At 64.2% G+C, this 57,671-nt stretch carries 46 protein-coding genes (2 of these 46 only partly in view); 33 read left to right on the top strand and 13 right to left on the bottom strand.

Translation table 11 applies throughout. The features are described 5' to 3' along the window. The 3 genes from aat to infA all read left to right on the top strand — a co-directional run. Positions 1 to 341: the 3' portion of a leucyl/phenylalanyl-tRNA--protein transferase gene (gene aat, locus JKP78_RS23195; RefSeq protein ID WP_200627753.1), read on the top strand. It extends 340 nt beyond the left edge of the window; only the last 341 of its 681 coding nucleotides appear in the window; its start codon lies beyond the left edge, outside the window; it ends in the stop codon at positions 339 to 341. 56 nt (positions 342 to 397) lie between these two features. After that, entirely contained in the window at positions 398 to 1,105 is a 708-nt protein-coding gene (locus JKP78_RS23190; protein ID WP_170030562.1) for an arginyltransferase, read from the top strand. Positions 1,106 to 1,207: 102 nt separating this feature from the next. Next, positions 1,208 to 1,426: a translation initiation factor IF-1 gene (gene infA, locus JKP78_RS23185; RefSeq protein ID WP_002553999.1), complete on the top strand. Its 219-nt coding sequence runs from the start codon at positions 1,208 to 1,210 to the stop codon at positions 1,424 to 1,426. 166 nt (positions 1,427 to 1,592) lie between these two features. Here infA and clpA read toward each other — a convergent pair whose 3' ends face one another. Continuing rightward, positions 1,593 to 3,863 (bottom strand): ATP-dependent Clp protease ATP-binding subunit ClpA, encoded by a 2,271-nt coding sequence (gene clpA / locus JKP78_RS23180; protein WP_170030564.1) that lies wholly within the window; start codon positions 3,861 to 3,863, stop codon positions 1,593 to 1,595. A gap of 30 nt (positions 3,864 to 3,893) precedes the next feature. Further along, complete coding sequence (clpS, locus tag JKP78_RS23175; RefSeq protein ID WP_013973290.1) at positions 3,894 to 4,256, bottom strand: ATP-dependent Clp protease adapter ClpS; 363 nt, start codon at positions 4,254 to 4,256, stop codon at positions 3,894 to 3,896. A 230-nt stretch (positions 4,257 to 4,486) separates the two neighbouring features. Here clpS and cspD point away from each other — a divergent pair, with 230 nt between their 5' ends. Then, entirely contained in the window at positions 4,487 to 4,744 is a 258-nt protein-coding gene (cspD, locus tag JKP78_RS23170; RefSeq protein ID WP_170030566.1) for a cold shock domain-containing protein CspD, read from the top strand. Between the two features lie 70 nt (positions 4,745 to 4,814). Here the strand turns inward: cspD and icd are convergent, their stop codons facing one another. Beyond that, positions 4,815 to 6,071 carry an NADP-dependent isocitrate dehydrogenase gene (gene icd, locus JKP78_RS23165; RefSeq protein ID WP_186686991.1) on the bottom strand — a complete coding sequence of 419 codons (1,257 nt, stop codon included), beginning with the start codon at positions 6,069 to 6,071 and terminating at the stop codon, positions 4,815 to 4,817. Positions 6,072 to 6,488: 417 nt separating this feature from the next. On the opposite strand from icd, the gene JKP78_RS23160 reads away from it, so the two are divergent. The 8 genes from JKP78_RS23160 (at position 6,489) to JKP78_RS23125 (ending at position 16,579) form a co-directional block, all read left to right on the top strand. Continuing rightward, positions 6,489 to 8,714, top strand: coding sequence for an NADP-dependent isocitrate dehydrogenase (locus JKP78_RS23160; protein ID WP_200627751.1), 2,226 nt, complete (start codon positions 6,489 to 6,491; stop codon positions 8,712 to 8,714). 191 nt (positions 8,715 to 8,905) lie between these two features. Beyond that, complete coding sequence (locus tag JKP78_RS23155; RefSeq protein WP_186686987.1) at positions 8,906 to 9,346, top strand: NUDIX hydrolase; 441 nt, start codon at positions 8,906 to 8,908, stop codon at positions 9,344 to 9,346. A 59-nt stretch (positions 9,347 to 9,405) separates the two neighbouring features. Beyond that, positions 9,406 to 10,530, top strand: a complete 1,125-nt coding sequence (gene mnmA, locus JKP78_RS23150) for a tRNA 2-thiouridine(34) synthase MnmA (protein WP_170030574.1) — start codon at positions 9,406 to 9,408, stop codon at positions 10,528 to 10,530. After that, entirely contained in the window at positions 10,527 to 11,153 is a 627-nt protein-coding gene (gene hflD, locus JKP78_RS23145; protein ID WP_170030576.1) for a high frequency lysogenization protein HflD, read from the top strand. Before mnmA ends, hflD begins: the two co-directional genes overlap by 4 nt. Positions 11,154 to 11,340: 187 nt before the next feature. Continuing rightward, positions 11,341 to 12,711, top strand: a complete 1,371-nt coding sequence (gene purB, locus JKP78_RS23140) for an adenylosuccinate lyase (RefSeq protein ID WP_170030578.1) — start codon at positions 11,341 to 11,343, stop codon at positions 12,709 to 12,711. An 81-nt stretch (positions 12,712 to 12,792) separates the two neighbouring features. Beyond that, complete coding sequence (locus tag JKP78_RS23135) at positions 12,793 to 13,959, top strand: ribosomal protein uL16 3-hydroxylase (protein WP_200627750.1); 1,167 nt, start codon at positions 12,793 to 12,795, stop codon at positions 13,957 to 13,959. Beyond that, entirely contained in the window at positions 13,952 to 14,380 is a 429-nt protein-coding gene (locus tag JKP78_RS23130; protein WP_170030582.1) for a GNAT family N-acetyltransferase, read from the top strand. The genes JKP78_RS23135 and JKP78_RS23130 overlap by 8 nt, the downstream gene beginning before the upstream one ends. Before the next feature lie 228 nt (positions 14,381 to 14,608). Next, positions 14,609 to 16,579, top strand: a complete 1,971-nt coding sequence (locus JKP78_RS23125) for a DNA topoisomerase III (protein ID WP_200627936.1) — start codon at positions 14,609 to 14,611, stop codon at positions 16,577 to 16,579. A gap of 30 nt (positions 16,580 to 16,609) precedes the next feature. On the opposite strand, the gene JKP78_RS23120 is transcribed toward JKP78_RS23125, so the two are convergent. Continuing rightward, positions 16,610 to 18,127: a lytic polysaccharide monooxygenase gene (locus JKP78_RS23120; protein WP_200627749.1), complete on the bottom strand. Its 1,518-nt coding sequence runs from the start codon at positions 18,125 to 18,127 to the stop codon at positions 16,610 to 16,612. Between JKP78_RS23120 and JKP78_RS23115 the strand changes: the two genes are divergently transcribed. From JKP78_RS23115 to JKP78_RS23105, 3 genes are all read left to right on the top strand, one after another. Next, positions 18,126 to 19,415: an NAD(P)/FAD-dependent oxidoreductase gene (locus JKP78_RS23115; RefSeq protein ID WP_200627748.1), complete on the top strand. Its 1,290-nt coding sequence runs from the start codon at positions 18,126 to 18,128 to the stop codon at positions 19,413 to 19,415. The genes JKP78_RS23120 and JKP78_RS23115 overlap by 2 nt on opposite strands. Before the next feature lie 168 nt (positions 19,416 to 19,583). Further along, complete coding sequence (locus JKP78_RS23110; protein ID WP_186686983.1) at positions 19,584 to 20,414, top strand: alpha/beta fold hydrolase; 831 nt, start codon at positions 19,584 to 19,586, stop codon at positions 20,412 to 20,414. A 200-nt stretch (positions 20,415 to 20,614) separates the two neighbouring features. Next, a complete protein-coding gene (locus tag JKP78_RS23105; protein WP_170030592.1) occupies positions 20,615 to 21,394 on the top strand; it encodes a TSUP family transporter in 780 nt (259 codons plus the stop codon). A gap of 130 nt (positions 21,395 to 21,524) precedes the next feature. On the opposite strand, the gene nudC is transcribed toward JKP78_RS23105, so the two are convergent. Both nudC and JKP78_RS23095 read right to left on the bottom strand, forming a co-directional pair. Then, a complete protein-coding gene (gene nudC, locus JKP78_RS23100) occupies positions 21,525 to 22,355 on the bottom strand; it encodes an NAD(+) diphosphatase (protein WP_170030594.1) in 831 nt (276 codons plus the stop codon). 36 nt (positions 22,356 to 22,391) lie between these two features. After that, a complete protein-coding gene (locus JKP78_RS23095; RefSeq protein ID WP_170030596.1) occupies positions 22,392 to 23,204 on the bottom strand; it encodes a crotonase/enoyl-CoA hydratase family protein in 813 nt (270 codons plus the stop codon). 150 nt (positions 23,205 to 23,354) lie between these two features. On the opposite strand from JKP78_RS23095, the gene nhaB reads away from it, so the two are divergent. The 4 genes from nhaB (at position 23,355) to JKP78_RS23075 (ending at position 27,317) form a co-directional block, all read left to right on the top strand. After that, the gene (nhaB, locus tag JKP78_RS23090; protein WP_200627747.1) at positions 23,355 to 24,857 is read left to right on the top strand and encodes a sodium/proton antiporter NhaB; all 1,503 of its coding nucleotides are present in this window, start codon (positions 23,355 to 23,357) and stop codon (positions 24,855 to 24,857) included. Positions 24,858 to 25,042: 185 nt separating this feature from the next. Continuing rightward, the gene (locus JKP78_RS23085; RefSeq protein WP_186686970.1) at positions 25,043 to 25,657 is read left to right on the top strand and encodes a dihydrofolate reductase family protein; all 615 of its coding nucleotides are present in this window, start codon (positions 25,043 to 25,045) and stop codon (positions 25,655 to 25,657) included. 80 nt (positions 25,658 to 25,737) lie between these two features. After that, complete coding sequence (locus tag JKP78_RS23080; RefSeq protein WP_186686968.1) at positions 25,738 to 26,298, top strand: lipocalin family protein; 561 nt, start codon at positions 25,738 to 25,740, stop codon at positions 26,296 to 26,298. Between the two features lie 59 nt (positions 26,299 to 26,357). Beyond that, positions 26,358 to 27,317: a ribonuclease Z gene (locus JKP78_RS23075; protein WP_200627746.1), complete on the top strand. Its 960-nt coding sequence runs from the start codon at positions 26,358 to 26,360 to the stop codon at positions 27,315 to 27,317. Between the two features lie 310 nt (positions 27,318 to 27,627). Here JKP78_RS23075 and JKP78_RS23070 read toward each other — a convergent pair whose 3' ends face one another. Together JKP78_RS23070 and JKP78_RS23065 are read right to left on the bottom strand one after the other, a co-directional pair. Continuing rightward, positions 27,628 to 28,911 carry a Zn-dependent hydrolase gene (locus tag JKP78_RS23070; RefSeq protein WP_186686963.1) on the bottom strand — a complete coding sequence of 428 codons (1,284 nt, stop codon included), beginning with the start codon at positions 28,909 to 28,911 and terminating at the stop codon, positions 27,628 to 27,630. Positions 28,912 to 28,987: 76 nt separating this feature from the next. Further along, on the bottom strand, positions 28,988 to 30,478 hold the full coding sequence (locus JKP78_RS23065; RefSeq protein ID WP_186687158.1) for an NCS1 family nucleobase:cation symporter-1: 1,491 nt from the start codon (positions 30,476 to 30,478) through the stop codon (positions 28,988 to 28,990). Positions 30,479 to 30,816: 338 nt separating this feature from the next. Between JKP78_RS23065 and hydA the strand changes: the two genes are divergently transcribed. The 3 genes from hydA (at position 30,817) to preA (ending at position 35,064) form a co-directional block, all read left to right on the top strand. Next, entirely contained in the window at positions 30,817 to 32,256 is a 1,440-nt protein-coding gene (gene hydA / locus JKP78_RS23060) for a dihydropyrimidinase (protein WP_170030610.1), read from the top strand. Positions 32,257 to 32,421: 165 nt separating this feature from the next. Beyond that, the gene (locus JKP78_RS23055) at positions 32,422 to 33,789 is read left to right on the top strand and encodes an NAD(P)-dependent oxidoreductase (RefSeq protein ID WP_200627744.1); all 1,368 of its coding nucleotides are present in this window, start codon (positions 32,422 to 32,424) and stop codon (positions 33,787 to 33,789) included. Beyond that, the gene (gene preA / locus JKP78_RS23050) at positions 33,790 to 35,064 is read left to right on the top strand and encodes an NAD-dependent dihydropyrimidine dehydrogenase subunit PreA (RefSeq protein ID WP_200627743.1); all 1,275 of its coding nucleotides are present in this window, start codon (positions 33,790 to 33,792) and stop codon (positions 35,062 to 35,064) included. It begins immediately after the preceding gene. Between the two features lie 276 nt (positions 35,065 to 35,340). Here preA and JKP78_RS23045 read toward each other — a convergent pair whose 3' ends face one another. Further along, positions 35,341 to 35,961: a TetR/AcrR family transcriptional regulator gene (locus JKP78_RS23045; RefSeq protein ID WP_170030615.1), complete on the bottom strand. Its 621-nt coding sequence runs from the start codon at positions 35,959 to 35,961 to the stop codon at positions 35,341 to 35,343. Positions 35,962 to 36,412: 451 nt separating this feature from the next. Between JKP78_RS23045 and JKP78_RS23040 the strand changes: the two genes are divergently transcribed. Together JKP78_RS23040 and JKP78_RS23035 are read left to right on the top strand one after the other, a co-directional pair. After that, entirely contained in the window at positions 36,413 to 37,741 is a 1,329-nt protein-coding gene (locus JKP78_RS23040; RefSeq protein ID WP_200627742.1) for an AAA family ATPase, read from the top strand. Next, positions 37,738 to 38,580, top strand: coding sequence for a hypothetical protein (locus tag JKP78_RS23035; RefSeq protein WP_200627741.1), 843 nt, complete (start codon positions 37,738 to 37,740; stop codon positions 38,578 to 38,580). Before JKP78_RS23040 ends, JKP78_RS23035 begins: the two co-directional genes overlap by 4 nt. Positions 38,581 to 38,613: 33 nt before the next feature. Here JKP78_RS23035 and JKP78_RS23030 read toward each other — a convergent pair whose 3' ends face one another. The 3 genes from JKP78_RS23030 to gnd all read right to left on the bottom strand — a co-directional run bounded on the left by JKP78_RS23030 (position 38,614) and on the right by gnd (position 42,978). Next, positions 38,614 to 40,410 carry a glycoside hydrolase family 15 protein gene (locus tag JKP78_RS23030; RefSeq protein ID WP_200627740.1) on the bottom strand — a complete coding sequence of 599 codons (1,797 nt, stop codon included), beginning with the start codon at positions 40,408 to 40,410 and terminating at the stop codon, positions 38,614 to 38,616. Positions 40,411 to 40,492: 82 nt separating this feature from the next. After that, positions 40,493 to 41,998: a glucose-6-phosphate dehydrogenase gene (gene zwf / locus JKP78_RS23025; RefSeq protein ID WP_200627739.1), complete on the bottom strand. Its 1,506-nt coding sequence runs from the start codon at positions 41,996 to 41,998 to the stop codon at positions 40,493 to 40,495. Next, a complete protein-coding gene (gnd, locus tag JKP78_RS23020) occupies positions 41,995 to 42,978 on the bottom strand; it encodes a phosphogluconate dehydrogenase (NAD(+)-dependent, decarboxylating) (RefSeq protein WP_200627738.1) in 984 nt (327 codons plus the stop codon). The genes zwf and gnd overlap by 4 nt, the downstream gene beginning before the upstream one ends. 203 nt (positions 42,979 to 43,181) lie before the next feature. Between gnd and JKP78_RS23015 the strand changes: the two genes are divergently transcribed. The 9 genes from JKP78_RS23015 (at position 43,182) to JKP78_RS22975 (ending at position 57,040) form a co-directional block, all read left to right on the top strand. Continuing rightward, positions 43,182 to 43,349: a DUF6026 family protein gene (locus JKP78_RS23015; protein WP_186686946.1), complete on the top strand. Its 168-nt coding sequence runs from the start codon at positions 43,182 to 43,184 to the stop codon at positions 43,347 to 43,349. Positions 43,350 to 43,903: 554 nt separating this feature from the next. Next, a complete protein-coding gene (glgA, locus tag JKP78_RS23010; RefSeq protein WP_200627737.1) occupies positions 43,904 to 45,466 on the top strand; it encodes a glycogen synthase GlgA in 1,563 nt (520 codons plus the stop codon). 14 nt (positions 45,467 to 45,480) lie between these two features. Next, a complete protein-coding gene (gene treZ, locus JKP78_RS23005) occupies positions 45,481 to 47,223 on the top strand; it encodes a malto-oligosyltrehalose trehalohydrolase (RefSeq protein WP_200627736.1) in 1,743 nt (580 codons plus the stop codon). After that, positions 47,220 to 49,289 carry a 4-alpha-glucanotransferase gene (gene malQ, locus JKP78_RS23000; RefSeq protein WP_200627734.1) on the top strand — a complete coding sequence of 690 codons (2,070 nt, stop codon included), beginning with the start codon at positions 47,220 to 47,222 and terminating at the stop codon, positions 49,287 to 49,289. Before treZ ends, malQ begins: the two co-directional genes overlap by 4 nt. Next, positions 49,286 to 52,060, top strand: coding sequence for a malto-oligosyltrehalose synthase (locus JKP78_RS22995; RefSeq protein WP_200627732.1), 2,775 nt, complete (start codon positions 49,286 to 49,288; stop codon positions 52,058 to 52,060). The genes malQ and JKP78_RS22995 overlap by 4 nt, the downstream gene beginning before the upstream one ends. A 14-nt stretch (positions 52,061 to 52,074) precedes the next feature. Further along, on the top strand, positions 52,075 to 52,371 hold the full coding sequence (locus tag JKP78_RS22990) for a DUF2934 domain-containing protein (RefSeq protein WP_170030637.1): 297 nt from the start codon (positions 52,075 to 52,077) through the stop codon (positions 52,369 to 52,371). Between the two features lie 150 nt (positions 52,372 to 52,521). Further along, positions 52,522 to 54,675 carry a glycogen debranching protein GlgX gene (gene glgX / locus JKP78_RS22985; protein WP_186686941.1) on the top strand — a complete coding sequence of 718 codons (2,154 nt, stop codon included), beginning with the start codon at positions 52,522 to 52,524 and terminating at the stop codon, positions 54,673 to 54,675. Positions 54,676 to 54,852: 177 nt separating this feature from the next. Further along, on the top strand, positions 54,853 to 55,647 hold the full coding sequence (locus tag JKP78_RS22980; protein ID WP_186686939.1) for an endonuclease/exonuclease/phosphatase family protein: 795 nt from the start codon (positions 54,853 to 54,855) through the stop codon (positions 55,645 to 55,647). Positions 55,648 to 55,963: 316 nt separating this feature from the next. Further along, positions 55,964 to 57,040, top strand: coding sequence for an autotransporter domain-containing protein (locus JKP78_RS22975; protein ID WP_200627730.1), 1,077 nt, complete (start codon positions 55,964 to 55,966; stop codon positions 57,038 to 57,040). 108 nt (positions 57,041 to 57,148) lie between these two features. Here the strand turns inward: JKP78_RS22975 and glgB are convergent, their stop codons facing one another. After that, positions 57,149 to 57,671 carry the final stretch of a 1,4-alpha-glucan branching protein GlgB gene (gene glgB, locus JKP78_RS22970; protein ID WP_200627728.1) on the bottom strand. Its footprint extends 1,688 nt past the window's final position, so only the last 523 of its 2,211 coding nucleotides appear in the window; the start codon falls outside the window, past its right edge — the gene reads right to left on this strand; the stop codon is at positions 57,149 to 57,151.

The following is a 57,671-nucleotide window of genomic DNA, read 5'->3' as shown; positions in this document are numbered from 1 at the left end:
CCGAAACCATGCGCGCTGCCTACTGCGAACTGCACCGGCGCGGCATCGCCCATTCGGTGGAAGTGCGCCAGGACGGCGAACTGGTCGGCGGCCTGTACGGCCTGGCCATGGGCCAGCTGTTCTTCGGCGAATCGATGTTCAGCCGCGCCGACAATGCTTCCAAGGTCGGCTTCGTGACCTTGGTCAACCACCTGCGCCAGGCCGGCTTCGTCCTCATCGATTGCCAGATGCCGACCAACCACCTGCACAGCCTGGGCGCCCAGGCCATCAGCCGCGCCGAGTTCGCCGGCTACCTGGCACGCCACCTCGACCAGCCCAACAGCGCTACCTGGGTTCCCTAGGCGAGTTCCCATAGCTGGCATACACTTAAAACAAAGTCTCACCGAGGGGGTTGATCATGACAGAGTTGGCGCGGTTGAAGTTCTATGCCACTCAACCCCACTCCTGCAGCTACCTGCCCGACGAACAGGCCACCACGCTGTTCCTCGACCCCAGCCAGCCGATGGACGTGCATGTGTACGCCGATTTGTCGGAGATGGGCTTTCGTCGCAGTGGCGACCACCTGTACCGCCCGCATTGCCAGAACTGCAATGCCTGCGTACCGGCACGCATCCCCGCGGCGCGCTTCATCCCCAACCGCCAGCAACGCCGCATCCTCAAGCGCAACGCCGACCTGACCGTGACCGCGGCACGCCCGGCGTTCAAGGAAGAGTACTTCGACCTGTACCGGCGCTATATCGAAACGCGCCATGCCGACGGGGACATGTACCCGCCCAGCCGCGACCAGTTTTCCACGTTTCTGGTACGCGACCTGCCGTTCTGCTGGTTCTACGAATTCCGCCTGGAAGGCCGCCTGATGGCGGTGGCCGTGTGCGACCTGCTGCCCAACGGCCTGTCGGCGGTGTACACCTTCTACGAGCCGGAAGAAGAACGCCGCAGCCTGGGCCGCTTCGCCATCCTCTGGCAGATCACCGAAGCCCTGCGCCAGGACCTGGAGGCGGTGTACCTGGGCTACTGGATCAAGAACTGCAAGAAAATGAACTACAAGACGCAATATCGGCCCATCGAACTGCTGATCAACCAACGCTGGGTCACCCTCAACTGAAAGGCATTGGCTTGACACACAATTTTCGGGCATAATCCACGCCACTTTTTTGCCCGGTGCGGTTATGCGTCGGGCCAACACTGGATCCGAGGGCTCTACTGCATGTCGAAAGAAGACAGCTTCGAAATGGAAGGTACTGTCGTCGACACCCTGCCCAACACCATGTTCCGCGTGGAGTTGGAAAACGGGCACGTCGTAACCGCGCACATCTCCGGAAAGATGCGCAAGAACTACATCCGTATTCTCACTGGCGACAAGGTCCGCGTCGAACTGACGCCGTACGACCTGAGCAAGGGCCGCATCACCTACCGTGCGCGCTAAGCTCAAGCCATGAAAAAGCCCGGCCATGTGCCGGGCTTTTTTGTGCCTTCAGGACTTTAGGGGGCTGCTTTGCAGCCCTTCGCGGGCACGCCCGCTCCCACAGGGGGATAGCTATTACCTGCGGGAGCGGGCGTGTCCGCGAAGGGCCGCAAAGCGGCCCCATCTATCAAGCAACCTCAGCCGTGGTTTCGAAGTCGAACACCAGTTCGCCATCGCGCAGGTCGACGTGCACCACGCCACCATGCTCGGCCAGCTCGCCAAACAGGATCTCCTCGGCCAATGGCCGCTTGATCTTGTCCTGGATCAGCCGCGCCATCGGCCGCGCGCCCATCTGCACGTCGTAGCCCGAGGCCGCCAGCCAGCCGCGCGCGGCATCGCTGACTTCCAGCAGCACCCGCTTGTCTTCCAGCTGCGCCTGCAGTTCGATAAGGAACTTGTCGACGATGCTCTTGATCGTCTCGTGGCTCAGGCGGCCGAACTGGATGATGGTGTCCAGGCGGTTGCGGAACTCCGGCGTGAAGCTCTTGCGGATGACTTCCATGGCATCGGACGCGTGGTCCTGGTGAGTGAAGCCGATCGAGGCCCGCGCGGCCGTTTCGGCACCGGCGTTGGTGGTCATGATCAGGATCACGTTACGGAAGTCGGCCTTGCGCCCGTTATTGTCGGTCAGGGTACCGTGGTCCATCACCTGCAGCAGCAGGTTGAAGACTTCCGGGTGGGCCTTCTCGATTTCGTCGAGCAGCAATACGCAGTGCGGTTGCTTGGTGATTGCCTCGGTCAGCAAGCCACCCTGGTCAAAGCCAACATAACCGGGCGGCGCACCGATCAGGCGCGACACGGTGTGGCGCTCCATGTATTCGGACATGTCGAAGCGCACCAGCTCCACGCCCAGTGCCTTGGCCAGTTGCCGCGCTGCTTCGGTCTTGCCGACGCCGGTCGGGCCGGCGAACAGGAACGAACCGACCGGCTTGTCTGGCGACTTGAGGCCGGCGCGCGACAGCTTGATGGCGGTGGCCAGCGAATCAATGGCCGCATCCTGGCCGAACACGGTCAGTTTCAGGTCGCGCTCGAGGTTGCGCAGCAGCTCCTTGTCGGAACTGGTGACGTGTTTTGGCGGAATCCGCGCGATCTTGGCGACGATGTCCTCGACCTGCGGCACGTCGATACGCTTGACCCTGTTGGCTTCCGGCTGCAGGCGCTGGTAGGCACCGGCTTCGTCGATGACGTCAATGGCCTTGTCCGGCATGTGCCGGTCATTGATATAGCGCGAAGCCAGTTCGGCGGCGGCGCGCAGGGCTTCGTCGCTGTACTCGATGTTGTGGTGGCTTTCGAAGCGACCTTTCAGGCCACGCAGGATGCCCACGGTGTCTTCCACCGATGGCTCGCTGACATCGACCTTCTGGAAGCGCCGCGCCAGGGCGCGGTCCTTCTCGAAGATGCCACGGAATTCCTGGAACGTGGTCGAGCCGATGCAGCGAATTTCGCCCGACGACAGCAGCGGCTTGAGCAGGTTGGACGCATCCATCACCCCGCCCGATGCCGCACCGGCACCGATGATGGTGTGGATCTCGTCGATGAACAGGATCGCCTGCGGGCGCTTGCGCAGCTCGCCGAGCAGCGCCTTGAAGCGCTTCTCGAAGTCGCCACGGTACTTGGTACCGGCCAGCAGCGCGCCCAGGTCGAGGGAATACACCACGCTCTGCGCCAGCAGGTCGGGCACCTGGCCATCGACGATACGCTTGGCCAGGCCTTCGGCGATGGCAGTCTTGCCCACGCCGGCTTCACCCACCAGCAGCGGGTTGTTCTTGCGCCGCCGCGCCAGGATCTGCGCCACGCGCTCCACTTCCTGCTCGCGACCGACCAGCGGGTCGATACGGCCGGCACGGGCCAGCTCGTTCAGGTTGCTGGCATAGGCATCCAGCGGGTTGCTCGAAGAAGCGGTATCGCCGCCTTCATCGTCCTGCATTTCCTGGTCGTTTTCGGAATGCGAACCATGGCCCGGCACCTTGGAGATGCCGTGGGCGATGTAGTTGACCACGTCGATGCGGGCCACGCTCTGCTGCTTGAGCAGGAACACGGCCTGGCTTTCCTGTTCGCTGAAGATCGCTACCAGCACGTTGGCGCCGGTGACTTCACGCTTGCCGGAGCTTTGCACGTGGAACACGGCACGCTGCAGCACGCGCTGGAAGCCCAGGGTCGGCTGGGTTTCGCGGTCTTCGTCGTTGACCGGAATCAGTGGGGTGGTGGAATCGATGAACTCTTGCAGGTCGTGCTTGAGCTTGTCGAGATTGGCGCCACAGGCGCGCAGAACGGTCGCGGCAGCCTCATTGTCAAGGAGTGCCAGGAGCAGATGCTCGACGGTCATGAACTCATGACGCTTCGAACGGGCCTCCTTGAAGGCAAGATTGAGGGTGACTTCGAGCTCGCGGTTTAACATAGCTTCACCTCATACCCAAGTGGTCGGCTTTTAACCGTCCTTCTCGATTTCACAGAGTAGCGGATGCTGGCTTTCCCTGGCGTATTGGTTGACCTGCATAGCCTTTGTTTCGGCGATGTCACGGGTAAACAATCCGCACACTGCCCGCCCTTCGGTGTGGACGGTCAGCATGATCTTGGTCGCCAGCTCGCGGTTCAGATTGAAGAACGTCTCGAGCACTTCGACGACGAAATCCATCGGCGTGTAGTCATCGTTGAACAAAACCACCTTGTACATCGGTGGCGCCTGCAGGATCGGCTTGGCTTCCTGAACCGCAAGACCTGAGCCGTCGTCCTCATTCGATTGCGGGCGATCCTGATTGAATGTTAGTCGAATCTCACTAGGTGCATGCATGGAAAGAATTTCATCATGAGCGACAGGTTAAGGTTGTGGGTTGACTGCAAAAGCCGCCACCGGAGCACGCGCCGCGTGACCTTGACTAACGGCAAAACGGTGTTACAAACAATAAGAACCCACCGTGGTCGATAAAGATCCGCGCAGTCAACCAGATTTTTCGCAAGGTTCGTATGCGGATGAAGTGGATGATACTCCAGTGATGGAGTCCTTTGCAGAGGGACATAGGGATGGCAAGCGGTAAAGTCAAGTGGTTCAACAATGCCAAGGGCTACGGGTTCATCAATGAAGAGGGCAAGAGCGAAGACTTGTTCGCTCATTATTCGGCCATCCAGATGGACGGTTACAAGACCCTGAAGGCCGGCCAGGCGGTGAGTTTCGAAATCGTCCAGGGCCCCAAAGGCCTGCACGCGGTGAATATCAGCAACAAAGCCCCCAGCCCCTCCGCCGCCAGCGCCCATTCCGCCGGCAGCCCTGCCGACGCCTGAGTGCCGCGGCGCCTGTCGGCAGGCAAAAAACCGGCCGCCTCCTTACGGAAGCGGCCGGTTTTGCGTTGCCTCACATATGCTTGATCATTTCATCGCCAAAGCCTGAACTGCTGACCAGGGTGGCGCCCTCCATCAACCGCTCGAAGTCGTAGGTCACCGTCTTGGCGGCAATCGCGCCATTGGTGCCCTTGATGATCAGGTCGGCCGCTTCGGTCCAGCCCATGTGCCGCAGCATCATTTCAGCCGAGAGGATCACCGACCCTGGGTTGACCTTGTCCTGCCCGGCATACTTGGGCGCGGTGCCATGGGTAGCTTCGAACATGGCCACCGTGTCGGACAGGTTGGCCCCCGGCGCGATGCCGATGCCGCCCACCTCTGCCGCCAGGGCATCGGACAGGTAGTCACCGTTGAGGTTGAGGGTGGCAATCACGTCGTACTCGGCCGGGCGCAACAGGATCTGCTGCAGCATGGCGTCGGCGATGGCGTCCTTGACGATGACCTCGCGGCCGCTCTTGGGGTTGCGGAACTTCATCCACGGGCCGCCGTCGAGCAATTCGGCACCGAACTCGTCACGCGCCACCTCGTAGCCCCAGTCCTTGAAGGCGCCTTCGGTGAACTTCATGATGTTGCCCTTGTGCACCAGGGTCAGCGATTCGCGGTCGTTGTCCACCACGTACTGCAAGGCCTTGCGCACCAGGCGCTTGGTCCCCTCGCGGGACACCGGCTTGACGCCGATACCGCAGTCCTGGTCGAAGCGGATCTTGGTGACGCCCATTTCCTCCTTGAGGAACTTGATCACCTTGTTCGCCTCGGGCGAACCGGCCTTCCACTCGATGCCGGCATAGATGTCCTCGGAGTTCTCGCGGAAGATCACCATGTCGACGTCGCCAGGCTTCTTCACCGGGCTTGGCACGCCCTGGAACCACAGCACCGGGCGCAGGCACACGTACAGGTCGAGCTGCTGGCGCAAGGCTACGTTGAGCGAACGGATACCGCCGCCCACCGGCGTGGTCAGCGGCCCCTTGATCGACACCACGTAATCACGCACGGCATCGAGGGTTTCCTGCGGCAACCAGGTGTCCTGGTCGTACACCTGGGTGGCCTTCTCGCCAGCGTACACCTCCATCCAGGCGATCTTGCGCTTGCCGCCGTAGGCCTTCTGCACGGCGGCGTCGACCACCTTGATCATGACCGGCGAGACATCCACGCCGATGCCATCGCCTTCGATATAGGGAATGATCGGGTTGTCAGGCACGTTGAGCGAATGGTCGGCATTGACGGTGATCTTGGCGCCGTCGGTCGGAACCTTGATTTTCTGGTATCCCATGCTTGCACTACTCCGCTGTCGGGTATGTGTGTTTGGTCATCTGCGATCCAATGAGACTAAACCACATCTGCCGAGGTGCAAGGCATGCGACAACCGACCACATTGCGGGTACGTCTTTGGTCTTATAAATGGGCCGATATCACTTGGCCTTGCTGATTAGCCCGAATGGTTTGGTATACTGCGCCGCGACCGAAGGGTCATCGGGGCGATCCCTTGGAAAAATGCGGACCGCCCTCGGCCATGAACGGCCACTAAGCCTGGGCTGTTACCGCAGTTCAGCACTTGACGCTCGACTGATGCATCCACCATCACCGCTCGCAGCCTCTCGACTTTCCGCTCATGGCGCTGCCAGGGCGATGCGCCTACCCTGCGCACCACGAGACTCGAGCACGCTCAGCACACAGAGAGTTAACCCGCATGCCCACCCGTTCCAAGATCATCTATACCTTCACCGACGAAGCCCCCGCCCTCGCCACCTACTCGCTGCTGCCGATCATCGAAGCCTTCACCGCTTCGGCTGACATCGCCGTCGAAACCCGCGACATCTCCCTGGCTGGCCGTATCCTCGCCGCCTTCCCGGAGCAACTGGGCGCAGAGAAGCAAGTAGGCGATCACCTGGCGGAACTGGGCCAGCTGGCTACCACCCCCGAAGCCAACATCATCAAGCTGCCGAACATCAGCGCCTCGGTACCGCAGCTGAAAGCCGCGATCAAGGAACTGCAAGCCAAGGGCTACAACATCCCTGACTATGCCGACGAGCCGGCCACCGCGGAAGAGAAAGAATCCCGCGCCCGCTACGACCGCATCAAAGGCTCCGCCGTCAACCCGGTACTGCGCGAAGGCAACTCCGACCGCCGTGCACCACTGTCGGTGAAGAACTACGCGCGCAAGCACCCGCACAAGATGGGCGCCTGGGCTGCCGACTCCAAGTCGCACGTCGCCCACATGACCCAAGGCGACTTCTACGGCAGCGAGAAAGCCGCGCTGATCGAAGCCGACGACACCCTGCGCATCGAGCTGGTGGGCAAAGACGGCAGCACCACCGTGCTGAAGGAAAAGACCGCCGTCAAAGCCGCTGAAGTCATCGACTGCGCCACCATGAGCCGCAAGGCCCTGAAAGCCTTCATCGCCGAGCAGATCGCCGATGCCAAGGCCTCTGGCGTCCTGCTGTCGGTGCACCTGAAAGCCACCATGATGAAGGTCTCCGACCCGATCATGTTCGGCGTCATCGTCGAAGAGTTCTACGGCGACGTGCTGGCCAAGCACGCCGCTGCCCTTGCCGAAGTAGGCTTCAACGCCAACAACGGCATCGGCGACCTGTACGCCCGCATCAAGGACCTGCCAGTCGAGAAGCAGGCCGAGATCGAAGCCGACATCCAGGCCCTGTACGCCCAGCGTCCGGCCCTGGCCATGGTCAACTCCGACAAGGGCATCACCAACCTGCACGTGCCGAGCGACGTCATCGTCGACGCCTCGATGCCCGCCATGATCCGTGACTCGGGCAAGATGTGGAACGCCGCCGGCGAACTGCAGGACGCCAAGGCAATCATCCCGGACCGCTGCTACGCCGGTATCTACCAGGCCACCATCGAAGACTGCAAGGCCAACGGTGCCTTCGACCCGACCACCATGGGCAGCGTGCCGAACGTTGGCCTGATGGCACAGAAGGCCGAAGAGTACGGCTCCCACGACAAGACCTTCCAGATCAAGGCCGACGGCGTTGTTCGCGTGGTCGACAGCAAAGGCAAGGTCGTGCTCGAGCAGAACGTCGAAGCCGGTGACATCTTCCGCATGTGCCAGGTCAAGGACGCCCCGATCCAGGACTGGGTCAAGCTGGCCGTCAACCGTGCCCGCCTGAGCAACACCCCGGCAGTGTTCTGGCTGGACCCGGCCCGCGCCCACGACGGCGTGATGATCGAGAAGGTGCAGAAGTACCTGAAGGATCACGACACTTCCGGCCTGGACATCCGCATCCTGGCCCCGGTGGACGCCATCAAGTTCTCCCTGGCCCGCATCCGCGAAGGCAAGGACACCATCTCCGTGACCGGCAACGTGCTGCGCGACTACCTGACCGACCTGTTCCCGATCATGGAACTGGGCACCAGCGCCAAGATGCTGTCGATCGTGCCGCTGATGAACGGCGGTGGCCTGTTCGAAACCGGCGCCGGCGGTTCGGCACCGAAGCACGTGCAGCAGCTGGTGGAAGAGAACTTCCTGCGTTGGGACTCGCTGGGTGAATTCCTGGCCCTGGCCGCTTCTCTGGAGCACCTGGGCAACACCTACGACAACCCGCGCGCCAAAGTGCTGGCCAACACCCTGGACCAGGCTACCGGCAAGTTCCTCGACACCAACAAGTCGCCTTCGCGCAAAGTCGGTGGTATCGACAACCGTGGCAGCCACTTCTACCTGACCCTGTACTGGGCCCAGGCCCTGGCTGCGCAGACCGACGACGCTGCCCTGCAGGCGCGCTTCGCGCCACTGGCCAAGACCCTGACCGAGAACGAGGAGACCATCGTCGCCGAGCTCAACGCCGTTCAGGGCAAGCCGACCGACATCGGTGGCTACTACGCCCCGGATGCCGAGCTGACCGCCAAGGTGATGCGCCCAAGCCAGACCCTGAACAGCGCCATTGCCGCCCTGTAAGGTTCGCTTGAAGTAACCGCACAAACCCCGGCCACGCACCGGGGTTTGTGCTTTCTGGATAAACGATTTCTGGCTGCCCGCGCGGACCCTGTGGGAGCGGGTTCACCCGCGAATGCGATGGCGAAGCCACTGAAGCATTCGCGGGTAAACCCGCTCCCACATGGGCTGCGCAGGCCTCTAAGGAGCTGTTCATGACCTGGCAACCCCACATCACCGTCGCCACCATCGTCGAACGCGAAGGCAAGTTCCTCTTCGTCGAAGAATTCAAAGCCAACCAGCACGTGTTCAACCAACCCGCCGGCCACCTCGAACCCAACGAGACCCTGCCCCAGGCCGCCCTGCGCGAAACCCTCGAAGAAACCGCCTGGGAAGTCGAGCTGACCGGGGTGGTCGGCATCTACCTGTACACCGCGCCCAACAACGGCGTGACCTACCAGCGCATCTGCTTCGCCGCCCGCCCCGTGCGCCACCACGCCGACCTGGCCCTGGACAGCGACATCGTCCGCGCCGTGTGGCTGACCCGCGAGCAACTGCTGGCCGACCCGGCCCGCTGGCGCAGCGAGCTGGTACCACGCTGCCTCGATGACTACCTGAAAGGCCCGTTGCACAGTCTCGACCTGCTGCGCGACTGACGTGGCGCCGCGGGTTTGATAGAATCGGCGCTTTTCCCCCCTGATACACACCGGTAACCATGACCAGCCCAGCACTCAAAGACCCCGCCAAGACCCGCGTCATCGTCGGCATGTCCGGCGGCGTGGACTCTTCCGTCTCCGCCCTTCTGCTCATGGAGCAGGGCTACCAGGTGGAAGGGCTGTTCATGAAGAACTGGGAAGAAGACGACGGCACCGAATACTGCACCGCCCGTGAAGACCTGGCCGACGCCCAGGCCGTGTGCGACCGCATCGGCATCAAGCTGCACACCGCCAACTTCGCTGCCGAATACTGGGACAACGTCTTCGAGCATTTCCTCGAGGAATACAAGGCCGGCCGCACGCCCAACCCGGACATCCTCTGCAACCGCGAAATCAAGTTCAAGGCGTTCCTCGACTACGCCCTGTCGCTGGGTGCCGACCTGATCGCCACCGGCCACTACGTGCGCCGCCGCGACACCGGCGAACGCACCGAACTGCTCAAGGGCCTGGACCCGAACAAGGACCAGAGCTACTTCCTGCACGCCGTCGGCGGCAAGGAAATCGCCCGTACCCTGTTCCCGGTTGGCGAACTGGAAAAACCCGAAGTGCGCGCCATCGCCGAAAAACATGGCCTGGCCACCGCCAAGAAAAAGGATTCCACCGGCATCTGCTTCATCGGCGAGCGCCGTTTCAGCGACTTCCTCAAGCAGTACCTGCCAGCCCAGCCGGGCAACATCGAAACCACCGACGGCGAAGTGATCGGCCGCCACCACGGCCTGATGTACCACACCATCGGCCAGCGCCAGGGCCTGGGTATCGGCGGCCTGAAGGATGCCGGTGACGAGCCGTGGTACGTGCTGCACAAGGACCTGGCGCGCAACGTGCTGGTGGTTGGCCAGGGCAACGACCACCCCTGGTTGTTCTCGCGGGCCCTGCTGGCCTCGGAAATCTTCTGGGTCAACCCCATCGACCTCGCCAGCCCGCGGCAGCTCACCGCCAAGGTTCGCTACCGCCAGGGCGACCAGCGCTGCACCCTGGAGCGCAGCGCAAGCGGTTACCGCGCCGTGTTCGACGAACCGCAGCGCGCCGTCACGCCCGGCCAGTCGGTGGTGTTCTACGATGGCGAGGTGTGCCTGGGTGGTGGCGTGATCGAGACCGCCGAGCCGTGGAGCCCGCGCGCATGAGCAACCTGCAGGAGCAGCTGATTGCGCTGGGTGGCGTGTTCCAGGCCGCGGTGCTGGTGGACCGCATCGCCCGCACCGGGCAGGCCAGCGAGGCCAACATCGGTTGCATGCTGGGCAGCCTGCTGGTGCGTGACCCCAAGGACACCCTGGAGGTGTTCGGCGGCGACGACCTCAACCTGCGCGACGGCTACCGTGCGCTGGTCGGTGCCCTGGAGCGCGACCCCAGCAGCCTGCAGCGTGAGCCGCTGCGCTATGCCCTGTCGATACTCGGCCTGGAGCGCCAGTTGAACAAGCGCGCCGACCTGCTCGACACCATCGGCAACCGCCTGCCGCAAATCCAGTCCCAGGCCGAGCACTTCGGCCTGGTTCACGAAAACGTCATCGCTTCCAGCGGAGCCTTGTACCAGGACACCCTGAGCACCTTGCGCCAGCGTATCCAGGTGCATGGCGACATGCGTTTCCTGCAGCAGGCCAGCAACGCCTCGAAGATCCGCGCCCTGCTGCTCGCCGGTATCCGCGCCGCCCGCCTGTGGCGCCAGCTGGGCGGCCACCGCTGGCAGCTGGTGTTCAGCCGGCGCAAGTTGCTCAACGAACTGTACGACATGATGCGTTCGCCTTCCTGAAGGCGATACCCCGTTGTAGGAGCGGCCTTGTGTCGCGAAAGGGCTGCGCAGCAGCCCCGGAGTTGCCGCCCTAGCACAGATTGCCGGGGCCGCTGCGCGACCCTTTCGCGACACAAGGCCGCTCCTACAGGCAAAATTCATGTATGATATGCGCCCTTCCAAAAGCCTGACTGTCCGAGAACACCCCATGCAGCTCTCTTCGCTCACTGCGGTTTCCCCTGTAGACGGCCGTTATGCCGGCAAAACCCAGGCCTTGCGCCCCATTTTCAGCGAATTCGGCCTGATCCGTTTCCGCGCCCTGGTCGAAGTGCGCTGGCTGCAGCGCCTGGCCGCCCACCCGCAGATCGGCGAAGTGCCGGCGTTCTCCGCCGAAGCCAACGCCCTGCTGGACAGCCTGGCCACCGATTTCAAGCTTGAGCACGCCGAACGCGTCAAGGAAATCGAGCGCACCACCAACCACGACGTCAAGGCGATCGAATACCTCCTCAAGGAGCAGGCCGCCAAGCTGCCTGAGCTGGCCAAGGTCAGCGAGTTCATCCACTTCGCCTGCACCAGCGAGGACATCAACAACCTGTCCCACGCGCTGATGCTGCGTGCCGGCCGCGACGACGTGCTGCTGCCGCTGATGCGCCAGATCGCCGACGCCATCCGCGCCCTCGCCCACGCCCATGCCGACGTGCCGATGCTGTCGCGTACCCACGGCCAGCCGGCATCGCCGACTACCCTGGGCAAAGAGCTGGCCAACGTGGTGTACCGCCTGGAGCGCCAGATCGCCCAGGTTGCCGCCGTGCCGCTGCTGGGCAAGATCAACGGTGCCGTGGGCAACTACAACGCCCACCTGTCGGCCTACTCGCAGATCGACTGGGAGCAGAACGCCCGCGCCTTCATCGAAGACGAGCTGGGCCTGCAGTTCAACCCGTACACCACCCAGATCGAGCCGCACGACTACATCGCCGAGCTGTTCGACGCCATCGCCCGCTTCAACACCATCCTGATCGACTTCGACCGTGACGTGTGGGGCTACATCTCGCTGGGCTACTTCAAGCAGAAGACCGTCGCCGGCGAAATCGGCTCGTCGACCATGCCGCACAAGGTCAACCCGATCGACTTCGAAAACTCCGAAGGCAACCTGGGCATCGCCAACGCGCTGTTCCAGCACCTGGCCAGCAAGCTGCCGATCTCGCGCTGGCAGCGTGACCTGACCGACTCCACCGTGCTGCGCAACCTGGGCGTGGGCTTTGCCCACAGCGTCATCGCCTACGAAGCCAGCCTGAAAGGCATCGGCAAGCTGGAAGTCAACGAAGCCCGCATCGCCGCCGACCTGGACGCCTGCTGGGAAGTGCTGGCCGAACCGATCCAGACCGTAATGCGCCGTTTCAACATCGAAAACCCCTACGAGAAGCTCAAGGAGCTGACCCGTGGCAAGGGCATTACCCCGGAAGCGCTGCTGACCTTCATCGATGGCCTGGACATGCCAGCCGAAGCCAAGGCCGAGCTCAAGCAGCTGACCCCGGCTACCTACATCGGCAACGCGGCAGCACAGGCCAAACGCATCTAAGCTGACCGTCGCGTTCAACGCCCGGCCTGGCCGGGCGTTTTTATTCGCGGACGAAAATGACATTTTTTCAATAGGTTGAACATGAATCCTGATACTCCACTGCAGCTGCTCGGCGGCATCTCGGCCCGCGAATTCATGCGCGACTACTGGCAGAAGAAGCCGCTGCTGGTGCGCCAGGCCTTCCCGGACTTCATCAGCCCGATCGACCCCGACGAGCTGGCCGGCCTGGCCCTGGAAGAGGAAGTCGAGTCGCGTATCGTACTGGAACACGGGGCGCACCCGTGGGAGCTGCGCCGCGGCCCGTTCAACGAAGACACCTTTGCCGAGCTGCCGGAAAAGGACTGGACCCTGCTGGTGCAGGCCGTGGACCAGTTCGTCCCGGAAGTTGCCGAACTGCTGGAAAACTTCCGTTTCCTGCCGAGCTGGCGCATCGATGACGTGATGATCAGCTTCGCTGCCCCCGGCGGCAGTGTCGGCCCGCATTTCGACAACTACGACGTGTTCCTGCTGCAGGGGCATGGCCAGCGCAACTGGAAGATCGGCCAGATGTGCAGCAGCGACAGCCCGCTGCTGGAGCACGCCGACCTGCGCATCCTCGCCGCCTTCGAGCAGAGCGAAGAGTGGACCCTGGAGCCGGGCGACATGCTCTACCTGCCACCGCGCCTGGCCCACTACGGTGTGGCGGTGGACGACTGCCTGACCTACTCGGTCGGCTTCCGGGCCCCCAGCGCCGCCGAGGTGCTGACCCACTTCACCGACTTCCTCGGCCAGTTCCTGCCGGATGAAGAGCGCTACAGCGATGCCGACGCCCAGCCGGCCAGCGACCCGCACCAGATCCAGCACGACGCGCTCGACCGCCTCAAGGCCCTGCTCGACAAGCACATGAGCGACAAGGACCTGCTGCTGACCTGGTTCGGCCAGTTCATGACCGAGCCGCGCTACCCGGAACAGATCGTCGGCGAAGACCTCAGCGAAGAGGAACTGATCGACGCCCTTGAACAAGGCGCCATCCTGATCCGCAACCCGAGCGCCCGCCTGGCCTGGTCCGAGTTCGAAGACGACCTGCTGCTGTTCGCCAGCGGCCGCAGCTGCCCGCTGCCGGGCAAGCTGCGCGAGCTGCTGAAGCTGGTCTGCGCCGCCGACGCGCTGCACATCGACAACCTGGCCGAGTGGCTGCAGGATGAAGACGGCCTGATGCTGGTACAGCAGCTGGTCAAACAAGGAAGCCTGGGATTCGCCAATGAATAAGATTCATGTGCGCCTCGCCGACTGGCACAAGGACAACGCCGACATCCGCCGTATCCGCGAAGCGGTGTTCATTGCCGAACAGCACGTACCACCGGAGCTCGAGTGGGACTCGGATGACCCGACCGCCGCGCACTTCCTGGCGCTGGAAGGCGACTACCCGATCGGCACCGCCCGCCTGCTGCCGGACGGCACCATTGGCCGGGTCTCGGTACTGAAGGACTGGCGTGGGCTGAAGGTGGGTGACGCGCTGATGAACGCAGTCATCGCCGAAGCGCAGAACCGCGACCTGAAGCAGCAGATGCTCAGCGCCCAGGTACATGCCACGCCGTTCTACGAGCGGCTGGGCTTTCGCGTGGTCAGCGAGGAATTCCTCGAAGCCGGCATCCCGCACGTGGACATGGTGCGCGATTCGCGCGCCTGATGCTTGACCTGCACCGGCCTCTTCGCGGGCTTGCCCGCTCCCACAAGGACCCCACAGATATTGATATCTGCGCAGTACCTGTGGGAGCGGGCAAGCCCGCGAAGAGGCCGGCACAGCAAAACATATCTCCCCTGACAAAAACCTGTACATCCATCCAGATAAAACTTGCCTCCGCGCGCTCGCTTGCGCATCCTATCGCCCATCACTCTCGATGAAGCGTTCCCGGCCATGCGCCTGTTCCTCTGCGAAAAACCCTCCCAGGCCAAAGACATCGCCAAAGTGCTCGGCGCCAACCGCAAGGGCGACGGCTGCTGGCAAGGTACCGACGTCTGCGTGACCTGGTGCATCGGCCACCTGCTGGAAACCGCCCCGCCCGACAGCTACGACGAACGCTACAAGCGCTGGAACCTGGCCGACCTGCCGATCATTCCGGAACAATGGAAGATGCTGGTCAAGCCCAAGACCGCCAGCCAGTTCAAGGCGGTCAAGCGCCTGCTTGGCGAAGCGCGGGAGCTGGTGATCGCCACCGACGCCGACCGCGAGGGCGAGATGATTGCCCGCGAACTGGTCGAGCATTGCCGCTACCGCGGCCCGGTGCAGCGCCTGTGGTTGTCGGCACTGGACGACGCCTCCATCCGCAAGGCCCTGGCGCGTCTGCTGCCGGGCCACGAAACCTTCAACCTGTACCACTCGGCGCTGGGGCGCTCCCGCGCCGACTGGCTGATCGGCATGAACATGAGCCGGCTGTTCACCTTGTTGGGCCGCCAAGCCGGCTACCAGGGCGTGCTACCGGTGGGCCGGGTGCAAACACCAACCTTGCGCCTGGTGGTCGACCGCGACCGCAGCATCGCCGACTTCGTACCGGTGCCGTTCTGGGCCATCGACGTGCAACTGGAACATGCCGGCCAAGGCTTCAACGCCCAGTGGCGCGCGCCCGAAGACGCCTGTGACGACCAGGGCCGCTGCCTGAAACAGGACCTGGCACGGCAGGCCGCCGCCGACATCAACCAGGCCGGTAGCGCCCAGGCCGTAAAAGTGTCCACCGAGCGCGTACGCGAAGCCGCGCCACTGCCCTTCGACCTGGGCACCCTGCAGGAACTCTGCTCGAAAAAGTTCGGCCTCGGCGCCCAGGAAACCCTCGACATCGCCCAGGCCCTGTACGAAACCCACAAGCTGATCACCTACCCGCGCAGCGACTGTGGCTACCTGCCGCAAAGCCAGCACGGCGAGGCGCCGGCCATCCTCGCCGCCCTGCAACGGGCCGATGCCAGCCTGGCAGCGCTGCAGCCCCACCTGCAGCCGCAGCGCCGCTCGCGGGCCTGGAACGATGCCAAGGTCAGCGCCCACCACGGCATCATCCCGACCGCCGCCGCCAGCGACCCATCGCGCCTGCCGGCCAAGCACAAGGCGGTGTATACGCTGATCCGCGCCCGCTACCTGGCGCAGTTCCTGCCCAATCATGAATATGACCGCACCCAGGCCGACTTCGACTGCGCCGGCCATGCCCTGCGCGCGGTGGGCAAGCAGATCGTCGAACCCGGCTGGCGCCGCGCCCTGCCCGAGGCACTGACCCCGGCCAAAGGCCGCGAGGCGCCGCCGGCCCAGGTACTGCCAGCGCTGCGCGAGGGCCAGGACTGTGCAGTGCAAGGCCTGCAACTGAAAGACCTGTGGACCCAGCCGCCCAAGCCGTTTACCGAAGGCGACCTGATCAAGGCGATGAAGAACGTGGCCAAGCTGGTGGATGACCCGCGGCTGAAACAGAAGCTCAAGGAAACCACCGGCATCGGCACCGAGGCGACCCGCGCCAGCATCATCCAGGGCCTGCTCGACCGTGGCTACCTGGTAAAAAACGGCAAGGCCCTGGCCGCCACGCCTGCAGCCTTCAGCCTGATCGACGCCGTGCCCCGCGCGATTGCCGACCCCGGCACCACGGCAATCTGGGAGCAGGCGCTGGACATGGTGCAGAGCGGCGAAATGTCCCTGGAAGAGTTCGTCGCCCGCCAGTCGGCGTGGATGGGCAAGCTGGTGGAGCGCTGCAGTGGCATGCGCATCAGCATCAGCGGGCCGCCAGTGGGCAAGGCGGCGCCGTGGAAGAAGAAACGCCGCAGCGGTGGCGGCAAAGGCAAAAGCGCAGCTGGCTCGGCCAAGGCCAGCGAAGGCAAACCAAGGCAGGGCCGGCGCAAGGCGGCGGCGAAATGAGCCGCCGCCTTGCCGGTTGCAGCCCCGCGCTCAGTTATTCATGTGCTGCCAAAGCGCCGCAGCCGCCCCTGGCGCCCAATCCTCGGAGAGAGACTGGTGCGCTTGCCTGCAGCGCCAGTCAGCGCCGACATGGCTGACAAGGTCGCCACTGGCGTAATCCTGGTGCAGTCGCCAGGCAGGGTAATCACTTTTTCCGGCAGTTCTGACCGAGAGGTTGTTGCTCGGAGCGGAAACCTTGCCCTCCCCATCAACCGCCACGACCTGGTAACCATATAGCGTGTCCGGCTGCAGGCCACCATCGGTATGTTCAGTCCTGTCACCGGCGATGCTGGCCACCTGCTGGGCATCACGATAGAGCTCGTAGCGATTGATCGGGCTCGCACCGCTTGAGCTCCCCCACATCAGGCGGATGCTGTCGACAGCCTGCCCCATCGAGTGCAGATCTTTAGGCGCGCTGGGCACGCCACCTTCGCCCAGTGTACGCACGACGATGGGGGCCGAAGGCTTGGAGCTCGCACCCGTGCTGTCAACTGCGCTGATGGAATAGCGGTAGGTCGCGTCCGCCAGCACCTGGTCGTCATCCCAGTGCGTGATGGGGGCAGGCACGACGAACGTGTCGATACCATCACGGCTCAGCAGATAGCACTCGATGGGTTGCGCACCACTCGATGGCTCCCAGCTCAAAGAAACCTTCTTGTCGGTCACCTCATCGGCTTTAAGGCCCATCGGTACGCTCGGCCGGTCATCACCGTCGCCCGGCAGGAAGTCGAGATCGACCACGTGGTAGAAGGCGTTGCCCGTGTCCGCCACTTCCCACACCGCGAGCAATACGTGATAACCCTCGCGCGCGGGTAGCTGCAATGCGTGGGTGGTCGGATTGCCGGGTTTCATCTCTTCGTCATACGCCCAGTACGGCTGCAATTCGATCAGTTCCGTGTGGAAAGGCTCGGCCTCGAACTGATCGCGAGCCAGTACCTTGGCACTGTCCCAATCCGGTTTGGTGATGAAATAGTTATAGCGACGCGTTCTATGATTGGCGGCAAAATACCAGGAGATGTCCAGGGTATCCCCGCTACGGACTTCGTGTTTGCTCCAGTGGTCGCCGGGCTGGTCGAGCACCATCCCGGTCGCCTGATTGGCACTGGCAATTTTGCCGTCCGGTGGCGGCAGCAGGTTTTTCGGGTCGTCCTTGGCGAATGGATCCGTCAGGCCAGCTTGCGTCTGCGGAAAGAACTTGCCTGCTTCGCGCTGATTCAGCGCACCTTCATCCAGCATGCCTGCTTGCCAGGCAAAGTAGGCCCGCGATGCGGGGGTAAACACATGGCCATGTCGTGGCGTGACAGGCCCGCGGAGCGAATTTTGTTCAGCTTGATTCATCGTTGGTTCCTTGAATGGATGGTCGTATTGGCCAAGGCCATTTGTAAGGATTGTCGATGCCCGGAGATACACGTAGATCTGACAGGCGGGCAGGGTTTCCCGGATAACATGAAAATTTCCTGATATATTTTCATGAAAAACATCACAATAATTTTCATGAGGTTCCGGCATGTTCAAGCAGTCCGCCCAGCACATCGCCACGTACTACGCCCAGACCTACCCCGCCAGCATTCCACTGCACCCTAGCCTGCAAGGCCGCCACGACACCGAGGTGCTCATAATCGGCGCCGGCTTCAGCGGCCTCCACACCGCCCTGCGCCTGGCCTTGGCTGGCAAACGCGTAGCCCTGCTGGAAGCCAGCCGCGTGGCCTGGGCCGCGTCCGGGCGTAACGGTGGCCAGGCCTTGCTCGGTTGGTCGTGCGACATGCCACCCTTGGAAAAGGCCCTGGGCCTTGAACGCAGCCAACGCCTGTGGGCCAGCATGTGCTGGGCGGCCGACGAAATGCGCGAACTACCGCAGCGCCATGGCTTCGACATCGACTACCGGCCAGGCAGCCTGTGGGCCGCCGTGATGCCACGCCGGGTGAAAATGCTTGAACAGGCCTTGCACGAGGCTGAACACAAATGGGGCTACGACGCCCTGCGCCTGATCGGCCGCGACGAGCTGCAGCAATGGATCGACAGCCCGCGCTATCAGGCCGCGTTGCATGACGCCAAGGGTGCCCACCTCAACCCGCTGAAGCTGGCCCTGGGCCTGGCCGACACCATCGAGGCTGCGGGCGGGTGCATCTTCGAGCAAAGCCAGGTGCTGAGCTACACGCCGAGTGGCAACGGCTACGTGGCACGCACCAGCGGCGGCGAGGTACGTTGCGACGTGCTGGTGCTGGCCTGCAATGCCTACATCGACCGGCTCGATCGTAACCTGTCGCGGCGCTTGTTGCCGGTCGGCTCCTACCAGGTCGCCACCGCGCCATTGGATGCCGACTTCGCCCAGTCGCTGCTGCCACGCAACAGCTGCGTGATCGACACCCAGTTCGTGCCCGACTACTTCCGCCTCACCCCGGACCACCGCCTGCTGTTCGGCGGTGGCTGCACCTACCTGGGTGGTATTCCCAGGGACGTCGCCAGCGCCACCCGCCCCTACCTGGAGCGGGTGTTCCCGCAATTGGCCGGTGTGGCCATCGATTACGCCTGGGGCGGCCATATCGACTGCAGCATGCAGCGCACCCCGGACGTCGGCCGTGAGGGCCAGCGTTACTGGTTGCAAGGTTTTTCCGGGCATGGCGTGTTGCCTACCCTGGCCGCGGCGCGAGCGGTGAGTGACGCCATCCTCGGCGACGACGACCTGCTGGCACTGTACCAGGGCATCGACAACGGCCGCTTCCCAGGCGGCGACCTGCTGGCCGCCCCGCTGGAAGCCGCCGCCAAGGCCTGGTATCGCATGCGTGACCGCGTCTGAGGCATTTTCTGTCGCCTGTGCAGTCAGGGCTTGATCTCCGCCCATGTTCTGTGGGAGCGGGTTCACCCGCAAAGAAGCCTGCACAGGCGACACTAATTACCGATACCCGCCAAAATCCCTCCTATGCTCAATAGCTCCCTTCGGTGCCTGCACACAGGAGACACGACGATGAGCTATGTAACCACGCAGGACGGCGTACAGATCTTCTACAAGGACTGGGGCCCGCGCGATGCGCCGGTCATCCACTTCCATCACGGCTGGCCGCTGAGCGCCGATGACTGGGACGCGCAGATGCTGTTCTTCCTCGCCCAAGGTTACCGTGTGGTCGCCCACGATCGCCGTGGCCATGGCCGCTCCAGCCAGGTCTGGGACGGCCACGACATGGACCACTATGCCGACGATGTGGCGGCAGTGGTTGCCCACCTGGGTATCCAGGGCGCCGTGCATGTCGGCCATTCGACCGGTGGCGGCGAAGTGGTGCGCTACATGGCCCGCCACCCCGGCGACAAGGTCGCCAAGGCCGTGCTGATCGCCGCCGTACCGCCACTGATGGTGCAGACAGCCGCCAACCCGGGCGGCCTGCCCAAGTCGGTGTTCGACGGCTTCCAGGCCCAGGTCGCCAGCAACCGTGCGCAGTTCTACCGGGATGTTCCGGCTGGGCCGTTCTATGGCTACAACCGCCCCGGTGCCAAAGCCAGCGAAGGTATCATCGGCAACTGGTGGCGCCAGGGCATGATCGGCAGCGCCAAGGCCCATTACGATGGCATCGTGGCGTTTTCCCAGACCGACTTCACCGAGGACCTGAAGGGCATCAGCCAGCCGGTACTGGTGATGCATGGCGACGATGACCAGATCGTGCCGTATGAAAACGCCGGGTTGCTGTCGGCGAAGCTGCTGCCCAACGGCACGCTGAAGACCTACAAAGGCTACCCGCATGGCATGCCGACCACCCATGCCGATGTGATCAATGCCGATCTGCTGGCGTTTATCCGTAGCTGATGTGATCGCCTGCACCGACCTCTTAGCCGGTAAACTCGCTCAACAGGTACTGCACAGGTCTTGAAATGTGCACGTAACCTGTGGGAGCGGGTTTACCCGCGAAAGGGCCGGCACTGGCAACCCATACACCTCAGGATTAACATGTTTCCCTTCCAGCGCGGCCCCTTGCCGCCCCTTGCCTCCCTGCCTGCCAAGAAACCATGCCCTTCGAACTCACCGTAGAACCGCTCACCCTGCTGATCCTGGCGCTGGTCGCCTTCATCGCCGGTTTCATCGATGCCATCGCCGGCGGCGGCGGCCTGCTCACCACCCCCGCATTGCTTACCGCCGGTATGCCACCGCACCTGGTGCTGGGCACCAACAAGCTCAGTTCCACATTCGGCTCGGCGACGGCGGGTTTCACCTACTACAAGCGCAAGCTGTTCCACCCGGCGCAATGGCGCCCGGCATTGTTCGCCACCCTGACCGGGGCCCTGCTCGGCGCAGTGATCGCCCACTACATGCCGGCCGAATGGCTGAACAAGATGCTGCCGGTAATCGTCTTCGCCTGTGGCGTCTACCTGTTGTTCGGCGGCACGCCCAAGGCACCGCTCGATGCCGACGCCCCGATCAGGAAGAAATGGCAGCTGCCACAAGGCTTCACCCTGGGCTTCTACGACGGCGTGGCCGGCCCGGGCACCGGGGCGTTCTGGACCGTCAGCACCCTGCTGCTGTACCCCATCGACCTGGTGCGCGCCAGCGGTGTGGCGCGCAGCATGAACTTCGTCAGCAACATCGCGGCGCTGACGGTATTCATCATCTCGGGGCAGGTGGACTATATCGTTGGCCTGTGCATGGGCCTGTCGGTGATGGTCGGCGCCTTCTTCGGTGCACGCACGGCGATCAGCGGCGGCAGCAAGTTCATCCGCCCGGTGTTCATCACCGTGGTGCTGGCCTTGACCGTGCGCCTAGCGTGGCAGCACTGGTTCGGCCAGGCCTGATGGGCTGTGATACCCCTGCTTACCGGCCCTATCTGCGCGAGAAATGTCCTCCGTCGTCGTTGCAGGACTTGGCAATGGAATGACCATTGCCTGCGCCCTGCGCCTAATCGGAGAACATTTCTCACTGCAGCTAGGACGGGAAAGCAGGGATATCACAGCCCAGCCGCCGTGCAACGTAGAGGTCGATGAGGTAGCGGGCGATGGAGCGCCCGGCCGGCAGCGGCGGCAGGTCGTGTACGCTGAACCACCTGGCGTCCTCGATTTCGTCCGGCTGCATGACGATATCGCCCCCGGCGTATTCGGCATGGAAGCCCAGCATCATCGAATGTGGGAATGGCCAGCACTGGCTGCCCACGTACTGGATGTTCTGCACCTCCACCGCCACTTCCTCACGCACTTCGCGCACCAGGCAATCCTCCGCCGACTCACCCGGTTCGGCGAAGCCTGCCAGGGTGCTGTACACCCCGCTGACAAAGCGCGGCGAGCGCGCCAGCAGGATCTCGTCACCACGGGTCACCAGCACGATCATGCTCGGCGAAATGCGCGGGTAGCTGCGCAGGTCGCAGGGCTGGCAGTACATCGCCCGCTCCCAGCGGATCTGCGTCATCGCCTGGCCGCAGCTGCCGCAGAAGCGGTGCTCACGCGCCCAGGTGCCGATCTGGGCGGCGTAGCCCAGCACCTTGTAGGTGTCGAAGTCGCCTTCGAGCATGAACGCACGCAGGCCACGCCAGGCACAGCCGGGCACCTCGGTGGCGCGGCGCAGCTCCAGCAGGAACACCGGCTGGCCATCGAAATGGCCGATGCCGTGCTCGCCGAGCACATCCAGGTCCTGGCGCTTGAGCCAGTCGCGGGAGAACAGCGCGCCGTTGGCGTCCACCAGGAACCCTTCCGGGCTGCGGGCCACGGCCAGACCCCCGGTGATCTGCGGGTCGAGTACTGCGGTAGTCCAGCGTGCTGACATGTCGGGGGATCCTTTACTGCGCGTCCCCCGGCCTGATCAGTCGGCGAACGTCGGTTTCTGTTTGCTCATGTGCGCCGCCACGGCCACGCGCAGGTCTTCGGACTGCAGCATCGCGGCGTTCCAGGTGGCGATGTACTCCAGGCCATCGTCAATGCGATGGTCACGCATGTAGCTGAGCATTTGCTTGGTGCCGGCCACGGCAATCGGTGATTTTGCGGCAATCTCGCGGGCAATGGCAAAGACCCCGTCCAGCAGCGCAGCCTGATCATCATAGACCCGGTTGACCAGGCCGATGCGCAGCGCCTCTGCGGCCTCGACATTGCGCCCGGTGAAGGCCAGCTCACGCATCATGCCGTCACCGATGATACGAGGCAAACGTTGCAGTGTGCCGACATCGGCAGCCATGCCCATGTCGATCTCCTTGATCGAGAATTGCGCGTCGTTGCTGCAGTAACGCATGTCGCAGGCCGCGATGAGGTCGATGGCACCGCCGATGCAGTAGCCCTGCACGGCGGCCAGCACCGGCTTGCGGCACTTGTCCACGGCATTGAACGAGGCCTGCAGGCGTAGGATGGTGCTGCGCAGGAAGCGCGCGTTGCGCCCCACATCCTTGCCCATCTGGCCCGCCAGCGAGGCCAGCATCATCAGGTCGATGCCGGCGGAAAAATGCTTGCCGGCGCCGCTGAGCACCACTACCCGCACCGCGTCGGTATCGTCGACCCACTGGAAGATGTCGATGATCTCTGCCCAGAAGGCGGCGTTCATCGCATTGACCTTCTCCGGGCGGTTGATTTGCACGTGGGCAATGTTGTCGGTCAGTTCGACCTTGAATGCGCTGTACTCGGTCACGGGCGGCACTCCTGGGAGTAAAAGGTTCATGCCACGGATGGTAACCCAGCCCGATGGCCGCGCTTGTGCCAAAAACGGGACTGTATGCCTTGCCTAAGGCGCGCTGATGCGGCACCGTTCGCCATCGCCGAATCATAAGGAAACATATTCATGTCGCGCTCCCTGACTGGCGCCCTCGCCCACGGCTTCCTGGGCCAGTCGCCGCTGTGGTACAAGGCGGTCATCTGCCTGTTCCTGGTCCTCAACCCGCTGCTGCTGGTCAGCCTCGGCCCGGTTGCCGCCGGCTGGGCACTGGTGCTCGAGTTCATCTTCACCCTGGGCATGGCCCTGAAATGCTACCCGCTGATGCCCGGCGGGCTGCTGCTGGTCGAAGCCCTGCTGTTGCAGATGACCACCCCGCAAGCCTTGTACGAAGAGTTGCAGCACAACTTCCCGGTCATCCTGTTGCTGATGTTCATGGTCGCAGGCATCCACTTCATGAAGGAACTGCTGCTGTTCCTGTTCTCGCGCATCCTGCTCGGGGTACGCTCGAAGGCCATTCTGGCATTGCTGTTCTGCGTGCTGTCGGCATTCCTCTCGGCGTTTCTCGATGCGCTGACGGTGACCGCCGTGATCATCAGCGCCGCGGTCGGCTTCTATGCGGTCTACCACCGGGTTGCCTCCGGCACCAACCCGCGCGAGGACGCTGCACTCGACAGCGACCAGCAGGTCGCAGCGCTGCACCGCAACGACCTCGACCAGTTCCGCGCCTTCCTGCGCAGCCTGTTGATGCATGGCGCGGTAGGTACCGCCCTGGGCGGGGTATGCACCCTGGTGGGCGAACCGCAGAACCTGCTGATCGGCCACGAAATGGGCTGGCACTTTGCCGATTTCTTCCTCAAGGTGGCGCCGGTGTCGTTGCCGGTGCTGACTGCCGGCCTGCTGACCTGTGTACTGCTGGAGAAACTGCGCCTGTTCGGTTACGGCAAGCTGATGCCCGAGCCGGTGCGCCAGGTACTGGCCGCCTACGCCGCCGAGGATGACGCCGCGCGCACCCAGGCCCAGCGCATCGCCCTGTGGGTGCAAGGGCTAGCCGCGCTGATCCTGATCGTCTGCCTGGGGTTGCACGTTGCCGAAGTCGGCCTGATCGGCCTGATGGTGATCGTGCTGATCACGGCATTCACCGGCATCACCGACGAACACCGCCTGGGCCGTGCCTTTCAGGACGCCATGCCGTTCACCGCGCTGCTGGTGGTGTTCTTCGTCGTTGTCGCGGTGATTCACCAGCAGCAGCTGTTCGCCCCGCTGATCACCTGGGTACTGGGACTACCGGCCGCGCAGCAGCCGGGCATGTTGTACCTGGCCAACGGTTTGCTTTCGGCGATCAGCGACAACGTGTTCGTCGCCACCATCTACATCACCGAAGTGAAGCAGGCGTTTCTCAATGGCGGCATGAGCCGCGAGCATTTCGAGACCTTGGCCGTGGCGATCAACACCGGCACCAACCTGCCCAGCGTGGCGACCCCGAACGGGCAGGCCGCGTTCCTGTTCCTGCTGACCTCGGCCATCGCGCCGCTGGTACGGCTGTCGTATGGGCGCATGGTATGGATGGCGTTGCCCTACACCGTGGTGATGGGTGGCCTGGGGTGGTGGGCGGTGACCTACTGGCTGTGATGTAGCCTGCTCTGGCCCTATCGCCAGCAGCCAGTGCCCACAGGCGTAGCGTGCATTACCTGTGGGCACTGGCCTGCCAGCGATAGAGGCAGTGCAGAGACAGCACAAGCCTCTGTCGATTCCGCTGCCTGCCATTCGACTATCCCATGCCAGCAGCCACCCCGGCTGCCAACAGGAGAGTCCCCATGCGCAAACTCATCGTAGCCGCGTTCATCAGCCTCGACGGCGTCATGCAGGCCCCCGGCGGCCCGCAGGAAGACACCAGCGGCGGTTTTACCTATGGCGGCTGGCTCGTCCCCTACGCCGAGGAAGTTTTCGGCCAGGCCATGCAGGCCTTGTTCAGCCAGCCCTTCGAGCTGCTGCTGGGCCGGCGTACCTATGACATCTTCGCCGCTTACTGGCCAAAGGTGGATGGCAGTTCGCAAGACTTCTCCATCGCCAACCTGTTCAACAGCGTGCCCAAGCATGTGGCCACCCACGCCCCGGCTACCCTCGCCTGGCACAACAGCCATGCCCTGGGTGCGGACATCAGCGCAGCGGTGCGGGCGCTGAAACAACAGGCCGGTGCCAACCTGCTGACCCAGGGCAGCAGTGAACTGGTGCAGCAACTGCTGGCCGCGGGCCTGGTCGATGAACTGCAGTTGCTGATCCACCCATTGCTGCTTGGCCATGGCAAACGCCTGTTCGGCGACGATGCCGCAGCGGCGGCCTTCACCCTGCAGCACTCGCAGGTTTCGCCAAAGGGTGTAATCATCGCCCGCTACGTACGCGCTGGCGACGTGCAGACCGGCTCGTTCTGAAAGGCGCGATTGCGTACAACTTTTGCCGCGCGCCCGCATCGAAACACAGGTAAGCCCCCTCCACCGCAAGGAGCTCGACCATGGCGCTACGCACCCCGCTGCTGCTTTCCTGCCTGACCCTGGCCCTGCTCGGCTGCGCCGGCAACGACCACCCGGCGCCACCACATACCCAGCAGGTCGACCTGCAACGCTACCAAGGTACCTGGTACGAACTGGCGCGGTTGCCGATGTTCTTCCAACGCAACTGCGTGCAGTCCGAGGCACACTATGGCCTGCGTGCGGACGGCCGCATCGACGTGACCAACCGCTGCCGGGAAAAGGACGGCCAGTGGAATGAAGCCAAGGGCATCGCCGAAGCCCAGCAACCGGGTAGTACCGACAAACTCTGGGTGCGCTTCGACAACTGGTTCAGCCGCCTGGCACCCGGCCTGACCAAGGGCGAGTACTGGGTGCTGTACCACGACAAGGACTACCGCGTGGCGCTGGTCGGCCACCCCAACCGCGAGTACCTGTGGCTGCTGTCACGCACACCGGCCATACCGGACCAGACGCGAGACCAGTTGCTGGATATCGCCAGGGAGCAGGGCTACGACACCAGCAAGCTGATCTGGCGCCAGGCGGATGCCGACGTGACCAACTGAAACCACCGGCGACCCGGACGGCTCGGCCGCCCGGGTTTGGCCAATAACAAGGAGTTGTAATGGATCTGCTGTTCCTCGGCACCTCCGCCGGGGTGCCTACCAAGGCACGCAACGTCAGCGCCACGGCCGTGATCGAAGCCACGGGCAGCCACTGGTACCTGGTCGACTGTGGCGAAGGCACCCAGCACCAGTTGCTGCATACCCCGCTTTCGATCCGCGACCTGCGGGCGATCTTCATCACCCACGTACACGGCGACCACTGCTTCGGCTTGCCGGGCCTGCTGGCCAGCGCCGGCATGAGTGGGCGCACCCAGCCACTTGAGCTGGTGCTGCCCAGTGCCCTGCATGAATGGCTACGCCAGGGGCTGGCGGTCAGCCAAACCTTCCTGCCGTTCGAACTGCGCCTGCTGGCCGTGGAGGATCTGCTGGAGTGGCGCAGTGAGGCGATGCACGTCACTACCGTGCAGCTGTCGCACCGGGTACCGAGCGTCGGCTTCGTGTTCACCGAACTCAACCCCGAACCGCGCCTGGATATCCCGCGCCTGGAAGCCGAAGGCATCCCCCGCGGCCCGCTGTGGGGCGAGCTGGCCAAGGGCTTCACGGTAGAGCATGAAGGCCGGCTGCTGCACGGCCGCGATTACTTGCGCCCCTCGCGCCCGCCACGGCGGGTGATCGTGTGCGGCGACAACGACAACCCCGAGCTGTTGGCCGATGCCGCCCAGGATGCGGACGTGCTGGTGCACGAAGCCACGTTCACCCAGGCGGTGGTCGAACGTACCGGGGTCACCTTTGGCCACAGCACCGCAGCGGCGGTGGCGCGCTTCGCCGAAACCGCAGGCGTGCGCAACCTGGTGCTAACGCACTTCAGCGCCCGCTACCAGCACGACCCACGGCGCAGCCCGAGCATCGTCGATATGCGCGAAGAGGCCCTTGCACATTACCGTGGCCATCTGACCCTGGCGCAGGACCTGCAGCGCTATCACATCGGGCGGGAGGGCTGCCTCGAACCGAGCGGATGATTCAATGGGTTTCCGACCCTTTTTTGGAGTTCGTATGGACGTTCGACCGCGGGTATCGGCCGGGATCGAGGCGAGCCGCCAGCCCACAGGGGCAGCAGGTGCCGATGGTGCATTTGCGGCGTTTCTGGCAGATCTTACCCAGCCCGCCCCGGCAGCGCGGCCGCTGTAGGAGCGGCCTTGTGTCGCGAAAGGGCCGCAAAGCGGCCCCGGTGGTGCCTGCTTCTACTTCAGGATCCTGGAGCTGCTGCGCAGCCCGATCGCGACACAAGGCTGCTCCTACAAAAAGCGCGTACTCCTGATATTGAGGGCTCTAGGCCGCCAGGCGTCCGCTGGCAATCGCCTCCGACGCCGCCAGCATCGCCCGCAGCAACACCGCGCAGCCCGCGGCCAGGTCCTCAGGGGTGGCGTTCTCGATTTCGTTATGGCTGATGCCGTTCTCGCACGGCACGAAAATCATCCCCGCCGGCCCCATCTCGGCAAGGAAGATCGCGTCGTGCCCTGCCCCGCTGACGATGTCCATGTGCGGCAAGCCCAGCGCCTTGGCCGACTCGCGCACGGCATCGACACAGCCCTTGTCGAAGTACAACGCCGGGAAGTCCGCCGTCGGCACCAGCGTGTGGCTCAAACCGTGCCTGGCGCAGGTCGCCTCGATCACCGCACGCACTTCACTGATCATCGCATCCAGTTGCTCACCTTGCAGGTGGCGGAAGTCCAGGGTCATGCGCACTTCGCCGGGGATCACGTTGCGCGAGCCGGGGTAGGCCTGCAGGCAACCCACCGTGCCACAGGCGTGCGGCTGGTGGCCGAGGGCGGTGCGGTTGACCGCTTCGACCACGGCGGCAGCACCGACCAGGGCGTCCTTGCGCAGGTGCATGGGGGTCGGGCCAGCATGGGCTTCGACGCCGCGCAGGGTCAGGTCGAACCACTTCTGGCCAAGAGCACCCAGTACCACGCCAATGGTCTTGGCCTGGTCCTCGAGGATCGGCCCTTGCTCGATATGCGCTTCGAAATAGGCCCCCACCGGGTGGCCCTGCACCGCGCGCGGGCCGGCGTAGCCGATGGCGTTCAACGCCTCGCCGACGCTGACACCCTGGGCATCACGCTTGGCCAGGGTCTCCTCCAGGGTGAACTTGCCGGCAAACACGCCTGAACCCATCATGCACGGGGCAAAGCGCGAGCCCTCCTCGTTGGTCCATACCACCACTTCCAGCGGCGCTTCGGTTTCCACACCCAAGTCGTTGAGGGTCCGAATCACCTCCAGCCCCGCCATGACCCCGAAGCAGCCATCGAACTTGCCACCGGTGGGCTGGGTGTCGATATGGCTGCCGGTCATCACCGGCGGCAGCTTGGGGTTACGCCCCGGGCGCCGGGCGAAGATATTACCGACCGCGTCGATGCTCACCGTGCAGCCGGCGGCTTCGCACCATTGCACGAACAGGTCGCGAGCCTGGCGGTCGAGGTCAGTCAGGGCCAGGCGGCAGACACCGCCCTTGGCAGTGGCACCGAGGCGCGCCAGGTCCATCAGCGATTGCCACAGGCGGGCGCTGTCGATATGCCGGGCGGTGGTGTTGAGGATTTCTTGGACTGGGGTCACGGGTTTCTCCTTCAGGCTTTGTTGTTGTCTGTGCCGGCCTGATCGCGGGCATGCCCGCGAAGCAGCAGACGCGGCCTCACGGCAAAGGCTTGGCCACCCGCGCCGGGCTGCGCGCCAGCACCCCGGCGAACAGGTAATACAGCCCCCCTCCCAACAGCGAGCCGGTGAACCAGCCATAGTCGTAGAACCAGCTGAAGCTGCTGTTGCCGATGGCCATCACCGTCAACGCGACCGGCAACGCAAAGGCGGCAAAACCAGCCCAGTTCCAGGCCGGGTACACGTCGTCGCGGTACAACCCGGCCAGGTCCAGCTGCTGCCGGCGGACCAGGAAGTAGTCCACCACCATGATCCCGGCGATCGGCCCGAGCAGGCTGGAGTAGCCCAGCAACCAGTTGGAGTACACGCTCTCCAGGCTCAGGTCGGAAACGATCCAGCCCAGCTTCTTGAGCAACTCATGGCCCATCAGCGCCAGGCCGATGAAGCCGGTCAGCCACACCGCGCGGCTGCGCCCGATCAGGCGCGGGGCGATGTTCTGGAAGTCGTTGGTCGGCGACACGATGTTCGCTGCGGTGTTGGTCGACAGCGTGGCGATGACGATCAAGGCCATGGCCAGGGCCACCCAGAACGGGCTGTGGATCTTGCCGATCAGGCTGACCGGGTCGGCCACGGTCTCGCCTACCAGCGACGCCGAGGCGGCGGTCAGCACCACGCCCAGGGCGGCGAACAGGAACATGGTCAGCGGCAGGCCGAAGATCTGCCCGAGAATCTGGTCCTTCTGGCTGCGGGCGTAGCGGCTGAAGTCGGGGATGTTCAGCGACAGCGTGGCCCAGAAGCCGACCATGGCGGTGAGCCCGGCGCAGAAGTAGCCGAGCACGTTCGCGTCGGCCGGGCGCTTGGCCGGCTGGGCCAGCAACTCGGTCATCGACATGTGCGGCAGGGCCCAGAACAGCAGGCCGACGCCCACCGCCACCAGCAGCGGTGCCGACAGCGTTTCCAGCCATTTGATCGACTCGGCGCCGCGCAGCACTACCCACAGGTTCAGGCACCAGAAGAGCATGAAGCCGATCACCTCGCCGGTACCGCCCAAGGCCTTCCAGCCGTCGAACACCGAGCCAAGGAACAGGTGGATGGCCAGGCCACCGAACAGGGTCTGGATGCCGAACCAGCCACAGGCGACCACTGCCCGGATCAGGCACGGTACGTTGGAGCCGAGGATGCCGAACGACGAGCGCAGCAGCACCGGGAACGGGATGCCGTACTTGGTGCCGGGAAAGGCGTTGAGGGTGAGCGGGATCAGCACGATCAGGTTGGCCAGCAGGATCGCCAGCAAGGCCTCGCCCACGCTGAGGCCGAAGTAGGCGGTGAGCACGCCGCCGAGGGTGTAGGTGGGTACGCAGATGGACATGCCCACCCACAGGGCGGTGATGTGCCATTTGTTCCAGGTGCGCTGGTGCACCTTGGTCGGGGCGATATCGTGGTTGTAGCGTGGGCTGTCGAGGACATCGCTGCCCTCGGCCAGCTCGAACAGGCCATCCTGCTCGACCACTTCCGATCTGCTCTGCTGCATGGGAGGCTTCTCCAGATGTTCTTCTAGTTCTTCGCTCATCGGGTCGATCCGACGGCCGGAGTACACGCTTTATGTGCTTGAAAATCTCGACCAGTTTTTCATCTTGTCAAGTCAGACAACCTTCCCGAAAGCCCCGCCGCCAGCACGACAATATGAATTAATCGTTTATTTTCAGTGAGTTAAAAACCATGAAATTCATGGGAAAATTTTCTTGCCGAATCCAGGATCTGCATCTAGCCTCGAATCTTGTCAGGCATGACAGGATTAACCGCCCTGCTCGCCTGCCCCTGACAATTCCAAGAACCGGCCCAGACCGGTCAGCCTGCGAGGAAGACGGCATGTCCCTGTTGATCCGTGGCGCCACCGTGGTCACCCACGAAGAAAGTTACCCCGCCGATGTCCTGTGTGCCGATGGCCTGATCCGCGCCATCGGTCAGAACCTCGAACCGCCCACCGGCTGCGAAATCCTCGACGGCAGCGGCCGTTACCTGATGCCCGGCGGTATCGACCCGCACACGCACATGCAGTTGCCGTTCATGGGCACCGTGGCCAGCGAGGACTTCTTCAGCGGCACCGCCGCCGGCCTGGCCGGGGGCACCACCTCGATCATCGACTTCGTCATCCCCAACCCGCAGCAATCGTTGCTGGAGGCTTACCACACCTGGCGTGGCTGGGCGCAGAAAAGCGCCAGCGACTATGGCTTCCATGTGGCCATCACCTGGTGGAGCGAGCAGGTGGCCGAAGAGATGGGCGAACTGGTTGCCAAGCATGGGGTGAACAGCTTCAAGCACTTCATGGCCTACAAGAACGCCATCATGGCCGCCGACGACACCCTGGTGGCCAGCTTCGAGCGCTGCCTGCAACTGGGTGCGGTGCCCACCGTGCATGCCGAGAACGGCGAGCTGGTGTACCACCTGCAGAAAAAACTGCTGGCCCAGGGCCTGACCGGGCCGGAAGCGCACCCGTTGTCGCGCCCCTCGCAAGTCGAGGGCGAGGCCGCCAGCCGCGCCATCCGCATTGCCGAAACCCTCGGTACACCGCTGTACCTGGTGCACGTTTCCAGCCGCGAAGCGCTGGATGAAATCGCCTATGCCCGCGGCAAGGGCCAGCCGGTCTATGGCGAGGTGCTGCCCGGCCACCTGCTGCTGGATGACAGCGTCTACCGCGACCCGGACTGGGCCACCGCCGCAGGCTATGTGATGAGCCCGCCGTTCCGCCCGCGCGAACATCAGGAAGCGCTGTGGCGCGGCCTGCAGTCGGGCAACCTGCACACCACCGCCACTGACCACTGCTGTTTCTGCGCCGAGCAGAAAGCCATGGGCCGGGATGATTTCAGCCGGATCCCCAATGGTACGGCTGGCATCGAGGACCGCATGGCGGTGCTGTGGGATGCCGGGGTCAACAGCGGGCGCCTGTCGATGCATGAGTTCGTCGCGCTGACCTCCACCAACACGGCAAAGATCTTCAACCTGTTCCCGCGCAAAGGTGCCATTCGCGTTGGCGCCGACGCCGACCTGGTGCTGTGGGACCCGCAAGGTACCCGCACCATCTCGGCCAAGACCCACCATCAGCAGGTGGACTTCAACATCTTCGAGGGCCGCACTGTGCGCGGCATTCCCAGCCACACCATCAGCCAGGGCAAGCTGCGCTGGGCTGATGGCGACCTGCGCGCAGAAGCGGGCGCGGGGCGCTATGTGGAACGGCCGGCGTATCCGTCGGTGTATGAGGTGCTCGAGCGCAGGGCCGAAGTGCAGCGGCCGACGCCCGTGCAGCGCTGAAGCCATTGGGGCTGCTGCGCAGCCCATCGCGACACAAGGCCGCTCCTACACGAGTACGCGGTTCCTTGCAGGAGCGGCCTAGTGTCGCGATGGGACGCGCAGCGGCCCAGGAAACCACTGCAATCCTTGTTGCCTGCATCCAAAAAAAATAGAGAGGCTACAACCGTGATCGACGCCCTGAACCACTTGCCGCGCCCCCGGGCCGGTGCCGACCAGCTGGCCGAGCGCTTCAGCGACCTGGCCCCACCCCTCACCCCGCGCCAGGCCGCCGTCGAAAGCGCGCGCTGCCTGTACTGTTACGACGCGCCCTGCGTCAACGCCTGCCCCAGCGAAATCGACATCCCGTCGTTCATCCATCGCATCAGTGACGACAACCTGCAAGGCGCCGCCGAACGCATCCTTTCGGCCAACATCCTCGGCGGCAGCTGCGCCCGCGTCTGCCCCACCGAAATCCTCTGCCAGCAAGCCTGCGTGCGCAACAATGCGCAGGAATGCGCCCCCGTGCTGATCGGCCAACTGCAGCGCTATGCCCTGGACAATGCGCAGTTCACCGCGCACCCGTTCCAGCGCTCGCCAGCCACCGGCAAGCGCATCGCCGTGGTCGGCGCTGGCCCGGCCGGGCTGGCCTGCGCCCATCGCCTGGCCATGCACGGGCATGACGTGGTGGTGTTCGAAGCCTGCGACAAGGCCGGTGGCCTGAACGAGTACGGTATCGCCCGCTACAAGCTGGTGGATGACTTCGCCCAGCGTGAAGTGGCGTTCCTGCTGGGCATCGGCGGCATCGAGATTCGGCACGGCCAGCGCCTGGGTGGCAACCTCAGCCTGGGCGAGCTGCGCGACCAGTATGACGCGGTGTTCCTCGGCCTCGGCCTGAATGCCGTGCGCCAGCTGGGCCTGGCCGCTGAAGAAGCCCCCGGCCTGCTCGCCGCCACCGAATACATCCGCGAGCTGCGCCAGGCCGATGACCTGAGCCAACTGCCACTGGCCGACCGCTGCCTGGTGATCGGTGCCGGCAACACCGCGATCGACATGGCGGTGCAAATGAGCCGCCTGGGCGCCCGCGATGTCAACCTGGTGTACCGCCGCGGCCACGCTGACATGGGCGCCACCGAGCACGAACAGGACATCGCCAAGGCCAACCAGGTACGCCTGCATACCTGGGCGCGCCCCGATGCCGTGCTGCTGGATGCCAGCGGCAAGGTGCGCGGCATGCGCTTTGCCCGCACCGAGCTGGCTGACGGCCGCCTGCGCGACAGCGGCGAAACCTTCGAGCTGGCCGCCGATGCCATCTTCAAGGCCATCGGCCAACGCTTCGACGACAGCAGCCTCGGCGACCCGCTGGCGACGCAACTGGCCCGCGACGGCGAGCGCATTCGGGTCGATGCAAACATGCAGACCAGCCTGCCGGGCATTTACGCCGGTGGCGACTGCACCGCCCTGGGCCAGGACCTGACCGTCCAGGCCGTACAACACGGCAAGCTGGCCGCCGAAGCCATCCATGCCCAACTCATGCTCAATGTGGAGGCAGCATAAATGGCCGACCTGTCGATCGAATTTGCCGGTATCAAGGCACCCAACCCATTCTGGCTGGCCTCCGCACCGCCAACCGACAAGGCCTACAACGTCGTGCGCGCCTTCGAGGCCGGCTGGGGCGGCGTGGTGTGGAAGACCCTCGGCGAGGACCCGGCGGCGGTCAACGTGTCGTCGCGCTACTCGGCGCACTATGGCCCGAATCGTCAAGTGCAAGGCATCAACAACATCGAGCTGATCACCGACCGTTCGCTGGAGATCAACCTGCGCGAAATCACCCAGGTGAAGAAGGACTGGCCCGACCGTGCGCTGATCGTGTCGCTGATGGTGCCGTGCGTGGAAGAGTCATGGAAGTTCATCCTGCCGCTGGTGGAAGCCACCGGTGCCGACGGCATCGAGCTGAATTTCGGCTGCCCGCACGGCATGCCGGAGCGTGGCATGGGCGCGGCGGTGGGCCAGGTGCCGGAGTACGTGGAGATGGTCACCCGCTGGTGCAAGACGTATTGCGCGCTGCCAGTGATCGTCAAGCTCACGCCGAATATCACCGACATCCGCCAGTCGGCCCGCGCCGCGCACCGTGGCGGGGCCGATGCGGTGTCGTTGATCAACACCATCAACTCGATCACCAGTGTCGACCTGGAGCGCATGGTCGCCCACCCCATCGTCGGCGACCAGAGCACCCATGGCGGCTACTGCGGTTCGGCAGTCAAGCCGATCGCCCTGAACATGGTGGCGGAAATCGCCCGCGACCCACAGACCCTTGGCTTGCCGATCTGCGGCATCGGCGGTATCGGCAACTGGCGCGACGCCGCCGAATTCATGGCCCTGGGCAGTGGTGCCGTGCAGGTGTGCACGGCGGCGATGTTGCATGGCTTCCGCATCGTCGAAGACATGAAGGACGGCCTGGCACGCTGGATGGACCAGCATGGGCATCGCAACCTCGAGGCGTTCCGCGGCCAGGCGGTGGCGCATACCACCGACTGGAAGTACCTGGACATGAACTACAAGTCGGTGGCGCACATCGACCAACAGGCATGCATCGGCTGCGGGCGCTGCCATATTGCCTGCGAGGACACCTCGCACCAGGCCATTGCCAGCACGCTGAAGGCAGATGGCACGCATGCCTACAGCGTGGTGGAGGAGGAATGCGTGGGTTGCAACCTGTGCCAGATCACCTGCCCGGTGGAAGGCTGCATCGACATGGTGGCGCAGGATACCGGCAAGCCGTACCTGAACTGGACGCAGGACCCACGCAACCCCTACCGCGAGGCCAGTTGAAGCGGATTACTACCCGACCGACTGACGCAATCAGTGTAGCAGCGGCTTCAGCCGCGATCACCGGCATAGCCGGTGCCAGCCAACGCGTCGCCTGCATCGCGGATAAATCCGCTCCTACAGTTGGCGCCGTACCTGTAGGAGCAGCCTTGTGTCGCGAAAGGGCCGCGAAGCGGCCCCGCATTCATCTAACGATGCGTAAATCGACGGGGCCGCTCTGCGGCCCTTTCGCGACACAAGGCCGCTCCTACACGGCCGGCGCAAACCAGGCTTTGCCCATCAAGGCTCCAGCCCGATCCCCCGCAGAATCACGCAAGTCACCGTCTGCACCGCATTCTCGAACGCCATGTCCGACAACGCCTCGCCACCATTGAGCAGCTCGACCTGGTAACCAAAGTCGGCATAGTGCTGGGTCGAGGCCCAGATCATGTACAGCAGCGCCGAAGGCTCCACCGCCAAAATGCGCCCCTCTTCTACCCAGCGACGGATCTTGGCCTCCTTCAGTTTGGCCCAGGGCACCAGGCTTTCCGCCAGGTCCGCCCCCAGCACCGGTGCCCCGTGCAGCATCTCCTCGGCCCAGATCTTCGAACCCAGCGGGCGTGAGCGTGAATGGCCCATCTTGGCGCGGATATAACTGGTCAATACCACGCGCGGGTCGTCGAAGTTCTCGAAGCACAGCGCGTCCTGTTTCCACACCTCCAGCAGATCCTGCAACACCGCGCGGAACAGGTCGTCCTTGGTGCTGAAATAATAGTGCAGGTTGGAACGCGGCAACTCGGCCTGCTCGGCGATATCGCCCATCGAGGTGGCGCCGTAGCCCTTTTCGGCAAATACCTTTTCCGCCGCCTGCAGGATCTTGCCGATATTGCGCCGGCGGATTTCGATCTTGTGGTTGGCCATCAGGCTTGCGCCGTCCACACCGCCAGTTCGTAGCCGTCCGGATCGATGACGCTGACATTGAACTCGATGTTGCCGATCTGCCGATCTGTACCGCGAATACCCATGGGTGCTCCGTGCCGAATGGTGTTTGCGCTAGGCTCTGTACGAAAAGTCTTGAGACGCAGGTCAGGCAAGGCGAAAACAGCCGAGGAAGCGGAGTGTACTGGAGTACATGAGCATTCCGAGGCTGTTTTCAACGCAGCATGAACAAGTATCAAGGCTATTCACACAGAGCCTAGGCTCTGTGTGAATAGCCTTGATACTCGGTTCGGGTAGCTTCTCGCAACTGCTAAAATGTGCGCCACCATGATTGCTGACAGGCATGACGTTGATCATTGCCCAAGCCCCCTCGCCAACAGACAGTCGCCTTTCAGGATGACTGATACGCCTACAGAACTGGAAGGACCTCACGATGTACCTGGTGCGAATCGCGTTGCGCGATGTCCGATCGATCAAGTCCTTGGACCTGGACTTCCATGCCAGTGCCGGCGGAACGCGTCGCTGGACCTTGCTACTCGGAGAAAACGGCTGCGGCAAAAGCTCGGTGCTGCGAGCCATTGCATTGCTGCTGGCAGGCAGCGATGCCCTTCCTGAACTGCTCGGTGACCCTGATGCGTGGATCAGCAATGGCGCGAAGAAATGCCGCATAGAAGGAACACTGGTTACCGCCAAGGGCGAAACCCGAGAGATTGCGCTGGAAATCAACCGTGGTGACGGGATCCGCAAGATCTTTGCGAACAACCATGACTCGCTGGAAGCGCTGGATGCCGCGATTGCCAAAGCTGATCGCAACTACTTTGTCCTGGCCTACGGTGTTTCCCGTCGGCCACCGGTGATCAACATGCGCGCCACGTTCCCCGATGAACGCTCACGCGTGCCACGGGCGCAAGGTATGGCGACAATGTTTTCGCCAGACGCCAGCCTGGTGTCACTTGAACAGTGGGTGATGGACCTCGATTACCGAAAAGGCCTGTCGTCGATGATGGGCGCGATCAACGAAGCGCTGGACAAGCTTTTACCCGGCATGCAGTTCTCGCGAATCGATCGGGCCACGCGGCAGATCATTTTCAACACGGTGGATGGCGAAATACCACTCAACCAGCTTTCCGACGGCTACCAGAACATGGCCGCCTGGTGTGGCGACCTACTGTACCGAATTACCGAAACCTTTCCCGACCGCAAGAACCCCCTCAGCACGCGCGGGGTGCTGCTGATCGACGAAATCGATCTGCACCTGCATCCGGTGTGGCGGCGCCATCTGGTTGATTTTCTCTCCAGCACCTTGCCGAACTTCCAGTTCATTGCGACCACGCACTCGGCACTCACGGCACAGCAGAGCGGTGAAGGTGAGCTCTATGTCATCCGAAGGGAAGGTGCAGAGGCAACGCCGACCCTGGTTCCGTTCATCGGTGAACCGCGCAAGATGATGCTTCATCAACTGCTGATGAGCCCTATGTTCGGTTTGGACTCGCTGGAATCAGTCGAAATCGAAAAGGCTCGCAACGCAGTCAGAGAACTCTGCCTTAAAGAGTCGCTCAACAAGCAAGAAGCAGCGCAAATGAAAGCGCTGCAGGCAATCTTGAACGATGCCCCCGAATGGGACGTCATGCCGCACTATGCGAAAGAGCAAGCCGAGTTGATCCTCAGCCTCAAATCTGCACTGCTCGAAAACAAGCGCAAAACCAAGATATCGCCAGACAAACTCACCGCCATCACAAAAAACCTAGAGAGCGAGCCATGATCAAGGTTTCGCGCACTCGCTCTGCCGCAAAACTGAAGGGCTTTACCGGGACTCAGCTGGAAACCAAACTCAACAACCTGGTGCAGTACTACCAGGACGACGGCCATACGGGAACGGTCAATTTCAGACTGAAGAACCGTCAAGTCTGGGGCCGCGCCAAGCCGCAACTCAAGGTCGAGTCCTGCAACAAGTGCATCTACTGTGAAGCGGACACTGGCGTGGTAGCGCATGGCGACGTCGAACACTTTCGACCCAAAAGCCAGTACTGGTGGCTGGCGTACTGCTACGACAACTACACGTTCAGCTGCCAGATCTGCAACCAGACCTATAAAGGCGATACGTTCCCGGTGCAGGGCCCAAGGCTCGCGCCGCCTACAGTGCCGTTGACCCTACCCAGCGACGGCGCAGAGCTGAAATCCTTGTTGCAGACTATTTGCCCCGACCCAGTCACCACCACGGATGCTGCAGTGGCCCAGCTCTACGCCAAGGAAGATGCTGAACTCATCAACCCCTACGTCGCCGACCCTGAACAGTTCTTTGCCTGGAAAGCCATCCCGGAAACACGCGAAGTCTGGTTGGTTGGCATAACCGGATCCAGTCAATCCAGCAGAGCGGTGAAGGCTGCAGAGGACGTGCTCGGGTTGAACCGCCAGGAATTGCTGCGCCTGCGCTGGAATGCCTACGAAACGCTAGAGACGCTGGTATTGCTTTTTCAGGAAGGTAACTTTGCTGCCGAGCGCCAGCGTGATTTCCTGCTGCGGATCCGAACCCAGGCCGATGCAGACCGCCCTTTTGCCGGTATGACACGGTTCTTTCTGAAAAGTTGGGGTCTGCTCTAGCCACCCGGCAGCTGCATGCCAGTCGCCTGTAGTTCAACGCCGGGTCGCCCGGTCCCGTACCGGGCACTGGGCCCGGTGCAGGTTCAGCGCGGTATTGATGATGCCGATATGGCTGAATGCCTGCGGAAAGTTGCCGAGCATGCGCTGGCCAACCGGGTCGTACTGCTCGGCCAAAAGGCCGAGGTCGTTGCACAGGCCGGTCAGGCGTTGATACAGGGTCTGGGCCTCGGCCTGGCGGCCCAGCAGCACATACACATCGGCCAGCCAGAACGAACACACCAGGAAGGTGCCCTCGCCGGGCGTGAGGCCATCGCTGCAGCTGTCGCTGTCGTAGCGCAGCAGCAGGCCATGCTTCAGCAGGCGCTGTTCGATCTGCTCCAGGGTGCGCAAGAAGCGCGGGTCATCCACCGGCAGGAAACCGGTCAGGGCGATCTGCAACAAGCTGGCGTCCATTTCGCTCGAGCCATAGGCCTGGACAAAGAACTGGCCGCTGGCGTCCAGGCCCTGCTCGCACACTTCGCGGCGAATCTGCTCAGCCACCTGGCGATAATGCTGGCCACGCTCGCGGCCTTCTTCGGTGGTGTCGGCCAGCCCCGCGGCACGGTCGAAGGCCACCCAGGCCATGACCTTGGAATGCACGAACTGCTGGCGGCCACCGCGCACTTCCCAGATGCCTTCGTCCGGCTCGCGCCAGATGCGTTCAAGGTAAGGCAGGATCAGCCGGGCGATGGCGGCGCTGCGTGGGTGGCGCGGCAAGCCGCCCTTGATTGCCTGGGCCATGGCATCGGCGAGTTCACCGTAGATGTCGAGCTGCGTCTGCGTCGACGCCGCATTGCCCACGCGCACCGGCTGCGAGTGCTCGTAGCCGGCCAGCCACGGCAGGGTGTATTCCTGCAGGTCGCGCTCACCGGCCAGGCCATACATGATCTGCATCTGTTCGGGGTTGCCGGCCACCGAGCGCAGCAGCCATTCACGCCAGGCCTGGGCTTCGTCGAAGTAGCCCAGGTTCATGAACGCCAGCAGGGTCATGGTGGCGTCGCGCAGCCAGCAGAAGCGGTAGTCCCAGTTGCGTTCGTGGCCGATGCGCTCGGGCAGCGAGCTGGTGACCGCCGCGACGATGCCGCCGGTGGGGGCGTAGGTCATCGCTTTGAGGGTCAGCAGCGAGCGGCGCACCAGGGCACTGTAGGGGCCTACCTCGGGGCAGCGTGCCGCGAACGCCTGCCACTGGTCGATGGTGTTTTTCAGGGCATCGTCGATGTCGCAGTCCGGTTGCACCGGCAGGTGCGATGGCTGGTGACGCAGGCTGAACACCTGCCGCTGGCCCGCGCCGACCCGGAAACGGGCCACGGTGTGGTGGTCACGCGCTTGCGGCGCCACCGTCGCCTCCAGGATCAGGCGATCAGGCCCGGCCACGGCGCTGAGCGTGAGCGGTGCCACACGCTCCACCCAGGGTACGCTGCGGCCATAGTCGAAGCGCACCACCAGGTCCATCTCGAAGTTGGTTTCACCCGTCAGGCCTTCGACGATGCGCACCACCGAGTTGACCTCGCCCAGTGGCATGAAGTCGAGCACGCGGGCGCGGCCGGTGGCAGTGGCCCAGGTGGTCTCCAGCACCAGGGTGTCGTCCAGGTAACGACGGTTGCTGTGCTCTACCGGGTCGCTGGGGGCCAGGCGCCAACGGCCATTTTCTTCGTTGCCCAGCAAGGCGGCGAACACTGCCGGGGCGTCGAAGCGTGGCAGGCACAGCCAGTCGAGCGAACCATCGCGGCTGACCAGGGCGGCGCTGCGGCAGTTGCCCAGCAAGGCGTAGTCTTCGATGTGGGCAGGCATTGCGGCTCCTTCGTGTGGTTGCCTGTGTCAGCCTCTGTGCGGGCTCGCCTGCGAAGAGGCCGGCACAGGCCATACAGAAAACTCACCCCAACCGGTGCCACTCGCGTTTGTCCCGCGCCAGCAATTCATTGCCGGCCTCGGGCCCGTCTTCACCGGCCGGGTACTCATGCACCTCGCCGCCCTGGGCCCAGGCGTCAAGGAACGGCTGCACCGCCCGCCAGCCGTTCTCGATGTTGTCGGCGCGCTGGAACAGCGTCTGGTCACCGGTCAGGCAGTCATAGATCAACGTCTCGTAGCCGGTCGCCGGGGTCATCTTGAAGAAGTCCTTGTAGGCAAAGCCCAGTTCCACGTTCTCCATCACCAGCTCCGGCCCGGGGCGCTTGGCCTGCAGGTCGAACCACATGCCTTCGTTGGGCTGGATCTGGATTTTCAGGTAATTGGGCTTGGGCCGCTCCAGCTCCGACTCGCGGAATTGCGCATACGGCGCGGGCTTGAAGCAGATGGCGATTTCGGTGTCGCGCACGCTCATGCGCTTGCCGGTGCGCAAGTAGAACGGCACGCCGGCCCAGCGCCAGTTGTCGATCATCACCTTCAGCGCCACGTAGGTTTCGGTGTGGCTGTCGGGGGCGACGTTGGCCTCCTGGCGGTAACCGGGCAACTGCTTGCGCCCGTGCTTGCCGGCGCGGTACTGGCCGCGGACGGAATGCTTGAGGGCCATCTTCGGCGACCACGGGCGAATCGCGCCGATCACCTTGGCCTTCTCGCTGCGCACGGCATCGGCGGCGAATGCCGCCGGGGGCTCCATGGCCACCATCGCCAGCAACTGGAACAGGTGGTTGGGCACCATGTCGCGCAGCGCCCCGGTGCTGTCATAAAAAGCACCGCGGGTCTCGACACCGACGGTTTCCGCGGCGGTGATCTGCACATGGTCGATGTAGTGGTTGTTCCAGAACGACTCGAACAGGCCGTTGGACAAACGGCTGACCAGAATGTTCTGCACCGTCTCCTTGCCCAGGTAATGGTCGATGCGGTAGATCTGCCGCTCGCCCATCACTTTCAGCAGGCAGGCATTGAGCGCTTCGGCGCTGGCCAGGTCAGTACCGAAGGGTTTTTCCACCACCACGCGGCGAAAGCCCCCGGCGGATTCGTCGAGCAAGCCGGCCTGCCCCAGGCGCAAGGCGACCTCCGGGAAGAACCGCGGCGAAGTCGCCAGGTAGAAGATGGCGTTGCCATGGCTGGTCTTGTCGATGCGCCTGGCGAGGGCCTGGTAGGTGGCCGGGTCGAGGAAGTCACCGGTCTGGTAGTCCAGGCGCTTGGCCAAGCGCGCCCACAGTTTCTCGTCCAGGCCTTTGGCGCTGCCCTCGCCGCCTTTATCACGCTCGACCATGAACGCATGCAGGCGCTCGGCGAATTCATCGGCAGTTGCCGGGTTGTGGTCGACGCCGACAATGCGCAGGTTGCGGTCCAGCAGGCCGTCGCGGCTGAGGTTGTACAGCGCCGGCATCAGCAGGCGCTTGACCAGGTCGCCATTGGCGCCGAACAGGAACAGGGTGCAGGGTGGAGCGGCAGGAATGTGCTGTCTGGTCATTCGCCTTTCTTCTCGATATGGCCACCGAAGCCCAGGCGCATGGCCGAGAGGATCTTGTCACCGTAGGTGCCCTGCTGCTGGCGCGAGCGGAAACGCGCGAACAGGGCACTGGACAACACCGGCACCGGCACTGCCTGCTCGACGGCGGCATCGATGGTCCAGCGGCCTTCACCGCTGTCGGACACCGAGCCACTGAACTGCGCCAGCTGAGGGTCGGCCACCAAGGCATCGGCGGTCAGGTCGAGCAACCACGAGGTGACCACGCTGCCACGCCGCCACACTTCGGCGATTTCGGCCACGTCCAGGTCAAAGCGCTGGTCTTCGGGCAGTTCGTTGCCGCCCTTGCTGCGCAGCAGGTCGAAGCCTTCGGCATAGGCCTGCATCAGGCCGTATTCGATGCCGTTGTGCACCATTTTCACGTAGTGCCCGGCACCCGGCGGGCCGGCATGGATGTAGCCATGCTCGGCGCGCTGGTGCTCGCCGCTGCGGCCATGGGTACGCGGGATGTCACCTACGCCCGGGGCCAGCGCCTTGAACAGCGGTTCCAGGCGCTCGAACACGGCCTTTTCGCCACCGATCATCATGCAGTAGCCACGCTCCAGGCCCCACACACCGCCGGAGGTGCCCACGTCCAGGTAATGCAGCCCGCGCCTGGCCAGCTCGCCCGCCCGGCGCATATCGTCCTTGTAGAAGGTATTGCCGCCGTCGATGATCGCATCGCCCGGCTCCAGCAGCTCGGCCAGCTGCGCGATGGTCTGCTCGGTGGGCTCGCCGGCCGGCAGCATCACCCATACCGCGCGCGGTGCCTTGAGCTTCTGCACCAGCGCCCCGAGGTCGTGCGCCCCTTGGGCACCCTCGCCCTCCAGAGTGCTGATGGCTTCACGGCTGCGGTCGTGCACCACGGTACGGTGGCCGGCGCGCATCAGGCGCCTTGCGATATTGCCGCCCATGCGGCCCAGCCCGATGATTCCCAGTTGCATGAGCCGATGCTCCCCTTGCGAATTGAATGACAACACAGTGCAGCCTTCAGGTTAGTCCAGCGAACCGCTCGTGGGTTCAGCGACGAACGGCGCGACCACGATAAACAAAAAAGTTCCCAAGGCCTGCAAAAGAATTCAGAATGCGCCCCGCGTGAAGCGTCTACGCTTTAACTTGTCACCAGCCAAAACCGCGAGGTGTGCTCATGGGTACCTTGATGCCTGCTACTCCAACCCAGACCCTCTATGTCTCCGTGCGCCGTGATGAGCTGCGTAAACTGAAGGAAGAACGTGACCAGCTGCGTCAGCAGGTCGCCCAACTGAACCTGCTGCTGGCACAGGCACGCACCGACGATTCAGCTGTCAGCCTCTGATTCTTCCATCCTCCGTGGGGGCTTGAGGGCTCCCACCTGCTGATCCTTCCCCTGCCCCATTCCTTCAAGCCTGCGAAAATAGCAGTGCGGCCCAGGCACCATCATGGTGCACAAACCCGTCCTGGCGACAATATGGCGCAGCCGTAACGCCGCGCGCCGGCCGGTGGCTCACATTTGCTCACGGACGCCAACGTTTGCGTCTATTTCGGCGCATGCGCTTAGTGACCAGCGGGTCACCTTTTCCCCTTTTTCTCTCCTACACTCGGGTTTCGGCCCGCCATTTGCTCATCGGAAGAGTGACGAAAAAAAGTCGAACTTTCAGGAAAGCCGGCAGGTCAGGAACTAAGTAGGCCAAACGCAAGGGACATTCCCTGGCTCGGCCCACCCATCCCAACCAGTCCAATCGCTTTTGGCGGGAATGCCGATCGCGCTGTGCCTGCGCGCACGACTCAGGGGCATGGAAGCACTACGCAGCATTCAGCATCAGAGAGAACCAACACGAGATATCGCCACGGGTGCCAGCACCCGACCAAAGCATAGGGACGGAGAGAAGTATGATCAGTGCCGCTGTCGAGCCTCACGTAGCTACCTTAACCTCGGACAATCGCGAATCGGTCACCCCGGATTTCGCCACGACAGGCAAGGCACCCGGCGCCCAGCGCCGCCAGCACAACCCCAACAAGCGCAAGATCCTGTTCGTCACCTCGGAGATCGCCGACCTGGTGAAGACCGGCGGCCTGGGCGACGTTTCTGCCGCCCTGCCGCGGGCGCTGGGGCATCTGCATGACGTACGGGTGCTGATTCCGGGCTACCCGCAAGTGGTGGAGAGCGACAACCCCATCCACATCGTCGGCGAACTGAGCGGCCATGCTGCCCTGCCGCCGTGCAAGATCGGCCGCATGGACCTGCCCGACGGGCTGGTCATCTATGTGCTGATCTGCCCCGAGCTGTACCAGCGCGCTGGCACCCCCTATGCTGCCGACAACGGCCGCGACTGGCCGGACAACCACATCCGCTTCGCCCGCCTGGGCCTGGCCGCGGCGGAAATCGCCGCTGGCGAGGGCATGATCCACTGGAAGCCCGAACTGGTGCACGCCCACGACTGGCCTGCCGGGCTGGCGCCTGCCTACATGCACTGGCGCGGCCTGAACACCCCGACCCTGTTCACCATCCACAACCTGGCCTACCAGGGTGTGTACAGCCGCGGCTGCAGCCCGGAACTGGCGATCCCCGACCACGCCATGCAGCAGGAAGGCATGGAGTTCTACGGCAAGCTGTCGTTCCTCAAGGCCGGCCTTGCCTACTCCAGCCACATCACCACGGTCAGCGCCACCTACGCCCAGGAAATCACCACCCCGGAATTCGGCTGCGGCCTGGATGGCTTCCTCGCCAGCAAGGCCCAGCAAGGCCTGCTGGGCGGTATCCCCAACGGCATCGACGAAAGCTGGGACTCGGCCACCGACAAGCACCTGCAGCACAACTTCAGCATCAATGACTGGGAAGGCAAGGCACGCAATACCCGCGAGGTGCGCGAGCTGTTCCAGCTGCAGCCGTCCGAGGGGCCGCTGTTCGCCGTGGTGTCGCGCCTGGTCTACCAGAAGGGCCTGGACCTGACCCTGGGCGTGGCCGACTACATCGTCGAACAAGGTGGCCAGATCGCGATCATCGGCCGCGGCGAACCGGAAGAAGAACAGGCCATGCGCGAACTGGCGCTGCGCCACCCCGGGCGCATCGGTGTGCGCATCGGCTTCAACGAAACCGATGCACGACGCATGTTCGCCGGCAGCGACTTCCTGCTGATGCCATCGCGCTACGAGCCCTGCGGCCTCAGCCAGATGTATGCACAGCGCTTCGGCTCGCTGCCGGTGGCGCGCAACACCGGCGGGCTGGCCGACACCATCGAGAACGGTGTCACCGGTTTCCTGTTCGATGAATCGACCGTGGAAAGCTACCGCGAAGCGCTTGCCCGCGCCTTCTATGTGTACCAGAAGAAAGACCTGCTCAACGCCATGCGCTGCCTGTCGATGACCCAGCCGTTCAACTGGTGCCAGGCCGTGGAACCCTATGCCCGCCTGTATGAGGATCTGGTCCGGCAGGCCCACCTGGCCTACTACTGAAAGAGGGCTCGAAGATGCACAGGCATGGCGCACACTTGCTGGACGCCACGTCGGCGCGCTTCGCCCTCTGGGCACCCGATGCGCGCAGCGTGAGTGTGGAACTGGAGCAGCAGCCGGCGATAGAGCTGCTGCCCGAAGAAGATGGCTGGTACACGGGAGTGGCCCCGGCCCGGGCAGGCGACAACTACCACTACCGGATCGACGGGCAGCTGCAAGTGGCCGACCCAGCGTCCCGCTACCAGCCCGACGGTGTCCACGGCCCAAGCCAGCTGGTGGATATCGCCGCCTATCCTTGGCAGCACCACTGGCAAGGCCGACCCTGGCACGAAGCCGTGATCCAGGAACTGCACGTGGGTGTGCTGGGTGGCTACCAAGGCGTGGCCAGCCTGCTGCCCCGCCTGGCCGCCACCGGCATCACCGCCATCGAACTGATGCCGATAGGCCAGTTCCCCGGGGCACGCAACTGGGGCTATGACGGTGTGTTGCCGTTTGCCGCCCAGCATTCCTACGGCACCCCGCAGCAACTGTGCCAGCTGATCGACCAGGCACACGGCCATGGCCTGATGGTGATGCTCGACGTGGTCTACAACCACTTCGGCCCGGACGGTAATTTCCTGCACCAGTACGCCAGCCCGTTCTTTCGCGAAGACCGCCAGACGCCCTGGGGCGCGGCCATCGACTTCCGGCGCCCGCAGGTGCGCGAGTACTTCATCCAGAACGCCCTGATGTGGCTGTGCGAGTACCGCTTCGACGGCCTGCGCCTGGATGCGGTGCATGCCATCGACCAGCCGGATTTCCTCGTCGAGCTGGCGCAACGGGTGCGCGCCGCGGTCGAACCCGGCCGCCAGGTATGGCTGGTACTGGAAAACGAACACAACCAGGCCTTCCTGCTGGAACAAGGCTTCGACGCGCAGTGGAACGACGACGGCCACAACGCCCTGCACGTGCTGCTGACCGGCGAAACCGAAGGCTACTACGAAGACTACAAGCACCAGCCGATCGACAAGCTGGCCCGCTGCCTGGGCGAAGGTTTCGTGTTCCAGGGCGAAGCCAATCGCCACGGCCAGCCCAGGGGCGAGCCGAGTGGCCACCTCGCCCCCAGCGCTTTCGTGCTGTTCTTGCAGAACCATGACCAGATCGGCAACCGGGCACTGGGCGAACGCCTGAGCGTGCTGTGCCCACCTGCGGCGTTACGGGCGGCGACCGCCTTGCTGTTGCTGAGCCCGATGATCCCGCTGCTGTTCATGGGCGACGATGACGGCAGCCGTGCGCCCTTCCTGTTCTTCACTGATTTCCACGACGAACTGGCCGACGCCGTACGTGAAGGCCGGCGCGGCGAATTCGCGCACTTTCCGGCCTTTGCCGAACCGGAACAGCGCGCCCGGATTCCCGACCCGAACGCCTTGCAGACCTTCGAGCGCTCGCGGCCGGACAGGCACGACGTGCTCGCCGGCTGGCATGGGCTCTATCAGCAGTTGCTGACAATTCGCCGCCAGCAGTTGCTGCCACGCCTGCCCGGCACGCGTGCGCTGGGTGCCAAGGTGCTCGGTGCCAAGGCGCTGAGTGCCAGCTGGCGCCTGGGTGATGGCAGCACCTTGCGCATCGACCTGAACCTGGCCGGCCAACCCCAGCCCGTCGCGCTGCCGCAAGCCGGGCTACGGTTGTTCGACAGCAGCGCCGACGCCCACCCGGACGCCACCCTTTCGCCCTACAGCTGCGTGGTCAGCCTGCTGCCACCCAGCCCGGAGACGCCATGAGCGAACCTTTGCTACACCAGCTGGCACGGCAGGCTGGGCTGGCCCGCGACTGGGTCGATGCCAACAACCGCCCCCAGCAAGTCAGTGACGATGTACTGCGCCGGGTACTGGAAGCCCTTGGCCATGGCTGCGCAGACGATGCCCAGGTACGTGACAGCCTGGCCAGCCTCGCGCAAAGCGATGATGCCGAGCATATGCCACCCCTGCTGACCGCGGATGTGGGCCAGGCGCTGGCGCTCGACCGCTACTTCGCCGGCGGCAGCCCGGTGCGCTGCAACCTGGAGGACGGGGCCCAGCTGCAATTGCAGCTGGATGCCCAGGGCCGGCTGCCTGGCCAGCTGCCACCGGGTTACCACCAACTACTGATCGAAGGCCATGCCTTCACCCTGGCCGTGGCACCGGCCGCCTGCGTGGCGCTGCATGAGCGGGTCAGCCAACCGCCAGCGCGCTGCTGGGGCATCTCGGTGCAGCTATACAGCCTGCGTCGCCCTGGCGATGGTGGCTATGGCGACTGCATGGCCCTTGAACAACTGGCCCGCAGCGCTGCCGAACGCGGTGCCGATGCCCTGGCCATCAGCCCGATCCACGCTCTTTCGGCCTTCGACCAGCACCATTACAGCCCCTACTCCCCCTCCAGCCGGCTGCTGCTCAACAGCCTGTACGCCAGCCCGGCGGCGATCCTTGGCGAGCGTGCCGTGCGCCAGGCAGTGGAAGCGTGCGGCCTGGAACAGGCGCTGGAAGCGCTGGAACAGGAGCCGCTGGTGGACTGGCCGCGCGCAGCCGAAGCCCGTCGCCGGCTGTTGCAAGCGCTGTACCAGGACTTCAGCCAAGGCGATCACCCGCAGCGAAGCGACTTCGAGAGTTTCCGCGAGGCCGCCGGCGAAGCGCTGGAACACCATTGCCGCTTTGAAGTGCTGCAGGCCGAAGCCGTCGATCAGGGCCTCGGCGCCGACTGGCGCAACTGGCCAGAGGCCTGGCGCGACCCCTACCATGCCGAAGTGCAGAGTTTTGCCGCCAGCTACCCGGCGCGCATCGAGTTCCACGCGTTCTGCCAATGGCTGACCGAGCGCAGCCTGCAACGCGCCCAGGAAGCCGCGCGCGGCAATGGCATGGCGGTCGGCCTGATTGCCGACCTGGCGGTGGGGGCTGACGGCGCCGGCAGCCAGGCCTGGAGCCGCCAGGACGAGCTGCTGGCCAACCTCACCGTGGGTGCGCCACCGGACATCCTCAACCGTTCCGGCCAGGACTGGGGCATCTGCGGCTTCTCTCCGGAAGGCCTGAAACGCAACGGCTACCGCGCCTTCATCGAAATGCTGCGGGCCAACCTGGCGCATGCCGGCGGGCTGCGGATCGACCATGTGATGGGCTTGCGCCGGTTATGGGTGATCCCGCGTGGCTCCAAGCCCAGCGAAGGGGCCTACCTCGAATACCCGCTGGACGACCTGCTGCGCCTGCTGGCGCTGGAGTCGATGCGCCACGGCGCGGTCATCCTCGGCGAAGACCTCGGCACCGTACCCGCAGGGCTGCGCGAAGCCTTGGCCAGGCGCAACGTGCTGGGCATGCGTGTGCTGCCGTTCGAGCAGCCCTCGCCCGGCAACTTCACGCCGATTCTGGACTGGCCGGACAACGCGCTGGCCACCACCGGCACCCACGACCTGGCCCCCCTGGCCGGTTGGCTGGAAAACCGCGATATCGACTGGAGCCACCGCCTGCAACTGATCGATGCCGCTACCGAACTGCATTGGCGCCATGACCGGCAGAAAGAACACGCCGGCCTGCGGCGCACGCTGGAATCCAATTATGGCCTGCTTGAGGACAACGACGCCGTGATCGACGCCGCCATTCGCTATGTCGGCCACACCCGCGCCCCGCTGGTGCTGGTCCCCCTCGAAGACCTGCTGGGCTGCGACGAGCAACCCAACCTGCCCGGTACCACCGAAGGCCACCCCAACTGGCGCCGGCGCTTTGCCCGGCCAGTGCGTGAGCTGCTCGACGATGAGGATGCCGCCCGGCGTATCGAGCTGCTGGCCCAGGCCCGCGAGCAAGCCTGGGAGCGTGACCGATGAAAGCCCTGAGCGCGACCCTGCGCCTGCAATTTCACAGTGACTTCACCCTCGACCACGCCGTGCCGCTGGTGCCGTACTTCGCCCAGCTGGGCATCAGCCACCTGTATGCCTCGCCCATCCTCAAGGCCCGCGCCGGTTCGCGCCATGGCTACGACGTGGTCGACCCGACCCAGGTCAACCCGGAACTGGGCGGCGAGGCAGCCCTGGTGCGGCTGGTCGCAGCCCTGCGCCAGCACGGCATGGGGCTGATCCTCGACACGGTGTCCAACCACATGGCTGTCGGCGGTGCCGACAACCCGTGGTGGCAAAGCCTGCTGGCCTGGGGCCGGCGCAGCCCGTATGCTCAGTTCTTCGACATCCAGTGGCATTCCAGCGACCCATTGCTGGCCGGGCAGTTGCTGCTGCCATTCCTCGGCAGCGACTACGGCGTGGCCTTGAAGCAGGGTGAAATACCGCTGCAATTCGACGCGCAGCAAGGCGTGCTGCACATCGCCCATTACCAGCACCGGTTCCCGATCTGCCCAGCCGATTACGGCTGGATTCTGGCCTTGAGCCCGGACCCGGCGCTGAAGGCCCTGGCCGAACATTTCACCGCCCTCAACGCATCGCCCGACCCGCTGGCCGACGCCCTACCCTTGCACGCCGAGCTGGCCCGCCTGGTAGGCGAAGGCGCTGACCTGCAAGCGGCCCTGCTGGCCTTCGACAGCCGCAGCGAGGCTGGCTTCAGGCGCCTGCACTTGCTGCTGGAGCGCCAGACCTACCGCCTGGCCAGCTGGCGCACCGCTGCCGACGACATCAACTGGCGGCGCTTTTTCGACATCAACGAACTCGGCGGCCTGCGCGTCGAACGCGCAGTGGTGTTCGAGGCCACCCATGCCAAGCTCTTCGAGCTGATCGAGCGCGGCCTGGTGGATGGCCTGCGCATCGACCATATCGACGGCCTGGCCGACCCGCGTGGCTACTGCCGCAAACTGCGCCGGCGGGTCGATGGCTTGCTGGCGCGACGCCCGCTGCACGCGGCACTGGAACACTTCCCGATCTACGTGGAAAAGATCCTCGGTGCCGACGAGCACCTGCACCGCGACTGGCTGACCGACGGCACCACCGGCTACGAGTTCATGAACCAGGTGTCGCTGCTGCAGCACGACCCTGCGGGCGAGGCCGCGCTGAGCGAGCTGTGGGCCAGCGTCACAGAGCGCCCTGCCTTCGCCGAAGAAGTGCGCCAGGCCCGTCACCTGGTGCTCAATGCCAGCCTGGCCGGGGACTGCGAGTCGGTAGCCCAGGCGCTGTTGCAGGTAGCACGCAACGACCTGATGACCCGCGACCTGACCTTGGGCGCGATCCGCCGTGCCTTGCAAGCGCTGGTGGCGCATTACCCGGTGTACCGCACCTACTTCAATGCCTGCGGCCGCCCGGCGCAAGACGAAGCGTTCTTCCAGCAGGCGCTGGCCAACGCCCGGCAGGACCTCAGCGAGGCCGACTGGCCGCTCCTGGAACAACTCGAGCAGTGGCTGGGCGGGCAGGCCTGGCGCAAGCTGCCAGCGGGCTATGCGCGCAAGCAACTACGCCACGCTTGCGTGCGCTTCCAGCAACTGACCGCCCCCAGCGCCGCCAAGGCCGTGGAAGACACGGCCTTCTACCGCAGCGCCCGGCTGCTGTCGCGCAACGACGTCGGTTTCGAGGCCGAGCGTTTCAGCGCCCCACCCGAACACTTCCACAACGAGGCGCAGCGGCGCCTGCGCGACTTCCCTGACAACTTGCTGGCCACCGCCACGCATGACCACAAGCGCGGCGAAGACACCCGCGCGCGCCTGGCAGTGCTGAGCGAGCGCGGCCCGTGGCTGGCCAGCCGGGTGGAACACTGGCGCGAGCTGGCAAGCCCGTTGCGCGTGGCCCTGGACGACGGCCCGGCACCCAGCCCCGGCGATGAGCTGATGCTGTTGCAGACCTTGCTCGGCAGCTGGCCGCTGGACCTCGACCCGCATGATGACAACGGCCTGCGCCAATACGCCGAGCGCATTCGCCAGTGGCAGCAGAAGGCCGTGCGTGAAGCCAAGCTGCGCAGCAGCTGGAGCGCTCCCAACGAGGGTTATGAAACTGCCTGTGCGCGTTATGTCGACGGCCTGCTGCTGGACGGCGAGAACCAGCAGTTGCGCAAGTCGCTGGCTGAAGCCGCCCAGCTACTGGCCTGCCCCGGCGCACTCAATGGCCTGGTACAGGCCCTGCTGCGCATGACCACGCCCGGTGTGCCCGACCTGTACCAGGGCAACGAATACTGGGACTTTAGCCTGGTCGACCCGGACAACCGCCGGGCCGTGGATTATGCCACCCGGCGCAACACCCTGGACGACGCCACGCCGCTGGCCGAATTGCTGGCCCAGTGGCAGGACGGCCGGGTCAAGCAGGCGCTGATTGCCCGCGTGCTCGACTGCCGCCAGGCTAATGCCGAGCTGTTCCGCCGTGGCGCCTACCTGCCCCTGACCGTGCAGGGCCGCCACGCCGACAAGGTGCTGGCGTTCGCCCGCCTGGGCGAAGGCCAACGCGCCGTCATCATCGCGCCACGCCTGGCCAGTAGCCTGCTGGGCGCAGCTACCATACCCCTGATCCCGGCGCAGAACTGGGACGACACCCGGGTAACTTTGCCGTTTGCCTTGTCGCCTGCCAATTCGACTGGACTTTTTGGCGGTGCCGTTGTCAGCCCTGTTAGAGAGTTGATGTTGAGCGCCGTGCTGTCGGAGTTCCCAGTCAACCTGTTGATCGAACATGCCTAGCATTCAGGAGCGTCGTGATGAGTGTCGATGAAAAACGAGTACGCGAATTCGCCTACCAGATCTGGGAATCGGAGGGTAAACCGGAGGGCCAGGAAAGCCGCCATTGGGACATGGCGCGCAAGCTTGCCGAAGCCGAGGCGTTGGCCCCCGAGGCCAAGCCCAAGGCCGCCGGCAAAGCCAAGGTAGCGGCCAAGCCAAAAGCAGCGGCAGCGCCCAAGGCGCCCGCCGAGCCCAAGGTAGCGGCGTTGCCGGGCGTTAAGCCGGCTGCGGCGAAGAAACCACGTGCGGTGAAGAAGCCCACTGCCGGCTGAGCCGCTACCGGCCCTTTCGCGGTAAGCCCGCTGCCACGAGCCTGTACTGGCTAGCGGCTGGGGAGATCCCTGTGGGAGCGGGCGTGCCCGCGAAAGGCCGGCCAGCCATCCATCGTTCCGTTCCCAACACCCGGCCATTCGAGGACCGTCATGAGCCCGCGCACGCCCAAGAAAACCCGCTCCGTTGCTCCCTCGCGCATCCGCGAAGGCCTGCCCTTCCCCCTCGGCGCCACCTGGGACGGCCTGGGCGTCAACTTCGCCCTGTTCTCGGCCAACGCCACCAAGGTCGAGCTGTGCCTGTTCGACCCGACCGGTGAAAAGGAAATCGAACGCATCGAGCTACCGGAATACACCGACGAGATCTATCACGGTTACCTGCCCGACGCGCACCCTGGGCTGATCTACGGCTATCGCGTGCACGGCCCGTACGAGCCGGAGAACGGCCATCGCTTCAACCCCAACAAGCTGCTGATCGACCCTTACGCCAAACAATTGGTCGGCGCGCTGAAGTGGTCCGAAGCGCTGTTCGGCTATACCATCGGCCACCCCGACGGCGACCTGTCGTTCGATGAGCGCGACAGTGCGCCGTTCGTGCCCAAGTGCAAGGTCATCGACCCGGCGTTCACCTGGGGCCGCGATGAGCGCGTGCAGATCCCCTGGGAGCGCACCATCATCTACGAAGCCCACACCAAGGGCATCAGCATGCGCCACCCCGCCGTGCCGGAACACCTGCGCGGCACCTTCGGCGGCCTGGCCAACGACGAGCTGCTCGGGCACATCAAGGAGCTGGGGGTATCCAGCATCGAGCTGCTGCCGATCCATGCCTTCGTCAACGACCAGCACCTGCTGCAGAAAGGCCTGAACAACTACTGGGGCTACAACACCATCGCCTTCTTCGCCCCCCACCCGGCCTACCTGGCCAGTGGCAAGATCGCCGAGTTCAAGGAAATGGTCGCGCACCTGCACGACGCCGGGCTGGAAGTGATTCTCGACGTGGTCTACAACCACACCGCCGAGGGCAACGAACTGGGGCCCACGCTGTCGATGCGCGGTATCGACAATGCCTCGTACTACCGGCTGATGCCCGACCAGAAGCGCTACTACATCAACGACTCCGGCACCGGCAACACGCTGGACCTCAGCCACCCGTGCGTGCTGCAACTGGTCACCGATTCACTGCGCTACTGGGCCGGCGAGATGCATGTGGACGGCTTCCGCTTCGACCTGGCGACCATCCTCGGCCGCTACCATGAAGGCTACAGCGAGCGCCACAGCTTCCTCGTTGCCTGCCGCCAGGACCCACTGCTGCGCCAGGTCAAGCTGATCGCCGAGCCCTGGGACTGCGGCCCGGGCGGCTATCAGGTGGGCAATTTCGCCCCGGGCTGGGCAGAGTGGAACGACCGCTTCCGCGACACCATGCGGGCGTTCTGGAAAGGTGACGAGGGCCAGCTGGCCGACTTTGCCGCGCGCATGACCGCCTCCGGCGACATGTTCAACAACCGCGGCCGACGGCCGTACTCATCGGTAAACTTCATCACCGCCCATGACGGTTTCACCTTGCGCGACCTGGTTTCGTACAACGACAAGCACAACGAGGACAACGACGAGAACAACCAGGACGGCACCGACAACAACCTGTCGTGGAACTGCGGCGTCGAGGGGCCCACCCAGGACCCGGGGATCAATGCCCTGCGCATGCGGCAGATGCGCAATTACTTCGCCACCTTGCTGTTCGCCCAGGGCACGCCGATGATCGTCGCCGGCGACGAGTTCAGCCGTACCCAGCACGGCAACAACAATGCCTACTGCCAGGACAGCGAAATCGGCTGGGTGAACTGGGAGCTGGACGAGGAAGGCCAGGAGTTGCTGAAGTTCGTCAAGCGCCTGACCCGGCTGCGCCTCAGTTACCCGGTATTGCGCCGTTCGCGCTTCCTGGTGGGTGACTACAATGAAGCCATCGGGGTCAAGGACGTGACCTGGCTGGCACCAGACGGCAACGAGATGAGTGTGGAGCAGTGGGAAGACCCGCACGGGCGCTGCCTGGGCATGCTGATCGATGGCCGTGCCCAGGTCAGTGGCATTGCCCGGCCAGGCGCCGAGGCCACCGTGCTGCTGATCGTCAATGCTCACCATGACATCGTGCCGTTCAAACTGCCGAGCGTGCCTGAAGGGGATTACTGGAGCTGCCTGGTCGATACCGACCGGCCGGAACTGCGCAAGGGCCAGCACCTGCAGTTCGACAGCAGCTTCGAGGTCAAGGGGCGGTCGTTGCTGCTGATGGTGTTGCAGCGCGACGAGGAGTGAACCTGTACCGCCGGCATGGGTCCCTTGTGTAGGAGCGGCCTCGTGTCGCGAAAGGGCCGCAGAGCGGCCCCGGCCCGGCTTGGCATGCTGATGGAAACGGGGGCCGCCGGGCGGCCCTTTCGCGACGCAAGGCCGCTTCTACACTGAAGCGTGTAAACCGTTACCTGAGGAGCCACCGTGAACCCCGAAGCCGGCGGTAAAGGTTTCGCCAGCGTCAACCAGGCCCCGGCCGTGAAGCGCCTGCGGGTACTGACGGTGAACACCCACAAGGGCTTCACCGCCTTCAACCGGCGCTTCATCCTGCCGGAGCTGCGCGAGGCGGTGCGCAGCACCCAGGCCGATATCGTGTTCCTCCAGGAAGTGCTCGGCAGCCACGATCGCCACGCGGCACGCTACCCCGGCTGGCCGCAGACGTCGCAGTACGAGTTCCTTGCCGACAGCATGTGGAGCGACTTTGCCTACGGCCGCAACGCGGTCTACCCCGACGGCCACCATGGCAATGCCCTGCTCTCCAAATACCCGATCATCGAACACCGCAACCTCGACGTGTCGATCACCGGCCCCGAACGCCGCGGCCTGCTGCATTGCATTCTCGACGTTCCCGGGCAGCACAACGTGCATGCCATCTGCGTGCACCTGTCGTTGCTGGAAAGCCACCGCCAGAAACAGCTGCTGCTGCTGCGCAGACTGCTTGAATCATTACCCGGCGACGCCCCGGTGATCATCGCCGGTGACTTCAACGACTGGAAATCCCACGGCAACCGCACCCTGGGCCTGCAGCGCGACCTGCACGAGGCCTTCGAGCGCCATCACGGCCACCTCGCCCGCACCTACCCTGCGCGCTTGCCACTGCTGCGCCTGGACCGCATCTACCTGCGCAACGCGGAAAGCCATGGCCCACGTATTCTGGGGCACAAACCTTGGTCGCACCTGTCGGATCACCTGCCCCTGGCAGTGGAAGTCAGGCTTTAGCAATCATTTTTCATAGTGCAGTGACGGCAAATAGCGAACCCGGCTATGCCGCAAACTTTATTCAATAAAATCAAAGCGTTGATCAAGATCACGCGACACCTATGCTTTTTTCACGCTTTCTTGACGCAAGCGGCGGCCTCTCCTTAGCTGATCTTGTCTAACACTGAATATCTCGCGCCGGGCCCTCTAGCTCGCGCCTTCGTGCGCGTCCGCGAAAGCTGGCGTGCTGGTTTGGGTCGCCCACTGTTTTTTCGGTACAGCTCGTGACCTCAGGCCAGGTCCCAGGCTGTACCCCAAAAAACCAAGGAGATCCGCCATGAAAAGCACCTCGAACCCCTCGCGCTTCGACAGCATTTTCTATGCGGTTTCCACGTCGCTGCTTCTGGCAACCCCGGTGGAAACGATCGCGTACGAACTGCAGGATGACCCCACTTCGCCCAGCTTCCTGCAGCAACTCGCGCCACCGCAGCTGTCGCTCGACCCGGTCAGCGCCAGTGGCTTGAGCATCGGTACCCTGAATGCGTTTTCACAAGCAATGAGCGCGCGCCACGGGCAACCCGTACCGGACCTGGACGCCAGCCAGTGGGCGCAGTTCTTCCCCAGCCCCGCGCACAGCGGCGTGCAGCCACCGGCCCGGCTGGAGGCACCCAGCCAGCAGCTGAGCATCGGCCCGGACCTGTTCGTGCGTGAAACGGCAGCCGGCAATGTGCACCGTGCGGGCATCTTCGTGGGGCAGAACAACCCGCAGACCCACTTCAACGGCATGCGCCGGCGGCTGGGCGACAACCAACGCAATGCAGTAAACCTGAGCGGCGAGAGCCTCGGCGTTTACTGGAGCATGACCCATGAACAGGGCTGGCACCTGGATGCCGTGGCCATGGGCTCGCGCATAGACATCAACGGCCGCGGCGAGAATGGCCAGCGCCTGGACGACAGCGGCCACGCCATGACCCTCTCGCTGGAGGGTGGCATCCCGATCGGCCTGGGTGGGGGGTGGGTGATCGAGCCACAGGCGCAGTTGATCAACCAGCAGTTCTTCCCCGGCAACCAGGCCCAGGAAGAGACCTTGCAGGCCTTCGACAGCCAGCCGAGCTGGAGTGGCCGGGTCGGTGCCCGCTTGTCCGGGCGCTACGATGTGCGCGGCATGCCGATCGAGCCCTACGTGCGTACCAACGTGTGGTATGACTTCAGCAATGCCGATGAGGTGAAGCTGGACCAGGTCGACAAGATCTCCAGCTCGCGTTATTCCACCACGGTGGAACTGGGTCTGGGGCTGGTGGCGCGGGTGACGCCGGCGGTGGCGTTGTTTGTCAGTGCCGACTACAGCAGTGACGTGGATGACAATGACCTGAACGGATTGATTGGCAGCCTTGGGGTCAGGATGCGGTGGTAGGCAGATTCGGCCCTTTCGCGGGCACGCCCGCTCCCACAGGGATAGCACCCGGGCCAGAGGCTGGCGCCGTACCTGTGGGAGCGGGCATGCCCGCGAAAAGGCAGAAGATCAGGCCGGCTTCATCACCAGCACACCCAGCGGCGGCAGGTTCAGGGCCAGTGACTGCGGCTGGCCATGGCTGGCTATCTCGTCACTTTCCACCACCCCCAGGTTGCCGACATTCGACCCGGCATACAGCTCGGCATCACTGTTCAGCAGTTCCTGCCAGCGCTCGCCAAACGGCACGCCGATGCGGTAGCCCTCACGCGGCACCGGAGTGAAGTTGGCCACCACCAGCACCGGCTCGCCGCTGCTGCTCCAGCGCAGCCAGGCGTACACGCTGTTCTGGGCATCGTCACCGATCAGCCACTGGAAGCCCTGTGGCTGACAATCCTGCTCATGCAACGCAGGAATATCCCGGTACAGCCGGTTGAGGTCGCTGACCAGGCGCTGCACGCCCCGGTGCTCAGGGTATTGCAGCAGGTACCAGTCCAGTTCGCTGTCGTGGTCCCACTCGCGCCATTGGCCGAACTCGCAGCCCATGAACAGCAGCTTCTTGCCCGGGTGCGCCCACATGAAGGTGAGGTAGGCA

Source organism: Pseudomonas sp. LAM2023 (assembly GCF_016620375.1).
Lineage (GTDB): Bacteria > Pseudomonadota > Gammaproteobacteria > Pseudomonadales > Pseudomonadaceae > Aquipseudomonas > Aquipseudomonas anuradhapurensis.
The sequence above is the reverse complement of the archived record's forward strand: the minus strand, read 5'-3'. Positions and strand labels throughout refer to the sequence as shown.

Coding starts and splice junctions, on each gene's coding strand:
- JKP78_RS23190 (WP_170030562.1), top strand. CDS start 398: ATGACAGAGTTGGCGCGGTTGAAGTTCTATGCCACTCAACCCCACTCC.
- infA (WP_002553999.1), top strand. CDS start 1,208: ATGTCGAAAGAAGACAGCTTCGAAATGGAAGGTACTGTCGTCGACACC.
- clpA (WP_170030564.1), bottom strand. CDS start 3,863: ATGTTAAACCGCGAGCTCGAAGTCACCCTCAATCTTGCCTTCAAGGAG.
- clpS (WP_013973290.1), bottom strand. CDS start 4,256: ATGCATGCACCTAGTGAGATTCGACTAACATTCAATCAGGATCGCCCG.
- cspD (WP_170030566.1), top strand. CDS start 4,487: ATGGCAAGCGGTAAAGTCAAGTGGTTCAACAATGCCAAGGGCTACGGG.
- icd (WP_186686991.1), bottom strand. CDS start 6,071: ATGGGATACCAGAAAATCAAGGTTCCGACCGACGGCGCCAAGATCACC.
- JKP78_RS23160 (WP_200627751.1), top strand. CDS start 6,489: ATGCCCACCCGTTCCAAGATCATCTATACCTTCACCGACGAAGCCCCC.
- JKP78_RS23155 (WP_186686987.1), top strand. CDS start 8,906: ATGACCTGGCAACCCCACATCACCGTCGCCACCATCGTCGAACGCGAA.
- mnmA (WP_170030574.1), top strand. CDS start 9,406: ATGACCAGCCCAGCACTCAAAGACCCCGCCAAGACCCGCGTCATCGTC.
- hflD (WP_170030576.1), top strand. CDS start 10,527: ATGAGCAACCTGCAGGAGCAGCTGATTGCGCTGGGTGGCGTGTTCCAG.
- purB (WP_170030578.1), top strand. CDS start 11,341: ATGCAGCTCTCTTCGCTCACTGCGGTTTCCCCTGTAGACGGCCGTTAT.
- JKP78_RS23135 (WP_200627750.1), top strand. CDS start 12,793: ATGAATCCTGATACTCCACTGCAGCTGCTCGGCGGCATCTCGGCCCGC.
- JKP78_RS23130 (WP_170030582.1), top strand. CDS start 13,952: ATGAATAAGATTCATGTGCGCCTCGCCGACTGGCACAAGGACAACGCC.
- JKP78_RS23125 (WP_200627936.1), top strand. CDS start 14,609: ATGCGCCTGTTCCTCTGCGAAAAACCCTCCCAGGCCAAAGACATCGCC.
- JKP78_RS23115 (WP_200627748.1), top strand. CDS start 18,126: ATGTTCAAGCAGTCCGCCCAGCACATCGCCACGTACTACGCCCAGACC.
- JKP78_RS23120 (WP_200627749.1), bottom strand. CDS start 18,127: ATGCCGGAACCTCATGAAAATTATTGTGATGTTTTTCATGAAAATATA.
- JKP78_RS23110 (WP_186686983.1), top strand. CDS start 19,584: ATGAGCTATGTAACCACGCAGGACGGCGTACAGATCTTCTACAAGGAC.
- JKP78_RS23105 (WP_170030592.1), top strand. CDS start 20,615: ATGCCCTTCGAACTCACCGTAGAACCGCTCACCCTGCTGATCCTGGCG.
- nudC (WP_170030594.1), bottom strand. CDS start 22,355: ATGTCAGCACGCTGGACTACCGCAGTACTCGACCCGCAGATCACCGGG.
- nhaB (WP_200627747.1), top strand. CDS start 23,355: ATGTCGCGCTCCCTGACTGGCGCCCTCGCCCACGGCTTCCTGGGCCAG.
- JKP78_RS23085 (WP_186686970.1), top strand. CDS start 25,043: ATGCGCAAACTCATCGTAGCCGCGTTCATCAGCCTCGACGGCGTCATG.
- JKP78_RS23080 (WP_186686968.1), top strand. CDS start 25,738: ATGGCGCTACGCACCCCGCTGCTGCTTTCCTGCCTGACCCTGGCCCTG.
- JKP78_RS23075 (WP_200627746.1), top strand. CDS start 26,358: ATGGATCTGCTGTTCCTCGGCACCTCCGCCGGGGTGCCTACCAAGGCA.
- JKP78_RS23065 (WP_186687158.1), bottom strand. CDS start 30,478: ATGCAGCAGAGCAGATCGGAAGTGGTCGAGCAGGATGGCCTGTTCGAG.
- hydA (WP_170030610.1), top strand. CDS start 30,817: ATGTCCCTGTTGATCCGTGGCGCCACCGTGGTCACCCACGAAGAAAGT.
- preA (WP_200627743.1), top strand. CDS start 33,790: ATGGCCGACCTGTCGATCGAATTTGCCGGTATCAAGGCACCCAACCCA.
- JKP78_RS23045 (WP_170030615.1), bottom strand. CDS start 35,961: ATGGCCAACCACAAGATCGAAATCCGCCGGCGCAATATCGGCAAGATC.
- JKP78_RS23040 (WP_200627742.1), top strand. CDS start 36,413: ATGTACCTGGTGCGAATCGCGTTGCGCGATGTCCGATCGATCAAGTCC.
- JKP78_RS23035 (WP_200627741.1), top strand. CDS start 37,738: ATGATCAAGGTTTCGCGCACTCGCTCTGCCGCAAAACTGAAGGGCTTT.
- JKP78_RS23030 (WP_200627740.1), bottom strand. CDS start 40,410: ATGCCTGCCCACATCGAAGACTACGCCTTGCTGGGCAACTGCCGCAGC.
- zwf (WP_200627739.1), bottom strand. CDS start 41,998: ATGACCAGACAGCACATTCCTGCCGCTCCACCCTGCACCCTGTTCCTG.
- gnd (WP_200627738.1), bottom strand. CDS start 42,978: ATGCAACTGGGAATCATCGGGCTGGGCCGCATGGGCGGCAATATCGCA.
- JKP78_RS23015 (WP_186686946.1), top strand. CDS start 43,182: ATGGGTACCTTGATGCCTGCTACTCCAACCCAGACCCTCTATGTCTCC.
- glgA (WP_200627737.1), top strand. CDS start 43,904: ATGATCAGTGCCGCTGTCGAGCCTCACGTAGCTACCTTAACCTCGGAC.
- treZ (WP_200627736.1), top strand. CDS start 45,481: ATGCACAGGCATGGCGCACACTTGCTGGACGCCACGTCGGCGCGCTTC.
- malQ (WP_200627734.1), top strand. CDS start 47,220: ATGAGCGAACCTTTGCTACACCAGCTGGCACGGCAGGCTGGGCTGGCC.
- JKP78_RS22995 (WP_200627732.1), top strand. CDS start 49,286: ATGAAAGCCCTGAGCGCGACCCTGCGCCTGCAATTTCACAGTGACTTC.
- glgX (WP_186686941.1), top strand. CDS start 52,522: ATGAGCCCGCGCACGCCCAAGAAAACCCGCTCCGTTGCTCCCTCGCGC.
- JKP78_RS22975 (WP_200627730.1), top strand. CDS start 55,964: ATGAAAAGCACCTCGAACCCCTCGCGCTTCGACAGCATTTTCTATGCG.